Below are 54,811 nucleotides of genomic sequence, written 5' to 3'. Positions count from 1 at the left end.
AAGTCCGAGGCGTCGGTCAGGAACTCCGCGAAGTTGATGCCCTTCTGCTCCTCGTACCGCTTCTTGATGTCGGTGTTGTAGTCGAGGGGGCGCGTGCGGCCGCGGCAGTCGTCCGGGATCTTGCCGAGCAGCGGGCCGAAGTCCTGGAACACCTTCAGCGCGGCTTCACCGTGCTTGAGCAGCTCGTCCGAGGTCTTGGTACCGCCACCACCGGTGGTCGGCGGGCGGGACCCGTCGAGCCCGGTCCGGCCGGCGTCGACGCTCTTCTGGTGCTCGCGCTCGTTGTAGGTGTTCTCCGAGCCTTCCTTCTTGGCGTCGTCGTACAGCTCGTCGGTGCGCTTTTCGCTGCCGTAGAGACCGGGCTGGCCGTAACCGGGGTTCGCGTACGGGTAGGCGTTGTACGCCTCCTGGTACTTCTTGATCTCGTCGCGCTTGGCGTCGTCGTCCGGCCACGCCTCTTCGCTGCTGTTGGTCCAGGACTGGAGCAGCGCCTGCTTCTTCTCCGGGGAGACCGCCGGGTCGTCGAGGACGGCCTTGACTTCGTTCCACGTCTTGGCCATCAGTTGCTCCCGGCCTTGTTCATCGCGCCCGACTGGGACTGGTCGTTGGCGGTGTAGGCCTGGCCACCGGCGGCGACGTTCGCGGCGAACCCGGTCAGCGCCGTGGTGTACCCCTTCACCGCGGCCGACAACGTGGCGATGGAGGTGGTGTAGGTCTCCGCGTGGCTGGCGTGCGCCTCGCCGAACTGCTTCGCGGTGATCTTGGACTTCTCCAGTTCCTTGGTGCCGTCGGTCACGTCTTCCGCGAACTCGGTCATCTTCTTCGAGGCGGACGCCATCGCGTCGGCATCGACCTTGTGCCCACCCACCGGTCAGCTCCCCCTTGTTGAGGTCTCCTGTCAGGAACTGTGACGCACCCGAACGGCGAACGGTGCCGTCGCAGATGCACACAGAATGTACTCATGCGCCCGAGTGGACGCACAGAGTTCGCCTGTTTGCATACCCGAACGCGTCACTGGCCGGAACCAGTGGTGCCAGCCTTGGCACGGAGCGCGTCCGAAAGCACTTCGGCCGCGCCGGCGACGTCGGTCAGGCGCTCGCGTTCGTCGAGGTCGATGGTCACCTCGAAGAAGACCTCGAGGGTGGCGAGCAGCTGGACCCGCTGCTTCGAATCGAGGCCGAGTTCGTCGAACGGCGTGGTCACGTCGAGCGCGTCCGGGGACAGGTGGAACGAGTCGCAGACCAGCTGCTTGACCTGCGCGTGGTACTGGCTGGCGTCTTCGGTGGTCACCAGTTCATCGTGCCTCATACCGCGCTTTCGCAGCCGAACGCGCCACCTTCCCGCTCGAGGTCCGCGGCACCCCGCCGTCTTCTGCGGGCAAAAGCAGGAAGTCGCGGAGGGCGATCTCGTGCTGGGCGGTCACGGCGGCGCGCACGGCCTTGCTCACCTCGGCGAAGTCCACCGGCTGGTCGCGCACCGGCTCGGCCAGCACGACCACGCCCTCGCCCCGCTCATCGGCGCTGCCGAACGCGGCGACGCGGTCGCGGCGGATGGCGGGGTGCGCGTCGGCGACGGTCTCCTCGATGTCCTGCGGGTAGAGGTTGCGGCCGTCGACGATGATCAGGTCCTTGATCCGGCCGGTGATGTAGAGCTGCCCGTCGTGGATCACACCGAGGTCGCCGGTGCGCAGCCAGCCGCCGGCGAAGGTCTCGGCGGTGCGCTCCGGCTGCCGCCAGTAACCCTGCGCGAGGTGCGGGCCGCGCACCTGGATCTCGCCCATGTGACCGTCGGGACAGGCGTCGCCGGATCCGGTGTCGACGATCCTGATCTCCTGGCCGAAGGGGCGGCCGACGGACACCAGCTCGGTGCCGGTCTCGGCGGGCACGGCGATGCCGGTGGCCAGGGCCTCCCGGTCGAAGGTGGTGATGGTGGGACCTTCGTCACCCGCGCTGGAGACGTAGACCGTCGCCTCGGCGAGCCCGTACGACGGCCGGTGCGCCTCGGGCCGGAAGCCGTGGGGCGCGAACGCCTCGGCGAACGCGCGGACGGTGGCCGGCCGGACCGGCTCGCTCCCGTTGAGCGCCACCCGCACTTCCCGCAGGTCGAAGCTTTTGCGGGCAAAAGCAGGTACGGCGTCGAGCACGTGGTCGAAGGCGAAGTTCGGGGCCGCGGTGAAGACCGCCGGGTAGTCGGACAGCTGGCGCAGCCAGCGGACCGGGCGGCGGATGAACTCCAGCGGCTGCAGGAACACCGACCGGGCGCCGGTGAACACCGGCACGCACAGCAGCTGGATGAGGCCCATGTCGTGGAAGAACGGGATCCAGCCGGCGCAGGTGGTGCGGTGGTCGACCCGGTAGGCGCCGGCCACCTGCCAGGCGCTCGCGGTCAGCGCCCGGTGCGTGATCACCGCTCCGGCGGGCTCCCGCGTCGACCCGGACGTGTACTGCAGGTACGCCACCCGCTCCCCGGCTTCTGCGGGCAAAAGCAGGTCGCCGGCTTCTGCGGGCAAAAGCAGGTCGTCGACGCAGAGGAGGTGGGTGGGTGGGGTGACGGGGGTGTCGGTGGTGAAGTCGGTGACCTTGTCCAGTGCGGCGCGCGAGGTCAGCCAGACCCGGGCCTGGCAGTCGTCGAGGGCCCCGATCAGCCGTCGCCGGTGCGACCGGATTTCGGGGGCGAAAAGCGGTACGGCGACCACACCGGCGTACAGGGCGGCCAGGAAGCCGACCACGTAGTTCAAGTCCTGCGGGGTGACCAGCGCCACCCGATCACCGGGCGCGGCGACCCGCCGCAGCCGCGACGCGACCGCCCGCACCCGCCGCACCAGTTCGGCCCAGGTCAGGTCCCGCGGCTCCGCGTCACGCCCACCCGTGCAGTCGAGGTAGGTGAACGCGACCTCCGTCGACTCGCTCCGGTCCAGCAGGTACTCGATCAGCGGCCGCTCCGGCACACCGCTCAACCCGCCCACCACTTGTGCTCGGCGAAGTCCTCGTCCTCCTCCGCGGCCGCCGCCCGCCGCCGGGGCGCGGCAGCGGGCGGAGGCGGCGGCGGGGGTGGTGGTGCCGCGGGCGGCGGCGTCCAGGTCTGCGCGGGCGCCTTCGGCTCGTCGAACTGCAGGAACTCGTAGTTCTCGTCCTTCTCACTGCCGCCGGCGAGCGTCGACGACGTCGCCCAGCCGCCCGCCTTGTCCTCCCGGCGCTTGAGTTCGACCTGCTCGCGCACGCTTTCGTTGAGCTCGCTCATCCGCGAACCCAGTGCCGCCGCGGCCTTCGCCTGCGCGGTCACCAGCCGCTGCTCACGCAGCGCCCGCTGTTCCTCCCGCTCCCGCGACAAGGCCGCCAGTGCCGCCCGGCCGGCGCGGAGCCGGTCTTCGACGCTCATCGGGTCCTCCCGCTCAACGCCCGAATCCGAGCAGGCCGTCTTCGCCGTCGTCCAGCGAACCGCTGATGCGGTTCGCCGGAGCCGGTGTGTCGAAGAGGTTGCCGGACTGGCGGTACTGGTTCGGCGGGCGTTCGGTGTCGCCGGAGTTCCCGCCACCGGCACCACCGCCCATACCACCCATGCCGCCCATCATGCCCATGCCGGCGGCGGCCGCCGGGTCCGCCGACGGCTGGCTGGGCTGGGGCGCGGCCCCTCCCGGCGCCGAGCCGAGGCCGATGCCGGCGGGCGCGGCCCCCGGCACGGAGGTGGTGTCGCCGAGCCCGTCGTCCGGCACCGGCTGGCCGAGGCCGACCGCGGCGGCACCGCTGGACAGGAAGTCGCCCCCGCCCGCCGACTGCGGTGCGGTCGACTGACCGGTGTCCGCTTCGGGCTCGGTCCACTGCGAGGTCGCCTGCTGCGCACCGAGCACGTACTTGGTCGGCTCGCCGGAACCGTCGTCGACCTCGACCAGCGTCGGACCGCCGGGGCCGTCCGGCCGCTCGGCGGTGATCTTCAGCGGGCCGTCCTCGATCAGGATCCTGCCGTCCTCGTCCGGCCGCAGGATCTGCTCCTCGATTTCGTCACCGTCGAAAGCGAGCTGGAAGTCCTTCGGTTCACCCGACGGTCCCTCAACCGTGATCGTCATCTTCCCGTCGGCGTCCGGCTCGGAGAACGAAAGCTTGTTGTCGCCGTTCTCCACGGTCAGCGCGGGAGCAGCCGGTTCCTTCACCGCCTCGCCGGTGAGCGGGTCGATCGGGTACGCCTCGCCGGTCTCCGGGTCCAGTTCGAGTTCGCCCCCGGTGACCGGGTTCTTCTCCAGCGCCTCCGAGGTTTCCGGTGTGGCTGCCGTTTCCGGGGCGGTGGGCATCGACGGGACAGCAGGCATCGGCGGGGCGGCGGGTGGTGGCGATGCGGGCATCGGCGGCGCGCCACCCGTGCCGCCCGCGGGCATCGACGGTGCGCCGCCCATCCCACCGGCGGGCATGGCCGGCGGCCCGCCACCGGTCATCGCCGGTCCGGCGCCGCCCGGGAGCGGGGCGCTCTGCTGCGGCGCGGTCTGCTGGGCGGGCGGAGCGGCGGCGTCGGTGAACTCGTTGGTGTAGTCGCTCATGAATTCCACGAGCGCGTACCACTGGCCGTCCACCGTTTTGTTCGTCTGGTCGCAAAGATCGTTGAACGCCTGGAGCAGCGCGCCGAATTCTTCTTTGAACGCGGTCAGCCAGACTTCACAGTATTTGAGCAGCGCCTCGAGGAGCATCGCATTGGTGACGCTCAGGACGTTCATGCCGGATTCGAATTCGCTGCCCCACTGCCGGTCGAAGAACCGGGCGGCCGCCATCATGTCGTCTTCGTTGCTGTCCGACCCGCCCGGCGCCACCCTGGCGATTCTGACGGCGGTCTCGAAATCCGCTCCGGCGATGGCCGGTTTGTTCAGCAACAGCACCTCGTCGACCTGCTGCTTCAGCGTTTCGTAGATCGCGGTGACGGTCTCGCCGGTCAGCCGTGCCGCACCTTCGAGTTGATCGAGCAGTTTCTGCGAATCGGGGACGATGCCCTGTTCGTACTTGGTCCGCGCGGCCGCCGCACCGGCGCCTTCCCAGTCGCCGAACAGCGTGTTCAGCTCGGCTTTGGCGCCTTCCATGGTCTGCTCGACCACTTCTCGCGCTTTGGTGAACTCCTCCGCCTCGTCGGTGAACCGGCGGAAGTCGATGCCGCGGTTGGCGTGGAACCGGTCCCAGACGTCGCGCGTGTACTCCAGCCTGCTGGCCCCGGGCACGTTGTTCCACACCTGGTCGATCCAGCTGGAGAAGAAGTCGAGCGCGGGCTTGGCCAGGTCCAGCACCTCATCGGACTTCGCCACCCCGGAACCATTGGCGCCGGGGGGTTGCTGCGCGGACAGTTCACCGTGGTGCTTGGCCGTCGTTTCCTCGGTCTTCAACCCGTTGTTCATTTCGCTCAACGCCCGGTTGCGCACGGTTTCGTAGTCGTCCCCGCCGACCACCCCGTTCAGCGGATTGGTCGCGGCCTGCACCAATTGCTGCTTGGTGGCCTCGGAAACGTACGGGCTGGCCAGCAGCTGACCGTCTTCCCCGGCCATCAGTACGCGGCCTGCTGGTCGACCTGCGTGGCATTCGCCTGGTCCGCGGTGGCGTAACTCTGCCCGGCCGCACCGATCCCCCCGGCGAGTGCGGTCAATTCACCCGACAGCCCTTTCAACGCGGCCTGCAGTTGCGTCAATCCCGCGTTGTAGGCCTCGAGGTGGTGCCCGTGGACGACGCCGAACTGCTCCGGTTTGAGCTTCGGCGCGATCCGCTCGGCCTGCGCGGCCGGTTTGCCGACCTGCTCCGTCAACCGCGCCCGCGCGACCGCCATCGCGTCCGGATCAGCCCGGTAACCACCCTCTGGCACAGCTCCCCCTCATTCGTCCGAGCACCGCGTACCCGCACACGGAATGTACCGGGCCGGTGACCGTGGTGCAGCAAGTTGACGCTTTTGCGGGGAGAAGCATCAGGAGGCGGTGGAGACGACCCCGGCGAGGCGGTCGGCGGCGGCCTGGGCGGTTTCCTGGGCGGCGGCCTCGACCATCACGCGCACCAGCTGCTCGGTGCCCGACGGGCGCAGCAGAACGCGACCTTCGTCACCCAGCTCGGCTTCGACGGCGGCGACGGCCTTGCGCACCGCGTCGGATTCGGCGACGGCGGTCTTGTCCGCCACCCGCACGTTGATCAGCACCTGCGGCAGCCGCCGCATCACGCCGGCGAGATCGGCCAGCGACTTGCCGGTGGCCGCCATCCGGCTCATCAGCCGCAGCGCGGTCAGCAGGCCGTCACCGGTGGTGGCGTGCGCGGGCAGCACGACGTGCCCGGACTGCTCGCCGCCGAGCGCGAACCCGCCGGCACGCAGCTCCTCGAGCACGTACCGGTCGCCGACGCCGGTGGTGCGCAGGGTCACGCCGTGCTCGCGCATGGCCAGGTGCAGGCCGAGGTTGCTCATCACGGTGGCGACCAGGGTCCGGTCGGTCAGCTCCCCGGACTCGGCCATGGCCAGCGCGAGCACCGCCATGATCTGGTCGCCGTCGACCAGCTCGCCGGTGGCGTCCACGGCGAGGCAGCGGTCGGCGTCCCCGTCGTGGGCGATGCCGAGGTCGGCGCCGTGCTCGCGCACCGCGGCGCTGACCCGGTCCATGTGGGTGGAGCCGCAGCCGTCGTTGATGTTGACGCCGTCCGGCTCGGCGTGCAGCGCGATGACCTCGGCGCCCGCCTTGCGGTAGACCTCGGGAGCGGCGGCCGAGGCGGCACCGTTGGCGCAGTCGACGACCACGCGGACACCCGCGAGCGAGTGCGGCGTCGAGGTCAGGAGGTGCTGGACGTAGCGGTTGAGCGCGTCGTCGACGTCGGTGACCCGGCCGACCTGGGCGCCGGTGGGACGCGCGGCCTTGGCGTCGAGGCCGGCCTCGATCTCGTCCTCGATGCCGTCGGGGAGCTTGTGGCCGCCCGCGGCGAAGAGCTTGATGCCGTTGTCCGGCATGGGGTTGTGCGAGGCGGAGATCATCACGCCGAGGTCCGCGCCCAGCGCGCCGACCAGGTAGGCGACCGCGGGCGTGGGCAGCACCCCGACGCGGCGCACGTCGGCGCCGGCGGAGGCGAGGCCGGCCACGACGGCGGCCTCCAGCATCTCGCCGCTGGCGCGGGGGTCACGGCCGACCACGGCGACCGGGCGGTGCGAGTGATCGTGCGCGGCGAGCACCCGGGCGGCGCTGGCCGCGATCGACATCGCGAGTTCGGGAGTGAGCTCGGCGTTGGCGAGACCACGAACCCCGTCGGTGCCGAAAAGGCGAGCCATCGATCCTCCTTGAACGAACAACCCCGACACCGTACTGGAGCTGGGGATTCACCCCCCGCGCGGCCCGCGACCTGCTTTTGCCCGCAAAAGCCGCGACCTGCTTCTGCCCGCAGAAGACGGCGGGCGGGGGCGGGCAAGACGAAAGCGCCCACCCGGATGAGACGGATGAGCGCTTCCGTGGGTTGCCTGCTGCCCGAGGGGCAGATCAGCGCTTGCTGTACTGCGGCGCCTTGCGGGCCTTCTTCAGGCCGTACTTCTTCCGCTCCGTGGCGCGCGCGTCACGGGTCAGGAAGCCGGCCTTCTTCAGCGCGGGACGGTCGTCCGCGTCGACCTCGACCAGGGCACGGGCGATCGCCAGGCGCAGCGCGCCCGCCTGACCGGAGATGCCACCACCGTGCAGGTTGCCGAAGATGTCGAACGAGTCCGGCTTCTCGACGGTCACCAGCGGCTCGCGGATGAGCTGCTGGTGCACCTTGTTCGGGAAGTACTCCTCGAGGGTGCGGCCGTTCAGCTTGAACTCACCGGTGCCGGGCACCAGGCGGACGCGGACGACGGCCTCCTTGCGGCGGCCGACGGTCTGCGCGTTGCCGCCGGCGGCACGCGAGGGCTTCGGGGCGGCCGGGGTCTCGCTGGTCGCGAAGGCCTCGGTGGTCGCCTCGTCGGCGACGACGTCGGTCTCGGGGCTGGTCACAGACTGTTCCTCACTCACTTGGCGACCTGCGCGATCTTGGTGATCTCGCGCGTCTGGGGCTGCTGCGCCGAGTGCGGGTGCTCCGGGCCTGCGTAGACCTTGAGCTTCTTCGCCTGGGCGCGGCCGAGCTTGTTCTTCGGCAGCATGCCCTTGACGACCTTCTCGAGCAGGCGCTCCGGCCTGGTGTCGAGCAGCTCGCCGAAGGACCGCTTCCGCAGGCCACCGGGGTAGCCACTGTGGCGGTACGCGAACTTCTGCTCGCGCTTGTTACCGGTGAGCGCGACCTTCTCGGCGTTGACGATGATGACGAAGTCACCGGTGTCCACGTGCGGGGCGTAGGTCGGCTTGTGCTTGCCGCGCAGCAGCGTGGCGACCTCGGTCGCGAGCCGGCCGAGCACGACATCCTCGGCGTCGATCACGTGCCAGGCACGAGTGACGTCGCCGGGCTTGGGGCTGTACGTGGGCAAGGGTCTACCTCGTCGTCAACATTGCGTGTGGGTTCTGTGCGGGCCTAGCGCTTACGCGCCGCAGCGCACAACGACATATGAAGATACCCGCCGCCTTCGGAGAGGGTCAAAGCGGGGGTGTCCGGCCGTGCTCGATACTAGGGTCTCGACGAGCAGTCCGCACCGATACCCGGGGGTGAGCGAGGTGAGCGGCTCGATCAGGGGCACCCGCCCGCACCGCCTGGCCGCCCTGCTGACCGCCTGCGCGCTGGCGCTCACCGCGTGCGGTCAGGGCAAGGCGGGCACCGCGATCGCCGACGGCGACGACGCCGCCACCTACGTCAGCGAGAAGTTCGCCGAGCAGCTCGGCAAGCTCGGCGACCAGTTCACCGGCGACCTCCCCCGCAAGAGCACCCTCGACCGGTACGCCAGGGTCGACGACAAGGACTCCGAGTCGACCATCACCGGCGTCCAGCTCGGCAAGCCACCCGCCCGGCTGTCCACGAACCGGTCGAAGGAGGACCCGGACGAGTACCTGGACTCCTTCCACCCGGCCGGCAGCACCGTCGAGTACCTGCGGCTCGGCCCGGTCTACGCCAGCCTGGCGCCGACGCCGTGGGTGTCCATGCCCTACAACGGCGACCAGTACGACGAGTGCTTCTGGGGCGGCCAGCAGGACGTCTGCAAGATGGTCAGCGCGGTGACCGAGGCCACCCAGAGCCCGAAGGCCAGGGCCGCGAAGAGCGCCAAGCGCCTCGACGACGGCACCGTGGAGCTCAACGCCGACATCACCCTGCGCCTGTTCCTCAAGCACCGCGTCATCGTTTTCCCGCAGAACCTGATCGACCTGATGAGCGAGTCGATGCAGGACGAACCCATCCCGACCAAGATCACCATCGACGCGCAGGGCACGATCAAGGCGATCGAGATGAACGCCAAGATCAACAAGGACGGCCACGAGGTCGAGATCCGCATGCACTACCAGCACCTCGGCGAGCCGAGCGAGCGCGACCTGCCCGACGTGCCCGCCGAGGGGGAGATCACCGCGCTCAAGACGGACGCCGAGGTCGACGACTTCTACGACCGGATGGGCGAGATCCAGGGCAACTGAGAGAGGACATCGATGCAGGGAACGGCGCGGAGGGCCACGGCACTGGCCGCGAGCCTGCTGCTGCTCGCCGGCTGCGCGCAGGGGCGCGCGGGCACGGCCATTCCCGACGGGGACGAGGCGGCGGGCTACGTCAGCGCGAAGTTCGCCGAGACCCTGGACAAGCTGCACGAGGACTTCCAGGCGTTGAAGCCGCGCAAGGCCACCCTGGACAAGCGCTTCCACGTCAACGGCGAGGGCATCGACGTGCAGATCAGCACGGTCCAGGTGGGCAAGCCGCCCGCCGAGCTCGTGCGCAACCACTCGACGGTGGACCTCAACGACTACACCGACGCCCTCTACCCGGCGAACGGTACGACGAACTACACGCTGCTCGGGCCGATGTACGCCGGGCTCGCGCCGACGCCGTGGGTCTCGATGCCGCGCAACTTCGCCGTCGGCGAGATCGGCGCGTGCGCGACCGGCATGTACCTCACGCCGTGCAAGATGGTCAACGCGATGGTCAAGTCGACCAAGGAGAACAAGGCGGCGAAATCGGCGAAACGACTGCCGGACGGCAGCGTCGAACTCGCCGTGGACATCACCCTGCGCACCTTCGTCGAATTCAAGATCGAGCTCTTCCCGGACGATCTGATCGCGAAGTTCACCGACGAGATGATGAACACGATCATCGCCACCAAGATCACCCTGACCCCGCAGAACACCGCCTCGAAGATCGAGATGAACGGCAGTTTCTCGGGCAAGTCGAAAAGCGGCAACGACGCGAAGATCGACATCGGCTACCTCTTCCAGATCACCGAGGGCGCGACGGAGCGGGACATCCCGGCGGTCCCCGACCCTTCGCAGGTGACCGTGCTGCCGGACCAGAACGCGGTCGACGACTTCAACCGCAGGCGCGCGGAACTCCAGGGCCGATGAAGCCGAGAGCCCTGGCGACGCTCGCCGCCACCGCGCTGCTGCTCGCGGGCTGCGCGCAGGGCCGCGCAGGCACCGCCATCCCCGACGGCGACGACGCCGCGGCCTACGTGAGCACCAAGTTCGCCGACACCCTGGACAAACTCCACGAAGACTTCCAGGCCATGAAACCGCGCAAGTCGACTTTGGACGAGGTGTTCCTGGTCAACGGCGAGGGCATCAACTCGACGATCAGCACGGTGCAGGCGGGCAAGCCGATCGGCGAACTCGTGCGCAACCACTCGAACACCGACCTGAACGACTTCATCGACAACCTCTACCCCGCCGGCACCACGACCAAGTACTCCCTGCTCGGGCCGACCTACGCCAGCCTGGCGCCCACCCCGTGGGTCGGCCTTCCGTCGAGCGCGGCCACCGGGGAATTCGGGGCGTGCTCGACCGGCACCTACATCGTCGCCTGCAAGATGCTCAACGCGGTGGTCAAGGCCACCAAGGACGACCGCGCCGCGCGCTCGGCCAAGCGCACCGAAGACGGCAGCGTGATCATCGAGGTCGACCTGACGCTGCGCAGGTTCACCGAATTCAAGGTCGAGGACTTCTCGGCTCAGATCATCGAAGGATTCACCGAAGAAATGATGAACACGCCCATTTCCACCCGGGTGGAAGTGAGCCCGCAGCAGACCATGCGCCGGATCGACATGACGGGCGCGTTCGCCGGGAAATCGCGGAGCGGCAGCGACATCAAGATCGATATCCGGTACAACTACCAGATCACCGAAGGCGCGACGGAAAAGGACCTGCCGCCGATCCCCGAAGCGAGCCAGGTGACCATGCTCCCGGACGAAGCCGCGGTCGCGGACTTCAATCGCCGCAAAGACGAGATCCAGGGCCGATGACCAGCAACAGGACGACCACCGCGCGAGGTGACCGCTCATGACCCAGCCGCCGAACCAGCCGGGACAGTGGTGGCAGCCCGGTGCGCCGCAACAGCAGCCGGACCCGGCAGGCACCCAGCAGTGGGGGCCGCCGCAGCCGGACCCCCAGCAACAGCAGTGGGCGCAGCAGGGGCAGTGGCCCCAGCAGCAGTACGGCGGCGGCTACCAGCAGCAGCCGTATCCGCAGATCGGGCCGCAACCGGCTCAGCCGCAGTGGCAGCAGCCGTACCCGCAGCAACAGCAGCCCGCGCCGGAACAGCAGCCCCAGTACGGCGGCGGTTTCCAGCCCTCGTCCAGCCAGTACGGCGGCCTGGGCGCCTTCGGTGACGACGCCGCGAAGCCGAAGAAGTCGAAGAAGAAGCCGCTGATCATCGGTGGCGTGGCGGTGCTGGTGCTGGCCGCGGGTGGCGCGGCGGCCTGGTTCGCCGGCGTGTTCAGCGGTGACGTGCTCGACCCGACCTCGGTCCAGAGCGGCATCACCACCGTGCTGAAGGACAGCTACGGCGAGCAGGACGTGCAGAACGCGCAGTGCCCGGACGGGCAGGAGATCAAGACGGGGCACACCTTCGACTGCGACGTGAGCGTGGCGGGGCAGCCGAAGAAGGTGACCATCCGGGTCCTCAACGACAAGCCCGAATTCGAGGTCGGCGCCCCCAAGTAGGGCTCTGGCAACGGCAAAGGGCCCCGACCGGAGTCGGGGCCCTTTGCCACGGGAGCATGCTCAGGCGAACATGTTCCCGACACCCTTGTCGGTCGCCTGGTAGCCGTCGGCGATCTGCGGCAGCGCGGTGGCGATGCGGGCCAGCAGGGCCTTCATCTCCTCGAGGGACTTGTTCCACTCGTCCTGACGCTGGTTCCACGCCTCCATGGCGTCACCGGTCCAGCTGTCGACCAGCGGAGCCAGCTGCGACTTGAGCTCCTCGAAGCGCGCCTCGAGCTCGCCACCGGTCTTGTTGCAGTCCTCGGCCGCCTTGTGGATCGTCTCGTAATTAACGACAATCGACATTTCTTACCCTCCGTTTGAAAGTCTGTGGATTTCCGGGAACGAGATCAGCCGTTGAGGATGGCGCCGAGCGCGGAGACCTGCTCCTTGACCTCGGTGTCCTGGGTGTCGTACTTGACACCGGACTGCTGCAGCATGTCGGCGATGTTCTGCAGCGCCTCGTTGATCTTGCGGGACTTCTCGTCGAAGGCTTCCATGACCTGGTTGAAGACCGTGGCGGCCTCGCCCTGCCAGCCCGCGCGGGTCTCCTCGATGTTCGCCTTCAGCGTGGCGAGGTTGGAGTCCATGTCGGCCTTGGTCTGCGAGACGTTCTTGTGCGCCTCAGCGAACAGAGCCGGATCTCCCGTGTAACCGCTGCCAGCCATGCTAGTGGCCCCCTTCGTTAGTGGATGTCCGTGCCAAGCTTGTTTGTTTGTACGGACCTACGACGCAGACCTTGCCATGGTTGGTTCCCCCTTGTCGCCACCTGTTCCCAAGTAGTTGCTTGCGTTAACGCGAGACCGGGGAACCGGGTGGAACCAGCCGATTCCACTGCCCGGCACAGCCGGGTGGAACCGTTGTGACACAAGGGTTTTAGCTCACTTGCGGGGGTCTCCGGGACGGGTTCCGTCCACCCTTCGCATGATTCGCTCTTGCGAAAAGTCCTCGTCTTCATCCCTCACCCGAGGGGACTTCGGCCGTTCCCTCTTGCGAATTGGAACCAATTCCGCGGGCGAAGGCAGATTCTCCACCGGAAGACCGTTGCGAACGCGAAAGCCGTTGGCCGCGGCGCGCAGGGCCGGACTGGTCGGCGTGGGGTCGGACCCGGCCATCCGGCGGGCCCGGAACTGCTGGGCGAGGGCCGCGTTCTCGGCCCGCTGCCGGTCGCTGCGGGCCTTCGCCTCCCCGGCGACCCGCTCCGAATGGGTGACGGCGTGCTGCACGGTGGCCCGGAACCGCGCCGCGGCGTTGTCCTCCACGGTTCAGCGCCCCGGGAGCGGGTTGGTCAGCACCAGGGTGCGCACGATCTGCTCACAAGCCGGCCCGACGCGGTCCTGGAAGCCACCGGCGTACTGGCAGCCGACGTGGATGCGAACGTCCCCCTTCGCCTCCACGTACCAGTCGACGTACCAGGTACTCACCCCGTCCGTCTTCAGCTGGCGGTAGTGGATGAGGCTTTTGCCCGCAAAAGCATGTCGGGGGTCGAAGGTGGGGTATTCCGCGGAGCGGGCGCGCACGGCGGACTCGATGTCCCGGATCAGCCGGTTGGGGTCGGCCGAGGCGTCGTAGTTGTTCGAGTACTCCTGGACGACGACGAGGTCCAGGCCGGACAGCGCCTCGGCGGGGTGCAGCTCGACCTTGCGCTCCTCCACCACCCCACCGGTCTGCGTCCAGTCCGACGGCGCCACGAACCGGTAGTTGTACTGCGCAATCGTCCGGCCGTCCTCACCTTGGTCGACCAGCAGGAGCGTGGTCACCAGCGCCGCGACGAGCAGCACGACCCCGCCGATCAGCCACGGCAGCCGACGCTTCCACCCGCCACCCTTCGACGGCTCGCTCGGCGGCACCACCGGCTGCCCGTACGGCGGCGACGGCGGCGGCTGGTGCACCGGCTGCAGCACCCGCACCGGCGGTGGATGCCCAGGTCCAGGGCCAGGCAACCTGCTTTTGCCCGCAGAAGCATGCGGGCGGGTGGGGTCGGGGGGGCGGACTATTTCGGTGCGTTGTTCGCCGAGGGGGCGCAGCGCGGGGGCGCGCATCGGGGTGGCGCCCGGCAGGGCACCGGTGCGGTCCGGGTCGATCAGCACCGCCCGCAGCGCCCCCCGCGCGACCACGGTCTCCGGCTGGTCCAGCGTGGTCGGCACCACCCCGGTCCGCTCGTGCACCAGCCGCGAGACCATCGGGATCCGACTCGACCCGCCCACCAGGAAGATCGCGGTCAGCTGCTTCGGCCGCAGGCCCGCCTCGTCGATCGCCGCCGCGGTGAGTTCGACCGCCCGCCCCAGCGGCGCGGCGATCAGCTTCTCCAGGTCCTCGCGCGTGACGTGCGCATCGGCGAAGGGCGGCGGCATCGGCACGTCGGTGTACGTGTGCCGCGAGAGCGTCTCCTTCGCGCCACGCACATCTTGCCGCAGAACCCGCCGCCGACGCCGGTCCGCCAGCTCTCGGCCTTCCACCAGCTGCCGCCACGCAGCCGGGTCCGAGCTGGACACCAGCCCGCCGACGTGCTCCAGCAGCGCCTGGTCGACGTCGGCACCACCGAAGCTCGGGTCGCCGCGCGTCGCCAGCACCTGGAACCCACCGCGCCGATCGGCGGGTCCCCGCGGCATCCGCCGCACCACGCTGACGTCGACGGTGCCGCCACCGAGGTCGAGCACGGCGATCGTCTCGCCGGGCTTCCCGCTGAACTCGACCGTCCGCTCCTGGTTGACCTCCGTCGCGGCGAAGGTCGCGGCGTGGAAGACCGCGGCCGCCACCGGCTCCGGCACCAGCGCCACCTCGTGCGCCAGCCGGCCTGCTGCTTGCCGCAGAAGCCGCGTGCGGATCGCGCCCCAGTCCGCGGGGTGCGTCAGCACCAGCAGGCCGACCTCGGCGCCACCCGCCACCCGCCGGGCCTCGTCGACCGCCCGGCGGAGCACCGCGTTGACCGCGTCCAGCACGCGCAGCACGGTGTCGCCGAGCAGCAGCTCACCCTCGTCGACGCGCCGCTTCGGGTTGGGCTCGAACCGGGACGGGTCGACGGCCGCCTGCCGCTCGGCCTCCTGGCCGACGAACAGCGTGCCGTCCGGCGCCGCGTAGACCGCCGAGGACATCAACGGCTGCCCGTCGACCACCACGACCTGCGGTTCGCGGCCGTTGATCGACGCCACGACACAGGTGCTCGATGTCCCGAAGTCCACCGCGACCCGCAAGGTCACAAACCGCTCCCGTGTTCATTCCGCCCAGCCGCACTCACTCGCCCGGCAGGAAGGCGACGTGCATCAGTTGCTTGCCGACCTTACGGCTGACCAGCGTGCCCCGGCCCGGCGGCATCTGCGACGGCTTGACGTTGCCGAGCAGCTGCCCCTCGTCCTTGGAGCCGTTCATGATGATGCCCGGCATCGCGATTTCCTTGAGCTTCCCGATCACCGGGTCGTAGGTCGACTTCGCGGCACCACCGCTGCGGCGCGCCACGACCAGGTGCAGGCCGACGTCCTTCGCCTGGGCCAGGAACTCCGACAGCGGCTTGAGCGGGTTGTTCGTCTGCGTCACCACCAGGTCGTAGTCGTCGACCAGGACGAACAGCTCCGGCCCGCTCCACCACGACCGGTTGCGCAGCTGGTCCGGTGTGACGTCCGGACCGGGCAGCCGCTTCTTCATCGACCCCGCGACGTCCTTCATCATGCCGTCCAGCTGGTTCGACGAGACCGCGTAACCGGCCAGCTGGCTGCCCTCGATGAAGCCGAGCATGGTGCGCCGGTAGTCGACCAGGATGACCACGGCCTCCTTGGCCGTGTACCGGTCGGTGATGCCCCTGGCGATGGTGCGCAGCAGGTTCGTCTTGCCCGACTCGCCGTCGGCGAACGCCATGAAGTGCGGGTCGGCGTCGAAGTCGAGGTAGACCGGCGAGAGGTCCTCCTCGTTGAGGCCGATCGGCACCAGCTTGGTGTTCCGCTTCGAGTCCTGGGCCAGCAGCTGGTCGTACGGGAACATCTCCGGCAGCAGCCGCACCTGCGGGGCCGGGCGCCCCTTCCACGCGGCCTTGATCTTCGCCACCGCGTCGGCCACCCCGGCACCGACGTTCTCCGGGTCGCTCGACCCGTCGACGCGCGGCAGGCCGGTGAGCATGTGCAGCTTCTCGCGGGTGAGCCCGCGGCCGGGGCGGCCGGCGGGCACGTTCACCGCGACGCGGCGGTCGATGTCGGACTCGCTCGGGTCACCGAGGCGGAGTTCGAACCGAGTGCCGAGCATGTCCTTGATCGCCGGGCGGATGTCCGCCCAGCGGTTCGAGGCGATGATCACGTGCACGCCGTAGGACAGGCCCTGGGTGGCGAGCTTGGTGATCTGCGGTTCCAGCTCGTCGAAGTCGTCGCGCAGGGCCTTCCAGCCGTCGACGATCAGGAAGGCGTCGCCGAACGGGTCCTGCTCCGGCTTGATCTCGCCGCGGCGCTGCCGGTTGCGGAACTCGTTCATCGAGTCGATGCCCATCGCGCCGAACCGGCCTTCGCGCTCGCTGACCAGCGTGGTCAGCTCGGCGACGATGCGGCGGGCCTTGTCCGGCTCGCGCCGGGCCACCGCGACCCCGCCGACGTGCGGCAGGTCGGCGAGCCCGGCGAGCGTGCCACCACCGAGGTCGACGCAGTAGAACTGCACTTCCTCGGGGGTGTGGGTGAGCGCCATGGACATGATCAGCGTGCGGAGCATGGTCGACTTGCCCGACTGCGGACCGCCGACCAGCACGCCGTGCCCGGCGGCGCCGGAGAAGTCGGCCCAGAGCGGGTCGCGGCGCTGCTCGTACGGGCGGTCGACGATGCCGAGCGGCACCTGAAGGCGGCCGTTGCCGAAGAAGCCGACCGGCGAGAGGCCGCGGTCCTCGGTCGGGTTGAGGTTCGGCAGCAGCGTGTCGAGGGAGCTGGGCTCCTTCAGCGGGGGGAGCCACACCTCGTGGGCGGGCGGGCCCTGCCCGATCAACCGGTTGACGATGACGTCGAGCTCACTCGGCTCGACCGCTTCGTCCGGTTCTGCTTTTGCCTGCTGAAGCACCGGCTCCGGTTCGGGCTCGGGTTCCTTCGGCAGTTCCACGAAGTCGGGCACGAAGAGCTGGGGTCGCTTGTCCGCCCGGACCACGGTCGCGCCGGGGGCGGCCATCTTGATGCCTGCCGGGCGGTAGGGCCCGGAGACGTAGGACGCCTTGAACCGGACCATCGTCGAGGTGTCGTACTTGAGGTACCCGCCACCGGGCACCGACGGCAGCTCGAACGCGTCCGGCACCCCGATCGCCGCACGCGATTCCGCGGCCGAAAACGTCTTCAGGCCGATCCGGTAGGACAGGTGCGAGTCGAGGCCGCGCAGCTTGCCCTCTTCGAGGCGCTGCGAGGCGAGCAGCATGTGCATCTGGAGCGAACGGCCCAGCCGGCCGATCGCCACGAACAGATCGATGAAGTCGGGTTTTGCGGACAAAAGCTCGGAGAACTCGTCGACCACGATGAACAGGGCGGGGAGCGGGTCGAGGTCGGCACCGTTCTCCCGGGCCTTCTCGTACTCCCAGACGTTCTTGAAGTTGCCGCCGTTCTTCAGCGCCTCCTGCCGCCGGTTCATCTCCCCGGCCAGCGCGTCCTTCATGCGGTCGACCAGCGTGACCTCGTCCGCGAGGTTGGTGATGACCGCGGAAACGTGCGGCGCGCCGTCGAGCCCGAGGAAGGTCGCACCACCCTTGAAGTCGACCAGCACGAAGTTCAGCGTGGTGGACGAGTGCGTGGCCAGCATGCCGAGCACCAGCGTGCGCAGGAACTCGGACTTACCGGAACCGGTCGCCCCGATGCACAGGCCGTGCGGGCCCATGCCCTCCATCGCGGCTTCCTTGATGTCCAGCTCGACCGGCTGGCCGTACTCACCGACGCCGAACGGCACGCGGTAGCGGTCGCGGATCGGCCGCGGGCGCCACGCCTGCTGCACGTCGAAGGTCATCGGGTCGCCGGGGATGCCGAGCAGTTCGAGCAGCGACGGGTTGGACAGCAGCGGCTCGTCCTCGTCGGCCTCCTGAGCCGCGGTCCCGATCCGGTACGGCGAGAGTTTGCGGGCTAAAGCTTCCGCCTCCACCAGGCTGAGGGTGTCGGGGCGGCCGAACCACTCGACGCCGCCGGCGCTGCGCGCCCCCAGCCGCTCCTCCTCGACGACCAGCCGGAGCCCGCGCCGGGCGGCCAGGTTGCCGATGGAGTCGCTCAGGTCGATCAGCGTCACGCCGACCAGACCCTCTTCCAGGATGATCTGCTCTTCCCTGGTCACGTCGGCGTCGTCGATGACGATCACCACGTGCGGCTGGTCCGGCGGCGGCGTCGCGTTCCGCGAGAACCGCTGCCGGTCCCGCAGCTCCTCGTCGAGCCAGGCTTCGATCTGGGCCAGCGAACCGGCCATCATGCGCAGCTGGCCGATGCCGTCGGACAGCGCCGGGTGCTGGACGTGGGGCAGCCACTTGGCCCACTCCCACTCCTCCTTCGCCCGCCCGGCGGTGGCGATCGCGATCAGCACGTCGTCCGGGCTGTGGAAGGTGACCATCTGCGCCAGCGCCGCCCGGGTCAGGCCACGGGTCAGCTCCTTGTCCCCCTGCATGCTTACGGCCGCGAAACCTCGCAGGGTGATCTGCGTGGGCAGGTCGGGGACGATCGAGTGCGCGCGCACGAACCGGCGCAGCGCGAGGGTGGCGATCGGCTCCAGTTCGTCGACCGGGCCGGTCTGCGGCGGCACCAGTCGCGTGGCGAGCCGGTGCGAGCTGCGGCCGACGCGCAGGTGCAGGAAGTCCTGGTCGTTCTGCCGCCGCTCCCACATCCGGCGGCTGGTGGCCAGCGACCACAGCGCCTGCGGGTCCGGGTGCACCCACTCCAGCGCGGCCCGCTGGTCGACCATCGCCTCGCGGGCCCGCTCCCGCATCTGCCCGAGGTACCGCAGGTAGTCCTTGCGGTCCTCGTTCATCTCGGCCTTCTTCTGACCGCCCCCGCGACCGCCACCGCCCGCCATCATGCCGACGGTGCCCATCACCATCATGGCGCCCATCATCAGCATCATCGGGTTGCGTCCACCGAGGGTGAACATGAAGATCATCATGCCGATGGAGGCCACGATCATGACCACCGGCAGCAGCTTCATCACGATGTTGCCGGGGATCGTCCGAGGCACCTCGGGCGGCGGCTCCAGGTGAACCTCGCCACCGGGTGGGCGCGGCGCGGCCAGCCGCGGCGACCGTTTGAACTGCAGCGTGCTCACCGAAGGACCCCTCTTCAACTCGGCGATTCCGGCCGCGAGGCAGACACGACCGGTCCACACGGTAGCGAACCGGACGGCCCCGGGGGTGCAGACCGCCCAACCTCGTCGCGGTTCGCGCGAACTACCCCCACGGGCACCGGAAGTGCGTTAATACTAGAGCCGCTCGCCGGCCGGGCCGGTCGTTCGGCCACGGGCGGGCGACGACGTGACGCGGGCGTTGGGTATAAGTAGCCCGCAGCATTCTCTTCCAGGCAGGGGGCACCAGTGGCGACGGGCACGACGGTTTTCAGCAGGGTGACGGTGGTCGCGCCGCGCACCCGCATCGACGTGGCACTGCCTGCCGACGTGGCGGTGGCCGACCTGCTGCCGATGCTGCTCGACATGGCCAAGGAGACCACCCCGGACGGCGGCGCCCGTCACGGCGGCTGGGCGCTGGCCAAGCTGGGTGACGCCCCGCTGGACCCCAGCCGCACGCTGGCGTCACTCGGCGTGATCGACGGTGAGCTGCTGCAGCTGCGCAAGCGCAACGAGAACCCGCCGCCGCCGCTGTACGACGACGTGGTCGACGCGATCGCCGAGTCGGACCCGGACAGCTTCCGGCCGTGGACCAAGGAGACCGCCCAGCGCATCGGCCACATCGCCGGCGGCCTGGCCCTGTTCTTCGCGGCGGTCGCGCTTTTTGCGGGCGGAAGCCTGTTCGGCGGCAGCGCGCTGGCGGCCGCGATCGCCGGTGGGGTCGGCTCGATCGCGTGCATCGCGCTCGGCGCCACCCTGGTCAAGGCGTACCAGGCGGAGTCGACCGGCGTGCTGATCGCCGCGGCGGGCGGGCTCCCGCTCGCCTTCGTCAGCGGGTTCTACATCGTGCCCGGTCTCGGGATCCGGGCGAACCTGCTGCTCGCCTCGGCGCTGGTGCTGATCGTCGCGTCGGTGGCGATCATGGTGATCGGCGCGGGCATCACCACCTTCATCGCCGCGGCCACCGCCGCCGCGCTGTGGTCGGTCGCCTTCCTGGTGGCGACCTTCGTCGCGCACCCGATGCCCGGCATCGCCGCCGGCACCGCGGCGGTCTCGCTGGCCTTCATCTCGATGCTGCCGAGGATCACCCTCCAACTGGCGAAACTGCCGCTGCCGCACGTCCCGGGCAGCGCGGAGGAGCTGAAGGAGGACTCGGGCTTCCCCGACTACACCGCCATCGAGCGGCGCACCGCGGTCGCGCACAACTACATGACCGGCCTGCTGATCGGCTGCGGTGCCACCGCCGCGCTGGCGTCGATCATCACCGCCACCGCGCCGAGCATCTTCGGCGTGATCATGGCCGTGGTCGCCACCCTGGTGCTGCTTCTGCGGGGAAGGGCATACGCCAACGGCAGCCAGGCCGTCGCCCTGCTGGCCACCGGCATAGTTTCCGCGGGCGGAATCCTGCTCGGCTGGCTCTGGACCGAGGACGGCATGGGCAGGCTGATCTTCGTGGCGGGCACCCTGGTGCTGGTCGCGGCGGGCGCCCTGGTGGTCGGCGTGATCTTCCCCGGCCAGCGCTTCTCACCGCCGCTTCGCCGCACGGTCGAGATCATCGAGGCGATCTGCATCGCCACCGTGCTGCCGCTCGCGCTGGCGGTGATGGACCTGTACTCGACGCTGCGCCACATCGACTTCCCGCGCTGAGCGGGAACCTTTAGGGGGAAGAAGTGCGTTCGTTCGGAACACCGGCGCGGGTGGCGACGGTGCTGCTCACCGCGACGATCGGAGTGCTGGCGCCCGGCCTGAGCCCGCTGACCGCGAGGGCGCAGCAGGGTTCCCCGCCCCCCGGCACCACTCCGGGAACCGCGCCGCTGACCCCGCCGCCGGTGGACGAATCCAAGGTCCCGGCCGCGACGAACCGGCCCGACAAGGCGTACGTGAAGAAGATCGAGTGCGTCTCGCGCGACCTCAACAACGACATCCCGCTGCCCGACATCCCCTGGGCGCAGAAGTACCTGCAGCTGGACAAGGTCCACGACCACATGCGGGCGGCGACCAACGGCCACGTCGGCATGACCCCCACCGGGGAGACCATCCGGGTCGCGGTGATCGACACCGGCGTGACGCCGCACCCCGCGTTCGGCAGGCCGGTGCAGGGCGGCGGCGACTACGTCAGCGACAAGAAGGGCCTCGAGGACTGCGACGGCCACGGCACCGAGGTCGCGGGCATCATCGGCGCCCGCAAGCAGGACGACATCGGGTTCATGGGCGTGGCCCCGGACGCGGAGATCGTGTCCATCCGGCAGTCCAGCCAGAACTACCAGGTCGACGACAAGACCACACCCCCGGCGGCACCGCCGCCCAGCGGGTCGCCGCCGCCGTCCGGGTCGCAGCCGCCGCCCTCGTCGGAAGAAGGCTCCGAGGAGCCCGGCACCGAGGAACCCGCCGAGTCGAGTGGCACCGCGGGCGCGTCGGCCTCGGACACCGTGCCGGGCCAGGGCAACCAGGGCCGGTCGCAGGGGCAGGGCGCGGGCAACCTGAGCACGCTGGCGCAGGCGGTCCGGACCGCCGCCGACACCTCCGGCGTCCGGGTCATCAACATGTCCGTGGACAACTGCCGACCTGCTTCTGGCGGCGGAATCACGCCGGACGAGCAGACCCTGCAGGCGGCGATCCGGTACGCGGTGAAGAAGGACATCGTCGTGGTCGCGGCGGCCGGCAACACCTCCGAGGCGTGCAAGCAGAACAACCAGCCGGACCCGAGCAAGCCGATCAACATCGTCAGCCCGCCGTGGTTCACCGAGGACGTCATCTCGGTGGCGGCGATCGACGAGACCGGCGGGGTGGCGGAGTTCAGCGTGAACGGGCCGTGGGTGACCGTGGCCGCGCCGGGTACGAAGATCATCTCGCTGGACCCGTCGGCGGGCGCGCAGATGGACGACTTCGCGAACCAGACGATGGAAGGCGACCAGGTCCAGGCGATCCAGGGGACGAGCTTCGCGTCGCCGTACGTGGCCGGGCTGGCGACGCTGATCAGGGCGAAGTTCCCGAACCTGAACGCGCGGCAGGTGATGAACCGGATCACCAGCACGGCGCAGCACCCGGGTTCACGCACCGGCCGGGACCAGTTCGTCGGCTACGGCGTCATCAACCCGATGGCGGCGCTGACCGCGGTCATCCCGGGCGAGGACAGGATCGCCCTGTCGACCCCGCACGTACAGCAGGTCCCGGCCCCGGTCGCCCTCCCGTCGGATCTTCCGCCCGCAAATGACGGAAACCGGACCCCGATGATCGTCGCCCTCTCAGGCGCCGCCGGCGGCGTGGTCGCCCTGCTGATCACCCTGTTCGTGGTGCACACCGTGCGCCGCAACCGCCCCACCCCCCAAAAACCCGCCTGACCCCACTCACAGGCTTCTGCGGGCAAAAGCAGGTCTCTAGGGGTCTCCTGGGAACCTGCTTTTGCCCGCAGAAGTCGTCAGGCGCCCTTCTCGGGCGGCTTCTTGCCCGGGTCCTCGCCGAGCACCGGGGGCGCGACCTGCTCCGGCTTGCCGAACAACTCGGCCGGGTCGGTGTTCACCCGGGTCTTCACCCGGTGCTCCTGGTTCCCGCCCTGACCGCCGGCCATGCCGCCCATCCCCATCGGCATCATGCCCCCCATCATCGGAGACCCGGTCGTCGCCGCGGCTCCCCTCGATGCGGCAGCGACACCCGGATTCGCGGCTACCGGCTCGGCCGGCGGCGCCCCCGCGGCCGTCTGGTTCCCACCAGACGGCGGTAGCGGCGGCACCGCCGTATCCGTTCCCACCGATCCCGCCCCAGCTCCACCACTCGCCGCCTGCTCCTGGCTCCCGCCCCCCGCCTTCTCGGCTGGCGGAGCCTCTGCCGCCTCACCGACCGGGGCCGCTGTCACAGCTGCTTCGGGCGGGTCTTGCAGCGCGAACTTCTCGCCAGGGAACTGGCTCTCCATCGCCACGCTGCGCTCGTCGGCGTCCTGACCCTGGACTCCGTCGCACAATCGGGCGAATTCCGCGAGCACCTCCCGCACCGAGTCGTGGAGGGCTTGCGTGGACTGCTGCACGTCGAGCAGGTGAGTCCTCGCCCGCTCCGTTCCCCCAACCGGCAGCATCGCGGCCTCGGACGCGACTTCTGCGGCATCAAGCACGACGTCGATCATCGTGCCGGTGATGCGCTCGATGGCGTCGGCTGTGTCGTCGAGCGCGTCGGCCATGGTGTTCATGGCTTCCTGCGCGGCTTCCCCCGCTGAGTTGATCTTGCCCATGTAGGCGACGAAGGCGTCGGCGTTCTCGCCCTCCCACCCCGCGTCCACCTTGCCGAGCGGCTCCGCCAACTCGTCCGTGATTCTGCCCGCAGAAGCCGCAGCCGCACGCCAACTCTCGGCTTCTGCCCGCATTTCCGTCCACTGACCGACGACGGGCACCAGATGCGCCTCGACGACGTCGGTAACGCCCAACTGCCTCGCCAGCTCGGACAGGAACTCGAGGTGCCCGCCCGGCCCCTCGCTCGCTGTCGGCGCCACCGCAGAAGCCTGCTCAACCCGCTGCGACACGCCCTCCACCTGCACCGACTCCACGGCGACCTGCTTTTGCCCGCTAAAGCCTGCGGCTGCGGCAGGTGGGGTGGCGGTGGCTCGTAGGCCCTGGAAGACGTCGGGTTCGGGGTCCGGGATGCCCATCAGGACTCCACCGCCTTCTTCAGCATCGACGCCGCGTCTTCCTCGCCGCCACCGTGCTGCCCGGCGACCTCCCGCAACGCTTCTGCGGCCGAAAGCAGGGCGTCTCGGCCGGTGGTGAGTTGGGTGTGCAGGGTGGCGGCGGCTCGTGCGTAGGCATCGGCCGCACCCACTTCCCGGCCCAGGACGCCGAAGTCCTCACCGGTCAGCGAATGCTCGGTCAGCGCCCCGTGCGCGGTGTCCAGGCCCGCCGCGGCATCTTCCACCGATCTCGCGTAATCGGCGACCACCTCGGCATCGACCCTGAACCCCGACACGACCACACCTCCGGACTCGACTGCCCAAAATTACTGCGGTGTGACGACGAGCCCCCACCTACGGTTCCGTCAGCCCCCCGCGCCACCGGCCTGCGGCGTCCCGCTCGGGAACGACCCCGCGGCCGGGTCCACCGGCACCGAGTCGTACGTCCGCTTCGCGTCGTTCACGTTCAACGTGGTCGCCGCCGCCGGCAGCAGCTTGAGGATGTTCTCCGGCGCCGGAGCCTGCGGATCCGTCCCGAACAACGCCTGCGCCGTCGCCAGGTCCGGCACGCCGTACCGCAGCCCGAGGTCCGAGACCAGCGAGATCGGCCCCGACGTGAACGAGTCCTTCGACTGCGCCGCCCGCACCACCGCGGCCCGCCCCGGCTGCATGTAGAAGCTGTCGATCTTCGTACCGTCCGGCGTCGCCTGGCCGACGGCGACCGGGGTCTGCCGCGCACCGTTGGCGTCCTTGGGGAACGGCACCTCGTTGCTCACGTACACCGCGGTGCGCTCGTCCTTGGCCGCGCCGTCACCCTCGGTCCGCCAGCCGAGGCACGTCGCCGGCGTGCCGCTCTTGATCGGGTCCAGGATCTGCGGCTTGAGCTTCGGGTAGGTGTCCACCTTCAGCGCTTCCGGCATGGACGGGGTGATCTGCTTGACGTTGGCGATCCGGTCCATGTTGACCGTGCGGACCTCTTTGTTCTGCTGGACCGAGGCGTTCGTGGTCCGGATGATGTCGCCGGCGACCTCGGAGATCTCCTGGATGCCGGTCGACTGGATCACCCAGAACTGGGTGTCGCCGCCAGAGGGCTGCGTCTTGAACACCGCGCCGACGGGCAGGCCGTCGATGTTGAACCCGGTGGTCGGCGTGCCCGCTCCCTGGATCCGCTGCTCGTTCAGCTGGTCGACCTCGGGAATGGCGTTGAGCAGACCGGTCGAGATCTTGCGGCCGTTGACCGTCACGCCCAGCGCCGCCTTGACCACGTTGCCCGGCGCGATCCGTGCCTTCACCACGCTGGCGTTGGGCTGGTTCGCGTGGTTGGCGAGCCGGTAGACGAGGTAGGTGGCCGCGTTGTCCCCGGTGACGAGCAGCGCCTCGCGGTCACCGAGTTCGCGGCCCATGCCGTCGGTCCCGAGGTTCGAAACACCGGCGAGCACGCTGGTTTCGCGGGTCGCCTGCTGCAGGCCGACGCTCTCCGGCTGGTTCGGGTCGATCCGCAGGAAGTCGCAGACCGCCCAGTGGTCGGAGATGCGCTGGTTCTTGTTCGGGAGGAGCTGGGGTGCGTTGACGATCCCCTGTTGCCGTCCGCGGGGGATGTCCTTCAGCTGTTCGTCGGGCACGACGGCGGCTTCGTAGAGCTTGGGGGCCGACGCCGCCTGCTGCTGGCCGGCCTGCTGACCGTCCTGGGGTGCCTGCTGCTGTTGACCGAGCAGCATCAGGCGGGCGGAGGTGAGGTTGAAGGTCGGGATGAGGCGGGTCGGGTTCTCCGTCTTCACGTAGATCTGCCCGGACTGCTCGCCGATGACTATGCCCGCAGAAGGTGGTTTCGGGGCCGGCTTGATGAAGCCGAAGATGATGAACCCGAGCATGCCGATGACGGCCAGCACCACCCCCACGATGGTGGCGCGCGAGTGCGTCCGCATGGGGTCGTGCAGCATCACGGCGTCCTTGCGGACCAACGCGGACTGCATCCTGCGCAGCACGAACTGATATGCCTGGACCTGAGACTTTGTTGTCGGTGTTGACGGCATTCTCGACCTACAGCTCTCCCACTCGCGGTACGGTTCCGCAGGATAGCCGCACGGGGACGGCTGGTGGTTGGTTTCTACCAACTCCAGCTAGTGTTCGACACTCCGGACTGGCTTTCCGGCGCAGTTGCAAGCACGAGGGGAAGAGAACGAGCGGATGTCGGTCACCACTCCTCCACGTCCACCTGGACCTCCGGGGCCGCCTCCGGGTTCGCCACCACCCCCGCCCGGCGGCCGTCCGCCCGGCCCGCCGCCGAGGCGTCCGGGAGGCCCAGCCGGTGGTCCTGGTGGTCCTGGTGGCCCCGCCGGGCCGCGGGGTCCGGGCGGACCCGGTGGCCCTGGTGGTCCGGGTGGTCCGGGTGGTCCCGGCGGACCTGGTGGCCCGCGGGGTCCGGGTGGTCCTGGCGGACCCGGTGGCCCCGGCGGTCCTGGTGGCGGTCCCCCGCCCGGCCCTCCGCCGCGTCCGCCCGCCGGTGGTCCCCCGCCGGCCGCGCCGGTTCGGATCGGTGCGGCACGCCGCCGCGCCATGGGCATCAACCTCGGTCCGTTGCCGGTGATGAACCTGGTCGTGGTCGAAGTCGGCCTCGCGATCGGGCTGGTGTTGCTGGCGATCAACGAAAGGCTGCTGTACGTCGCAATTGGTGTGACGGCCGTCGCTCTGGTGATCGCTTTCCTGCGCTGGGGCGGGCAGTGGTTCACCCAATGGGTGGGCCTGAGCCTGCGGTATTCGATGCGGTCGCACAGCCGTGTGGCGAACCCGACACCGCCGAGCAGCATCGAATCGATCGCGGCCGCCGAGGACGCGGTGACCGGTCCGGACGACCCGCGGGTGAACCTGCTGCGGTTGGTCGTGCCGGACCTCGTGGTGGCGCACGGGATGGACCACGAACGGCAGCAGGTCGGGCTGGCCTGGAACGACGGGACGTGGACCGCGGTGCTGCTGGTCGAGCCGGCGCCCGCGTTGATCAGCCAGGCCGGCGGGGCGCCGAGCCTGCCGCTGTCGGCGCTCGCGCCGTGCCTGGAGGACCGCGGTGTGGTGCTCGACTCGATCCAGGTGATCTGGCACTGCTACCCGGGGAGCGCGGCCCTGCCGTCGGACTCGCCCGCGTTGAGCTCGTACATGGAGGTCCTGGGTCCGCTGCAGGCGGCCGCACGGCGGACCACCTGGGTGGCGATCCGGCTGGACCCGCGGCGCTGCCCCACCGCGGTGCGCGAACGGGGTGGCGGCGTCGTCGGCGCCCACCGCGCCCTGATCGGTGCGCTTTCGCGGGTAAAAAACGCTCTCGAGTCCCAAGGCGTCCCCACCCGCCCCCTGGACCCCGACGAACTGCTCCGCGCCGGGCTTTCGGCCGCAGAATTGACCGCCGTCGCCGGCTCGGGCACCCGCGTCGCCCTGCAGGAGCGCAAGGACAGCGTGACTTCTGCGGGCATAGGCCACGCGAGCTACGCGATCAGCGGCTGGCCGAAGGGCAAGATCACCGGTACGCTCAACGCCCTGAGCAGCGTGCGCGCCCTCTCCTCCACCATCGCCATGTCGATCTCGCCTTCTGCGGACGAAGGCAGGATCGGCCTCCGCGGCGTGGTGCGCTTGAGCGCGCGGAATCCGCGCGAACTCGACGTCGCGTCCGACCGGATGAAGGCCATCTCGGATCGGCTCAACATCGACCTGACACTGCTGCGCGGTCGCCAGGTGGCCGGCCTGGCCGCCACGATGCCGATGGGAGGCACGGCATGAGCACGCGGATGCGCGACGCCGGCCAGAACATCGGCGTGGCCCCCGAGTTCTCCGTGGACCCGGCGATGCTCGACGCGGTCAGCCCGTCCGGTGATCGCGGCGGCATCGTGCTGGGCTCCGGCCTCAAGGACGAACCGCTGACCATCTCGGCGCTCCGCTCCACCCCGACCAGGATCGTGCTGGTGGGCGGGCTCTACCTGGCCCGGCAGGTCGCCCTGCGGGCGATGGCCGTCGGCGCCTGGGTCGTGGTCGCCACCGGACGCCCCACGGCCTGGCAATTGCTGGCAAAAGCAGCCGGCAACCAGCCCAACGGACGCCCGTCCCCGCTGGTGCAGATTCGCCGGCTCTCGCCGGTCGAGCTGCCCCGTCCCTCGGAAGACGCCCCGCTGCTGGTGATCACGGACGGCGGCCCGACGCCGCAGGACCTCTTTCCGCCGCGTTCGCCGTGGCAGACGACGGTCTACGTGCTGCCTTACCTGCACCCGCAGGCCGGGGCCACAGCCAACGCCGCCGATCTGGTCCTCATGCAGCGACTCCCGATCGGCCAGGCCGAACTCGCCGCGCGGATCTGGAACCTGCCGCCGCAGATGATGCGGCAGCTGACCACGCTGAAGGACGACCAGGTGGTGGCCCTGGGCCGCAACCTGTGGCGCCCCCTACGCCTGGTCACCACTCCAAAGGAACAACAACTCCTCGGCCCAGTCCGCCGAGGCGACTAACCCCACCCCGGGCGGGCATGCTTCTGCGGGCAGAAGCATGCCCGCCCGGCTTTTGCCCGCAGAAGACGTCCGGGGTGTGGCATAGCAAAGGGAGCGCTGGGGTGTGGATGCGCCGGGACGTTGTGGATAACTCGCGTGCGTTTGCCGCCACCGAGGTGGCTGTGTCGGTGTCGCTTTCCAGGATGCGGGCATGGTTACCAACACCGTCGCGCTCGATCGCGACCTGAAGGATGTCTTCCGCGGCTCGGTCGCGATCGCAGCCGGCCTCCTCACAAAGGCGCAGCTGCAAGGTCCCCAGTTCAGGCGGTTGTTCCAGGACGTCTACGTGCGCGCAGACGTCGAGGTCACACACGCCCTGAGATGCCGCGGCGCGACCTTGCGAGTACCTCCTGAGGCCGTACTCACCGGCCGCTCCGCAGCGACCGTCAAAGGTGTCAACCTCGCCAATCCCTACGATCCCGTCGAGTTCGTCGTTCCCGAGGCTGCTCGATTCGGGCCAGTGGCAGGAATGCGCATCCGACGGACGAACATCAAGCGAGCCGAGTCAGTGCCATGGGCAAACGCCCGAATCGCCCACCCGCTCCGTATTGCCCTTGACCTGGTCTTCCGCCATGCGCCCCGCGTTCGTGGCACCGTGCGCCGTCTGCGCACAGCCGTTCCTGACCTGGACATGTTCCTCCGGGAGTTCGAGGTTCGAGTCGAGAAACTCAAGGACGAGTGCCGGCGCCGACGAAACTGGGGTGTTCGCCTTGGCCGTCTGGCCCTGGAGCTCGTCGACAAGAAGGCGGAGTCACATCCGGAGTCCGAGCTGCGGGTTGTCTTACGAGCCGGCGGCTTCCGCCCCACGGTCCAATTGAACGTGCACGACGATGGAGAATTCCTCGCCCGCCTGGACCTCGCTATCGAGGAAGAGAAGATAGCCGTCGAATACGACGGCAAATACCATAACAGTCCGTTGCAACAACGACATGACGAGAAGCGGCGGCGGAAGTTACTGAAAGCTGGTTGGCGATTCGTCATCGTGAGAGCAGAGGATCTCGCCGGCAACCACCAAGCCATTCTGGAGCGCATTCAACTCGCACGGCGCGGCGTGGCCTGAGCTATGAGATAGAGTCCTTTGTTCGAACGTTGCGGGTCTGTTCAGCACGCGTGGCAAGTTCGTCGTCCGGCGGATAATCGACCCCGACGAGGGTCAGTCCGTGTGCAGGCGCGACGGCACTGTCTCGCACACCCAAGCCCAGTTGCTGACGAGGCCAGTCAGGGTTCTTGCGTCCGTCACCTACCAGCAGGAGGGCGCCGACGAGGCTGCGGACCATCGAATGGCAGAACGCGTCCGCCGAAACCTCAACCTCAACTGAATACTCCGCCACACGGCGCCAGACCAGCCGCTGCAACTCGCGGATGGTGGTGCCGCCCTCGCGCTGTTTGCAGAAAGCAGCGAAGTCGTGGAGACCGAGCAGTTCGGCAGACGCCTCGTTGAGCCGATCCACATCCAGTGGGCGGCCCCAGGCGAGCGTGTCGTACCGCCGCAAGGGATCGACACCCCAAGGGGCGTCTGAGACCCGGTAGAGGTAGTGCCTGCGAACCGCGGAGAAGCGGGCGTCGAAGCCGGTCGGGGCGACCGTCGCGGCGAGCACACGCACGTCCGGCGGCAGGTGCCTGTTCCAGCGATGGCGCATCCGCTCAAGATCAGGCACACCACGCTCATCCACCGGAATCCGAGTCGGCATGCTTTTGCCCGCAAAAGGCTGGGCGTCGAGGTGGAGGACTTGGGCGGCGGCGTGGACGCCGGCGTCGGTGCGGCCGGCGACGACTACGGAACGTGGGACGGCTACACCTGGGGGTTGCTTGGCGAGGGTGTCTTCGAGCACGCCCTGAACTGTGCGCCGACCTGGTTGTTTGGCCCAGCCGGAGAAGTTTGTGCCGTCATAAGACACTTCCAGGCGCAGACGGACGAGCCCGCCCTCCCCGGGGGGAGTGGCGGGCTCGTCCGGGACGTCTGCAGCCGTCAGGACTGGTCCTTCTTCTCTGCGCTTTCGCCCGCAGAAGCCGCGGTGTCGTCGGCGCCTTCGGCGGGGGCGGGGGTGGCGTCCTTGGTGGCCGACTCGGGCGCTTCGGCGTCCTGGTCGGTCTCCGCGGCCTCGGCGTCGGCCTTGGTCTCCTCGGCCGGGGCCTCCGCGGTCTTCGGGGCCTCGTCCTTGGCGAACTTGGTCTTGCGCGCGGCCTGGGCCTCCGCGGTCACGGTCTTCTCCGCCACCAGCTCGATGACCGCCATCGGGGCGTTGTCGCCCTTGCGCGGCATCGTCTTGGTGATGCGGGTGTAACCACCGGCGCGGTCCTCGAACCCGGGGCCGATCTCGGCGATCAGCTTGTGCACGACCGACTTGTCGCGGATGATCTTCTGGATCTGCCGCCGGTTGTGCAGGTCACCGACCTTGGCCTTGGTGATCAGCCGCTCGGCCAGCGGGCGCACCCGGCGCGCCTTGGCCTCGGTCGTGGTGATCCGGCCGTGCTCGAACAGCGAGGTGGCCAGGTTGGCCAGCAGGTGCCGCTGGTGCGCGGCCGACCCGCCGAGACGGGCTCCCTTGGTGGGGGTGGGCATCGGTTCTCCTAGTTCAGCTTCTCAGCCACGGAACCAGGTCGCTCCGATGCGTCACCACATCGGAGCGACCACCGGTCCTACAGCTGCTCCGTCTCTGCGTAGTCCTGGCCATCGTCGTGGCCGTTGTCCGAAATACCGTCGGTGATCCCGCCAACGCCCTCGGACCAGCCCTCGCCGTCGTAGCTGGTCGCGGCCGCGGTCGGGTCGAACCCGGGCGGGCTGTCCTTGAGCGCGAGGCCCAGGCCGACGAGCTTCAGCTTGACCTCGTCGATGGACTTCGCACCGAAGTTGCGGATGTCGAGCAGGTCTGCTTCTGACCGCGAAACCAGCTCGCCGACCGTGTGGATCCCCTCGCGCTTGAGGCAGTTGTAGGACCGCACGGTCAGGTCGAGGTCCTCGATCGGCATCGCGTAGGCGGCGATGGTGTCCGCTTCCTGCGGCGACGGGCCGATCTCGATGCCCTCGGCGTCGACGTTGAGCTCGCGGGCCAGGCCGAACAGCTCGACCAGTGTTTTGCCCGCAGAAGCCACGGCGTCGCGGGGGGTGATGGACGGCTTGGTTTCGACGTCCAGGATGAGCTTGTCGAAGTCGGTGCGCTGCTCGACACGGGTGGCCTCGACCTTGTAGGTCACCTTGAGCACCGGCGAGTAGATCGAGTCGACCGGAATCCGGCCGATCTCGGCGCCGGCCTGCTTGTTCTGCAGGGCGGGCACGTAACCCCGGCCGCGCTCGACGACCAGTTCGATCTCCAGCTTGCCCTTGCCGTTCAGCGAGGCGATGTGCAGATCCGGGTTGTGCACGGTGACCCCGGCCGGCGGCACGATGTCCGCGGCGGTGACCTCACCAGGGCCCTGCTTGCGCAGGTACATGGTGACCGGCTCGTCCTCCTCGGAGCTGACGACCAGCTCCTTCAGGTTCAGGATGATGTCGGTGACATCCTCCTTCACCCCGGGAACGGTGGTGAACTCGTGCAGCACCCCGTCGATGCGGATGCTGGTGACCGCCGCGCCCGGGATGGACGACAGCAGCGTGCGCCGCAGCGAGTTGCCGAGCGTGTAGCCGAAACCGGGCTCGAGCGGCTCGATGGTGAACCGGGACCTGGTTTCGTTGACCGTCTCTTCGCCGAGAGCCGGCCGCTGGGAAATCAGCACTTTCCTTCTCCTTGTCCTGCCGGCGCCCGCCATATGACGCCGAAAGGGGTGGCGTGGCGGCGGCGCACTCCGGGCGCCGCCGCCCGATCACCGCCGGGCTCCAGCCCGGCCGGGATCACTTCGAGTAGAGCTCGACGATCAGCTGTTCCTGAACCGGAACGTCGATCTGGGCGCGCTCGGGCAGCTGGTGCACCAGCACCCGCAGGTTCGACTGGACGACCTGCAGCCACGCCGGGACGGGGCGCTCGCCGAAGGACTCCTTCGCCGCCACGAACGGCAAGGTGCCCATCGACTTCGGCTTGACGTCGATGATGTCGAACTTCGAGACCTGGAAGCTCGGCACGTTGACCTTCTTGCCGTTGACCAGGAAGTGGCCGTGGCTCACCAGCTGGCGGGCCTGACGGCGCGTCCGGGCGATGCCGGCGCGGTAGATCACGTTGTCGAGCCGGGACTCCAGGATCTGGAGCAGGTTCTCACCGGTCTTGCCGGTGCGGCGCACGGCGTCCTTGTAGTAGCGGACGAACTGGCGCTCGAGCACGCCGTAGGTGTAGCGAGCCTTCTGCTTCTCCTGCAGCTGGAGCAGGTACTCGCTCTCCTTGATGCGCCCGCGGCCGTGCTGGCCGGGCGGGTACGGGCGACGCTCGAAAGCCTGGTCGCCGCCGATGAGGTCAACCTTGAGGCGACGGGAAATACGCGTCGCCGGGCCGGTGTAACGAGCCATTTCTGCTTACTCCTCCCCGTTCCTCAGACCCGGCGCCGCTTGGGCGGGCGGCAGCCGTTGTGGGGCTGCGGGGTCACGTCCTGGATGGTGCCGACCTCGAGACCCGCGGCCTGCAGCGAGCGGATCGCGGTCTCGCGGCCCGAACCCGGGCCCTTCACGAACACGTCGACCTTCTTCATGCCGTGCTCGGCGGCCTTGCGGGCCGCGTTCTCGGCGGCCATCTGCGCGGCGAACGGGGTCGACTTGCGGGAACCCTTGAAACCGACGTGGCCGGAGGAGGCCCAGGAGATCACCGCGCCGGTCGGGTCGGTGATCGAGACGATGGTGTTGTTGAAGGTGCTCTTGATGTGCGCGTGGCCGTGGGCCACGTTCTTCTTTTCCTTGCGCCGGACCTTCTTGGCCCCGGCGGTACGAGACTTCGGTGGCATGTCTGGGTGATTCTCCTCGGTTAGCGCGAGTTCTCTTGGTGAGCGGCGGCCGCTTCACGCTGCCCGCGCCGGATCACGGAACCGGCGTCGGTGTACAGCTGGCGGAGCGCCATCGGGCGGGCGTAGAGAGCAGACGGTGAAACGCACGAAACCGTGCCGCGGCGCCGGGCGCCGCCGATGTGCACGACCTTCTTGCCCCGAATGCTCACTTCTTGCCAGCCTTCTTCTTGCCGGCGACCGTCTTCTTCGGACCCTTGCGGGTGCGGGCGTTGGTCTTGGTCCGCTGCCCACGGACGGGAAGCCCGCGGCGCCACCGCAGACCCTCGTAGCACCCGATCTCGATCTTCCGACGGATGTCGGCGTTCACCTCGCGGCGAAGGTCACCCTCGACCTTGAAGTTCTCGTCCAGGTAGTCCCGCAGCTTGAGCAGGTCGTCGTCGCTGAGGTCCTTCACGCGGGTGTCCGCGTTCAGCTCGGCGGCGGCGATCATCTGCTTGGAGCGGGTACGGCCGATGCCGTAGATGTAGGTCAGCGCGATCTCCAGCCGCTTTTCGCGGGGGAGGTCTACGCCAGCGAGTCGTGCCATTGGCGCTGGTGCTCCTTGTCTGGTTTCGTCTCTTCAGGTCTGCTCCCCGCCCGGTCCCGGGACCGACTCGCTGTCGATCCGGCGGCTTGCGCCTCCGGTGTCCCGGCCCCGGCCTGAAGTCCGGGGGTGAACCGGGCCGCTGGGCGGCCCGGCAGGTGCGGGGAGAGTTGGTTTGCCGTCAATCCACTCTTCGACGAGCGGGTGATCAGCCCTGCCGCTGCTTGTGCCGCAGGTTCTCGCAGATCACCATGATCCGGCCGTGGCGGCGGATCACCTTGCACTTGTCGCAGATCTTCTTGACGCTCGGCTGGACCTTCACGTCTCCTGCTTTCCTGCTTGTACTCGTTGCGCCGTGATCACTTGTAGCGGTAGACGATGCGACCACGGGACAAGTCGTAGGGCGAGAGCTCCACGACAACCCTGTCCTCGGGCAGGATGCGGATGTAGTGCTGCCGCATCTTGCCGCTGATGTGTGCAAGGACCTTGTGGCCGTTCTCCAACTCGACGCGGAACATCGCGTTGGGAAGCGGCTCGATTACGCGGCCTTCGACCTCGATGGCCCCGTCCTTCTTGCCCATGTCCTCCGCGTTTCGTGATTGGTTGAGCGGTGAGTGCTTGCGTTGGTGCCCGGCGCACGCGCCGCCCCGACTCCGATGCCGCAAGAATTCACGCGCGCTGGAACCGGCGAGATGAGTACGCCGACTTGACAGTGTACGCAAGCCGTGTCGCGACACCCAACCGGGGGTTGACCGTGTTAGGTCACATCGCGGCCGGGCGCTTCCGGCTGGCCGAGGCCGCCGGGCTCCTTCCAGGGTAGACGGCTGGGCCGGACCGCGCCAGCGGCGGAAAACACCAGGTCAGGTGACCAGGGACAACCCGATCGAGGCACCGGCCGGGGTCGATGAGCTTCTGCGGGGAAAAGCAGGGGCGGGCATGCTTCTGCCCGCAGAAGTCGGTGGCGGGGGGGGTCAGGCGGGGGCGGTGAGGACCCAGGGGCCGTCGTCGGTGATGGCGACGGTGTGCTCCCAGTGGGCGGCTCGCGACCCGTCAGCGGTGACCACGGTCCAGCCGTCGTCCAGTTCGAGGGTCTCCCCGCCGCCACCGGTCAGCATCGGCTCGACCGCCAGCGCCATGCCCGGCTTCAGCCGCGGGCCCTTCCCCGGCTTCCCGACGTTCGGCAGGAACGGCTCCATGTGCATCTCCGTGCCGATGCCGTGGCCCCCGTACTCCAGGATCATCCCGTACTCGACGCCGTCGGCCTCGCCGGCGCGTTCCGCGGCGGACTGCACGGCGTACGAGATGTCGGTCAGCCGGGCCCCCGGCTGCACGGCCTTGACGCCCGCCCACATCGCCACCCGCGTGGCGTCCGAGAGCGCGAGGTCCTTCGCCGAGACGGACGGGCCGACGGCGATGGTCACCGCGGAGTCGCCGTGCCAGCCGTCGAGGATCGCACCGCAGTCGACGGAGATCAGGTCCCCGTCGGCCAGCACCTGCGAAACCGCCGGGATGCCGTGCACGATCTGCTCGTTCACCGACGCGCAGATCGACGCCGGGAACCCGTGGTAGCCCTTGAACGAGGGCACCGCGCCGGCGTCCCGGATGGTTTGCTCGGCGAGTTCGTCGAGTTCCTTCGTCGAGACACCCGGCTTCGCGGCCTCGGTGACCAGCTCGAGCGTGCGCGCCACGACCAGCCCGGCGGCTCGCATCGCTTCCAGCTCGCCCCGGGACTTCAACTCGATCATGCGACCTCGGCGCAGGAACTTCGGTACACGCAGTCCGCCCACAGTCATTCGCGGTCGGGCAGCGCGGCCAGCACCCTGGCCGAGACCTCGTCGACCTCGCCGACGCCGTCCACGGTCACCAGGATGTTGCCGTAGTACTCCAGCAGCGGCGCGGTCTCCGACCGGTACACCTGCTGGCGGCGCCGGACGACCTCCTCGGTGTCGTCGGAACGACCCCGCGAAAGCAGCCGGGCGACCACGACGTCCTCGGGCACCTCGAGCTGGATGACCGCGTCCAGGGTGGTGTCGGTGTCGGCCAGCATCTGGCCGAGCACGTCCGCCTGCTTGGTGGTGCGCGGGAACCCGTCGAGCAGGAAGCCCGCCTTGGCGTCCGGCTCGGCCAGCCGCTCGCGGACCATCTCGTTGGTGACGGTGTCGGGCACCAGTTCACCCGAGTCCATGTAGCGCTGCGCCTCACGGCCCAGCGGGGTCTGCTCACCCACGTGCGCGCGGAACAGGTCGCCGGTGGAGATGTGCGGGACCCTGAGCTTCTCGGACAACGCGATCGCTTGCGTCCCCTTACCCGCTCCGGGAGGCCCGACCAGAACCAGCCTCGTCATCGGAGGAACCCTTCGTAGTTGCGCTGCATGAGCTGGCTTTCGATCTGCTTCACGGTGTCGAGGCCGACACCGACCATGATCAGCACGGCGGTACCACCGAACGGGAAGTTCTGGTTGTTGCCGTCACCGGTGATGGACAGGAAGAAGTTCGGCAGGATCGCCACCAGGCCCAGGTAGATCGACCCCGGCAGGGTGATCCGGCCGAGCACGAAGCTCAGGTATTCGGCGGTCGGCCGCCCCGGGCGGATGCCCGGGATGAACCCGCCGAACTTCTTCATCTCCTCCGCACGCTCGTCCACGTTGAACGTGATCGTGATGTAGAAGTAGGTGAAGAAGATGATCAGCGCGAAGTACAGCAGGATGTGCACCCAGCTGGACTGGTTCACCACGTAGTTCTGCAGGAAGACCTGCCAGCCCGAGCTGCTGTTCGGGTCGCCGATCAGGCGGCTGATCAGGTCCGGCAGGTACAGCAGCGAGGAACCGAAGATGACCGGGATGACACCGGCCTGGTTCACCTTGATCGGCAGGTAGGTCGAGGTGCCGCCGTACATCCGGCGGCCGACCATGCGCTTGGCGTACTGCACCGGGATCCGGCGCTGACCCTGCTCGACGAAGATGACCGAGGCGATGATCGCCAGGCCGAGCACGCAGACGAAGGTGAACACCACGGCGTTGTTGCGCTCGAGGATGTTGGCGCCCTCGGTCGGCAGCTGGGCGGCGATGTTCAGGAAGATCAGCACCGACATGCCGTTGCCGACGCCGCGCTCGGTGATCAGCTCGCCCAGCCACATCATCACCGCGGTGCCCGCGGTCATGGTGATCACGATCAGGGCGAGCGAGTAGACGCTGTTGTCCGGGATGACCGGCTGGTCGCAGTCCTGGAACAGCTGACCGCGGTCGGCCAGCGCGATCACGCCGGTCGCCTGCAGGATCGCCAGCGCGATCGTCAGGTAGCGGGTGTACTGGGTCAGCTTGCCCTGGCCGGACTGGCCTTCCTTCTTCAGCTCCTCGAACCGCGGGATGACCACGGTGAGCAGCTGGACGATGATGCTCGCCGTGATGTAGGGCATGATGCCCGTCGAGAAGATCGACAACTGCAGGAGAGCCCCACCGCTGAAGAGGTTCAGCAGCGAGTAAATGCCCTCTTGATCGGTCTGCGCCTGACATGCCTGGACGTTGGGGTAGGAAACCCCAGGAGCTGGGGTGATCGCGCCGAGCCGGTACACGGCCACGATCATCAGCGTGAACAGGATCTTCTTGCGCAGGTCCGGCGTCGCGAGAGCCGAGCGGAAGGCGCTGAGCACGCGGGGGACCTCCTCGACGTCATCGGCCATCGAACCGATGAACGGCTTGGCCGGCACGGTGACCGGCGGGAACACTACTCACTGGCAGGCAAGCCAGGAACGCATCAGGGCACACTTGCCCCAAAGCGTGTCGCCGACTCTAACAGCACCCTGATCGCGAGCGGCAGCGTGTACGGCCTATTCGTCCGTGGGTGAACCCGGCGGCGGCTCGGCGGAGGTGCTGGTCACCCGTTCGTGGAGGGTGATCTTCACCGGTGAGGGCGGTCACAACGGGCGGGAGGCGGTGGGGTGAGGGAGATTCTGTCCGCTGTGAGCGGACAGCCGAGATTGGCGGAACCACCCGGGTGGCCTAGTACTCAGGTCCTGGAGCCCGCCAGCAGCCCCGCCATGCCGAGCAGCACGACGCCGGTGCCGCGGTCGAGGTTGCGGCGGGCGCGCAGGCTCATGCGGGCGGCGCTCACCAGCGTGCCCGCGACGATGTAGACGGTGCCGGCGAGGAACTCGGCGAGCAGGTAGACCGCGCCGAGCAGGGCGACCTGCGCGGGCACGGGCCCGTGGGCCGCGTCGATGAACTGGGGCACGAAGGCGGTGAAGATCAGCACCGCCTTCGGGTTGGTGATGGCGACCAGGAACTCCTTGCGCGCGATCGCCGCGGCACCGCGCCCGCCGGCCGGTGCGGCTTCTGCGGGCAAAAGACGGCGGGTCTCGATGAGGATGCGTGCACCGAGGTAGACGAGGTAGGCGACGCCGACCCACTTGACGATGGTGAGCGCGGGTTCCCAGGCGGCGAGCAGCTGGCCAAGCCCGGCGGCGACGGCCGCGATGAGCAGGACGAATGCCGCGAGCCTGCCGAGGAGGCCGATGAGCGCGCGGCCGAGTCCGTGGCCCATGCCGTGGTGCAGGCCGAGCAGGTTGTTGGCGCCCGGGGTCAGCGCGATGAGGGTCGAAGCCCCGAAGAAGACGACCAGCCAGCCCATTCCACCCACCTCCCGATCACGGCGACCCTACCGGCGCTCCCCCTCCCCGCGCGCGCCAATTCCGGCGCCAAGCTTCTGCGGGCAAAAGCCGGTTCGGGTTACGTTTGTGCTGGTGGGGTGGGGTCTTCGGGAACGGGGAAGCCGTAGCGCGGGGTCGAGACATCGGGGGTGGCGCGGGGCCGCCGCCGCGGGTCCAGGTTGAGCAGGACGGCGGCGACGATGGCGAAAACGGCGCCCGCGGCGACCAGCCAGTAACCGAAGCCGGGGCCGGCTGGGGCGCCGGTCGCGGAGAACAGGTCGGTCCAGCCGACGGCCTGCATGCCGATCGAGCCCGCGATCGCGAGCGCGAAGGCGGCGGCCGCGGCGGAGACGGACCGGGCAGGCGAGGCCGTCCTGTGGGACCGGGCGGTGAGCACGGCTGCGACGCCGAGGGCCAGGGCGGCCGCGATCAGCATGGCGCCATTGCGGGCGAACGGAGCGAGAACGTTGCCGTCCTCCAGGCCCGGCAGCCGGCGGAGTCGGACTCGGCCGACCAGCCGGTCACCTTGATGCCGACGCCCTCGGCCCCATCGAGGCCGGGGACGACGCTGACGAACAGCGGGAGGAACGAACCGGTGGCGGTGAGCAGGAGCGCGACCAGGGTGAGGAGGACGCTCAGGCCGCGACGCTGGTCCAGGACAGTGGCCGGTTCAGGTGGCGGCGGCTGATCCGTCATGGCGCGATCCTGGCACCGACCAGCTTCTGCGGGCAAAAGCAGGCCGGGACGCTTCTGCGGGGTAAAGCAGGTTCGCTCGGCTGCGGCGTGCATCGGACTGGGACGGTGCGGCTTCTGCGGGCAGAAGCAGGGTCGTCGGCTTCTGCGGGCTGAAGCAGCTTCGATCCGGCCGTGGAGGGGCGGGTGCAGCTGCGGAGAGAGCTGAGCGGGCTGCGGCTTCTGCGGGCAGTAGCAGGGGGCGACCGATTCTGCGGGCTGAAGCAGGATGCCGGGTGGGGCGGCAGCGGCGCTGTGCGGCTTCTGCGGGCAAAAGCATGCACGTCGGCTTTGCCGGGCTGAAGCGGGAGTGGCTGCGGGTGGAGGCAGGCGCCGGGGTGGGTGGGAGCGGCGCGTGCGGCTTCTGCGGGCTAAAGCAGGCGCGTCGGCTTTTGCGGGCAAAAGCAGGAGGGTGTGAAAAGGCCCGCCGGGTCTTGGGGGACCTGGCGGGCCTTTTGCGGGGAAAAGCCGGTTCAGTTGGTGGTGGCGGAGCCACCGGCGGCTTCGAGCTTTTCCTTGGCGGAGCCGGAGAAGGCGTCGGCGGTGACGTCGAGCTTGACGCCGTTGACGTCGCCGTTGCCGAGGACCTTGACCAGCTTGCCCTTGCGGACCAGGCCGCGGGCCGCCAGCTCCTCCGGGCCGACCTTGCCACCGTCGGCGAAGACGCGGGCGATGTCGCCCACGTTCACCGGCTGGTACTCGGTGCGGAACCGGTTCTTGAAGCCGCGCAGCTTCGGCAGGCGCATGTGGATGGGCATCTGCCCACCCTCGAAGCGCACGGGCACGTTCTTCCGCGCCTTCGTACCCTTCGTACCGCGACCGGCCGTCTTGCCCTTCGAACCCTCACCGCGGCCGACCCGGATCTTGTCCGTCTTGGCGCCGGGCGCGGGCCGCAGGTGGTGGATCTTGATGGCCGTCATGACTTGACCTCCTCGACCTCCACCAGGTGGCGGACCGTGTGGATCAGGCCACGCACCTGGGGGGTGTCCTCACGCACCACCGACTGCCGGATCTTGCGCAGCCCGAGGGTGCGCAGCGATTCGCGGTGGTTGTGCTTCGTGCCGATCTTGCTCTTGACCTGGGTCACCTTGAGCTGAGCCACGTCAGACCCCCTGACCGGCGCGCTGGCGCAGCATCCGGGCCGGGGCGACGTCCTCGAGCGGCAGGCCGCGGCGGGCCGCCACCTCCTCCGGACGCTGCAGGCCCTTCAGAGCCGCGACGGTGGCGTGCACGATGTTGATCGCGTTGTCGCTGCCGAGCGACTTGGAGAGCACGTCGTGCACCCCGGCGCACTCCAGCACCGCACGCACCGAGCCACCGGCGATGACACCGGTACCGGCGCTCGCCGGGCGCAGCAGCACCACACCGGCGGCGTCCTCACCCTGGATCGGGTGGGGGATGGTGCCGGCGATCCGAGGCACGCGGAAGAAGTTCTTCTTCGCCTCCTCGACGCCCTTGGCGATGGCCGCGGGAACTTCCTTGGCCTTGCCGTAGCCGACGCCGACCTGACCGTCACCGTCACCGACCACGACGAGGGCGGTGAAGCTGAAGCGACGACCACCCTTCACGACCTTGGCGACGCGGTTGATGGCCACCACGCGCTCGAGGTGCGGGGTCTTCTCCTGGGCCGCCCCGCCACGGCCGCCGTCGCGGCGATCCCGGCGCTCGCGGCGGTCATTGCGGTCGTTGCCGCCCTGCCCGCCGGGACCGCCCTGGCCGCCGCCGAATTGCCGTGTACGTCCCGGCATCAGGCTTTCCTTCCATTCACAGCCATGTACTGCATCGTCATCAGAACTCCAGGCCCGCTTCGCGGGCGGCGTCCGCGAGCGCGGCGATGCGGCCGTGGTAGGCGTTGCCACCCCGGTCGAACACCACGCTGGTCACCCCGGCGTTCTTGGCGCGGGCCGCCAGCAGCTCGCCGACCTTGGCGGCCTTGGCCTTCTTGTCGCCGTCGGCCGCGCGCACGTCCGCCTCCATGGTCGACGCCGCGGCCAGGGTGTGCCCGGCCAGGTCGTCGATCAGCTGGACGGACAGGTGCCGCGAGGACTTCTTCACGGCCAGCCGCGGCCGCTGCGGAGTCCCGTTGATCTTCTTGCGGAGCCGGAAGTGGCGACGGGTCTTCGCCACGCGACGGCGGGTCGAGACGTCCTTGCCGACCGGCTTGCGCTTCGTCGTAGTCGTGTCGCTCATGATCACTTACCCGTCTTCCCGACCTTGCGGCGGATTCGCTCACCCTCGTACCGCAGGCCCTTGCCCTTGTACGGGTCCGGGCGGCGCAGCTTGCGGATGACCGCGGCCGTCTGGCCGACCTTCTGCTTGTCGATGCCGGACACCGAGAACCGGGTGGGGGTCTCCACCTTGAAGGTGATGCCCTCCGGAGCCGGGATGTGCACCGGGTGGGAGTAGCCGAGGGCGAACTCGAGGTCCGAGCCCTTGGCCTGCACGCGGTAACCGACGCCGTGGATTTCGAGCTTCTTCTCGTAGCCCTCGGTGACGCCGACCACCAGGTTGTTCACCAGGGTGCGGCTCAGGCCGTGCAGGGCGCGGCTGGAGCGCTCGTCATCCGGGCGCTTGACCTCGATGACCCCGTCGTTGAACTCGGCGGTGATGGGCTCGGCGAGCGTGTGCTCGAGCGTGCCCTTCGGGCCCTTGACCGAGATTTGCTGCCCGTCGATCTTGACCTCGACCCCGGCGGGGACGGTGATCGGCAGCTTTCCGATACGTGACATTGCTGATCCCCTCCCTTACCAGACGTAGGCGAGGACTTCGCCGCCCACGCCGTTGCGCTTGGCCTGCCGGTCGGTCTGGAGACCGGAGGACGTCGAGATGATGGCGACCCCGAGGCCACCCAGCACGCTGGGCAGTTCGGTGGACTTGGCGTACACGCGCAGACCGGGCTTCGACACGCGCCGGAGGCCGGCGATGCTGCGCTCACGGTTCGGGCCGTACTTGAGCTGCACCACGAGGTTCTTGTGCTTCTCGCCCGGCTCGTCGCGGAAGGCCGCGATGTAACCCTCGCGCTTGAGGATCTCGGCGATGTTCGCCTTCAGCTTCGAGTGGGGCAGCACGACCTCGTCGTGGTACGCGGAGTTCGCGTTGCGCAGACGGGTCAAGAAGTCTGCGATCGGGTCGGTCATCGTCATGGTGACCTGTCAACCTTTCTCGCCCTGGTTCCCCGCCGGTTTCGCGGCGGGGCCTGTGGCGAACTTGGGAGTGGAGAAGGAAGCCTTACCAGCTGGACTTGCTCACGCCGGGCAGCTCGCCGGCGTGCGCCATCTCGCGAAGGCAGATACGGCACAACCCGAACTTGCGGAAGACCGAGTGCGGGCGACCGCACCGCTGGCAACGGGTGTAGCCGCGCACCTTGAACTTCGGCTTCTTCGCGGCCTTGTGGACCAGTGCTTTCTTGGCCATCGGCTCAGTTCTCCTTGAACGGGAAGCCGAGCTTGCGAAGCAGCGCGCGGCCCTCGTCGTCGGTGGTGGCGGTGGTGACAACGGTGACGTCCATGCCGCGCGGGCGGTCGATGGAGTCGGGGTCGATCTCGTGGAACATCGACTGCTCGTTGAGACCGAAGGTGTAGTTGCCGTTGCCGTCGAACTGCTTCGGCGACAGCCCGCGGAAGTCGCGGATACGCGGCAGCGCGATGTTCAGCAGCCGGTCCAGGAACTCCCACATGCGGTCGTTGCGCAGGGTGACCCGCGCGCCGATCGGCTGGCCCTCGCGCAGCTTGAACTGCGCGATCGACTTCCGGGCCTTGCGCACCTCGGGCTTCTGCCCGGTGATGGTGGCCAGGTCGCGGATGGCGCCTTCGATCAGCTTGCTGTCACGGGCGGCGTCGCCGACGCCCATGTTCACCACGACCTTGACCACACCGGGGATCTGGTGCACGTTCGCGTACTCGAACTCCTTCTGGAGCTCGCCCGCGATGTTCTCGCGGTAGCGCGTCTTCAGACGCGGCACGATCTTCTCAGCGGTGGTCATCAGATGTCCTTGCCGTTCCTGCGCGAGATCCGGACCTTCTTGCCGTCCTCGCCGATGCGGTAGCCCACCCGGGTCGGCTTGCCGTCGGAATCGACGACCATCACGTTCGACACGTGGATGGGGGCTTCCTGGGTCACGATGCCGCCGGACTGGGCACCGCGCTGGGTCTGGCTGATCCGCGTGTGCTTCTTGATCCGGTTGACACCCTCGACCAGCACCCGCGACCGCTCCGGGTAAGCCTGGATGACCTTGCCCTTCGCGCCCTTGTCCTTGCCGGCGATGACGACGACCGTGTCGCCCTTCTTCACCTTCATCACAACACCTCCGGCGCGAGCGAGATGATCTTCATGAACTTCCGATCGCGCAGCTCACGGCCGACCGGGCCGAAGATGCGGGTGCCACGCGGCTCGTTGTCGTTCTTGATGAGCACCGCGGCGTTCTCGTCGAACCGGATGTAGGAGCCGTCCGGACGACGCCGCTCCTTCACCGTGCGGACGATGACGGCCTTGACCACGTCGCCCTTCTTCACCCCGGCAGCCGGGATGGCGTCCTTAACGGTGGCGACGATGATGTCGCCGATACCCGCGTAGCGCCGCCCCGATCCGCCGAGCACGCGGATGCAGAGGATCTCCTTGGCACCCGTGTTGTCGGCGACTCGCAGTCGCGACTCCTGCTGGATCACGTCAACTCCTGTATGTCTCGCCGGTTCTCACCCCGCGGACCGGGGTGAGCCTGGCGGAACGGATAGGGAACTTCCGGAAAAGTCCCCCGGCTTACTTGGCCTTCTCGCGGATCTCGACGAGCCGCCAGCGCTTGGTGGCCGACAGCGGTCGGGTCTCCATGAGCAGAACGCGGTCGCCGATGCCGGCGGTGTTCTCCTCGTCGTGCGCCTTCACCTTGGTGGTGGACCGCATGACCTTGCCGTAGAGGGCGTGCTTCTTGCGGTCCTCCAGCTCGACGACGATGGTCTTGTCCATCTTGTCGGAGACGACCAGGCCCTCACGGACCTTGCGGTAGTTGCGGCCGGACGCCTTGTCCTGCGCCGCGATCGGCTCGCTCATGCGGCACCTTCTTCGTTCTCGGCGTCATCTGGGGAGACGGACAGCCCGAGCTCGCGCTCGCGCATCACCGTGTAGATGCGGGCGATGTCCGAGCGGACGGCCCGCAGCCTGCGGTTGTTGTCCAGCTGCCCGGTGGCCATCTGGAAGCGGAGGTTGAACAGCTCCTCCTTGGCCTCCTTGAGGCGCAGCACGAGCTCCTCCGCAGTGAGTTCACGCAGCTCCGATGCCGCGGCGGTTCCTGCCTTCGCCATCAGAACTCACCACCTTCACGGGTCACGATTCGGCACTTCATGGGCAGCTTGTGGATCGCGCGGCGGAGCGCCTCGCGGGCCGTGGCCTCGTTGGGGAAGCTCAGTTCGAACATCACCCGGCCCGGCTTGACGTTGGCGATCCACCACTCCGGGGACCCCTTACCGGAACCCATGCGGGTTTCGGCGGGCTTCTTGGTCAGCGGGCGGTCCGGGTAGATGGTGGTCCACACCTTGCCGCCACGCTTGATGTGGCGGGTCATGGCGATACGGGCCGCCTCGATCTGCCGGTTCGTCACGTAGCTGTGCTCGAGTGCCTGGATCCCCAGGTCACCGAAGCTGACCTTGGTACCGCCCTTGGCGGCACCGGCGCGCTTCGGCGAGTGCTGCTTCCGGTGCTTGACCTTGCGCGGGATGAGCACGTCAGCCCTCCGTCTTCTCTGCGGCGGCCGGGGTGGTGCCCTCGGCGGCCGGGGTCGCCGACTCGGCGGCGGTGTCGTTCTTGGTCGCCGCGGCGGCCCGGCCCGCTTCCGTGGAGGTGGCCGTGGTGCCCGACGCGCCGGAGCGGCGCGGGCGGGACGGACGGTCGCCACGGTCGCGGCGGGGGGCGCGCTCGGCGGCCGCGGCGGCGTCACGCGCCTCCTTGGCCTTGAGCCCACCGACCACGTCACCCTTGTAGATCCACACCTTCACGCCGATGCGGCCGAAGGTGGTGCGGGCCTCGAAGAAGCCGTAGTCGATGTCGGCGCGCAGCGTGTGCAGCGGCACGCGGCCGTCGCGGTAGTGCTCCGAGCGGGACATCTCGGCACCGCCGAGGCGGCCACCGCACTGCACGCGGATGCCCTTGACCTGCGGCGAGCGCATGGAGCTCTGGATCGCCTTCCGCATCGCGCGGCGGAACGCCACGCGGTTGGACAGCTGCTCCGCCACACCCTGCGCGACCAGCTGGGCGTCGGCCTCGGGGTTCTTCACCTCGAGGATGTTCAGCTGGACCTGCTTCTTGGTCAGCTTCTCCAGCGCACCGCGGATCCGGTCGGCCTCGGCGCCGCGGCGGCCGATGACGATGCCGGGGCGGGCGGTGTGGATGTCCACGCGGACCCGGTCACGGGTGCGCTCGATCTCCACCTTCGAGATGCCGGCCCGCTCCATGCCCGTGGACAGGAGCTTGCGGATCTTGACGTCTTCCGCGACGTACTCGGCGTACTGCTTGTCGGCGTACCAGCGGGACTTCCAGTCCGTGGTGATGCCCAGCCGGAAGCCGTGCGGGTTGATCTTCTGGCCCACTACCGGCCACCTGCCTTCTTGCTGCTCTTCGCCTTCTTGTCGGCCTTGGGCCGCGACTCCACCTCGACGGTGATGTGGCTCGTGCGCTTGCGGATCCGGTACGCGCGGCCCTGGGCCCGCGGGCGGATGCGCTTGAGGGTCGGGCCCTCGTCGGCGTACGCGTTCTTGACCCAGAGGGTGTCGGGGTCGAGGTCGAGGTTGTTCTCGGCGTTGGCCATGGCGCTGGCGAGCACCTTCGCCACCGGCTCACTGGCCGCCTGCGGCGCGAACCGCAGCACGGCGAGGGCGTCGGCGGCGCTGCGGCCCTTGATGAGCTCGATCACCCGGCGCACCTTGGTCGGCGAGTCCCGGACGAAGCGAGCCCGCGCGAAGGCCGTCGGCAGAGCCTCGACCGTCGCATCCTTGGCGTTCATCGCTTGCTACCTCTTTGCTGTCTGTCGCACCGCTCAGCGGCGGCGGGACTTGCGGTCGTCCTTGATGTGACCCTTGAAGGTCCGCGTCGGGGCGAACTCGCCCAGCTTGTGACCCACCATCGCCTCGGTGACGAACACCGGGACGTGCTTGCGGCCGTCGTGCACCGCGATCGTGTGCCCCAGGAAGTCGGGGATGATCGTGGAGCGGCGGGACCAGGTCTTGATCACCGTCTTCTTGCCGGACTCGTTCAGCGCGTCCACCTTCTTGAGCAGGTGGTCATCCACGAACGGGCCCTTCTTCAGGCTGCGCGGCATAGTCTTCTACCTCCCTGCTCAGCGCTTCTTGCCGGTACGCCGGCGGCGGACGATCAGCTTGTCACTCGGCTTGTTGCTGCGGCGGGTGCGACCCTCCGGCTTGCCGTTCGGGTTGACCGGGTGGCGACCACCGGAGGTCTTGCCCTCACCACCACCGTGCGGGTGGTCGACCGGGTTCATCACCACACCGCGGACGGTGGGGCGCTTGCCCCGCCAGCGGTTGCGGCCCGCCTTGCCCCAGTTGATGTTGGCGTGCTCGGAGTTGCCGACCTCGCCGACCGTGGCGCGGTTGCGCACGTCCACGTTGCGGATTTCGCCCGAGGGCATCCGCAGCTGGGCGTACGGCCCGTCCTTGGCCACCAGCTGGACCTTGGCACCGGCGGACCGGGCGATCTTGGCGCCGCCACCGGGGCGCAGCTCGATCGCGTGGATCACCGTGCCGACCGGGATGTTGCGCAGCGGCAGGTTGTTGCCGGGCTTGATGTCGGCGCGGGGGCCGTTCTCCACGGTGTCGCCCTGCTTGAGCTTCTCCGGCGCGATGATGTAGCGCTTCTCGCCGTCGGCGTAGTGCAGCAGCGCGATCCGGGCGGACCGGTTGGGGTCGTACTCGATGTGCGCGACCTTGGCCGGGATGCCGTCCTTGTCGTGCCGGCGGAAGTCGATCAGCCGGTACGCCCGCTTGTGCCCGCCACCCTTGTGCCGGGTGGTGATCTTGCCGGAGGAGTTGCGGCCACCGCGGCCGTGCAGCGGACGCAGCAGCGACTTCTCCGGGGTGGACCGCGTGATCTCCGAGAAGTCGGAGACGCTGGAGCCACGGCGACCGGGGGTGGTCGGCTTGTACTTGCGAATACCCATGTCTGCTCAGTCCCTTACGCGGCGGGTCCGCCGAAGATCTCGATCGGCTTGCTCTCAGCGGACAGGGTCACGACGGCGCGCTTGACGTCCTTGCGCTTGCCGAAGCCGTACCGGGTGCGCTTGCGCTTGCCCTGGCGGTTCAGCGTGTTCACGCTGACGACCTTGACCCCGAAGATCTGCTCGATGGCGATCTTGATCTGGGTCTTGTTGGCGTCCGGGCGAACCACGAACGTGTACTTGTGGTCCTCGAGCAGCCCGTAGGACTTCTCGGAGATCACCGGCGCGAGCACGATGTCGCGGGGGTCAGGAATGGCGACCGAACTCACTGCTCGTCACTCCCTTCGGCAACTTCGCTCGACCGCGCGGTGGCCTTGGCGCCCTTGCCCCTGGCGGGGCCGGCGACGAAGGCGTCGTACGCGGACTTGGTGAACACCACGTCGTCGTTGACCAGCACGTCGTAGGTGTTGAGCTGGTCCGGCGTGATCAGGTGCACGTCGCTGAGGTTGCGCACGGAGCGCCAGGTCAGCTCGTCGTCGCGGTGCAGCACCACGAGCACCCGCTTGGCTTCGGTCAGCGCGCGCAGCGCGGTCTTGGCGGCCTTGGTCGACGGCTTCTCGCCGGAGACCAGCTCGGTGACCACGTGCAGCTGGCCGGCGCGGGCCCGGTCGGAGAGGGCGCCACGCAGGGCGGCTGCCTTCATCTTCTTCGGGGTGCGCTGGGTGTAGTCGCGCGGCGTGGGGCCGTGGACGACGCCACCACCGGTGAACTGCGGGGCGCGGATCGAGCCCTGGCGGGCGCGACCGGTGCCCTTCTGGCGGTACGGCTTCTTGCCACCGCCCGCGACCTCGCCGCGGGTCTTGGTGTCGTGCGTGCCCTGCCGCGCGGCGGCCAGCTGGGCCGTCACGACCTGGTGCATCAGCGGCACGTTGGCCTGCACGTCGAAGATCTCCGCGGGGAGCTCGATCGTGCCGTCGGCTTTACCGGCCGGGGTCTTCAGCTCGACGCTGGTCATTCGGTGTTACCACCCTTCGCGGCGGTCCTGACGAACACCAGACCGCCCTTGTTCCCGGGGACCGCGCCCTTGATCAGCAGCAGGCCCTCGTCGGCGCGCACGTCGTGCACGGTCAGGCCCTGCGTGGTGACCCGCGCGGAACCCATCCGGCCCGCCATGCGGAGCCCCTTGAAAACACGGCCGGGGGTGGCGCAGCCACCGATCGAACCCGGCTTGCGGTGCACGGCCTGCGCACCGTGGCTGGCGCCCTGGCCCTTGAAGCCGTGGCGCTTCATCACCCCGGCGTAGCCCTTGCCCTTGGTGGTGCCGGTCACGTCGACCACGGAGCCGGCGCCGAACACCTCGGCGGTGATCTCCTGGCCGACCTCGTAACCGTCGGCGTCGGTGGTGCGCAGCTCGGCGAGGTGCCGGCGCGGGGTCACCCCGGCCTTGTCGAAGTGGCCGGTCTTCGGCTTGTTGACCCGGCGCGGGTCCACGGCACCGAAGGCCAGCTGCACGGCGCTGTAGCCGTCCTTGTCCTGGGTACGGATCTGGGTCACCACGTTCGGCCCGGCCTGCACGACGGTCACCGGAACCATCCGGTTGTTCTCGTCGAAGACCTGGGTCATGCCGAGCTTGGTGCCCAGGATGCCCTTCACTTGCCTGTCAGACATGAGTCTCTTATCTCCGCCGCTCGCCAAACGCTCTTACTGGATGTTGACGTCGACGCTGGCCGGCAGGTCGATGCGCATGAGCGCGTCCACCGTCTTCGGCGTCGGGTCGAGGATGTCGATCAGCCGCTTGTGCGTGCGCATCTCGAAGTGCTCGCGCGAGTCCTTGTACTTGTGCGGCGAGCGGATGACGCAATAAACGTTCTTCTCGGTGGGCAGCGGCACCGGGCCCACGACTGAGGCACCGGTGCGCGTGACCGTCTCGACGATCTTGCGCGCGCTGGCGTCGATCGCCTCGTGGTCGTAGGCCTTGAGCCGAATGCGGATCTTCTGTCCCGCCATGGTGGCTGCGTTCCTTGTCGTCTCGTGCCGCTATCTGTTCAACCCGGGCCGTGGCCGGGGTTTCCGCAGTTCAACGGCCCTGTCTCCGGTCCACGCGGTCGGGCGTGTCGCGCCCGGTGCGCAGACGGATCCCCGGGGATCGTCGTCCTGCCTGGTCTTCCTCAACGTGAGGGGGCCGCCGCATCGGCGTCCCTTGCCCGCAACCCTCACCCGAAGGAAGAGCTCGGCGGACCTCGGCTCTCGCGACAGGGCGGCCGCAACCCGGACTCGGGTTCGGCCGCCCCATCACGAAGCAACCTGAATAGTGTCGCACAGGTGATTCCACGACCTGAACCCGGGGTCAACCGCCCCCCGGGTTCAGGTGGAAATCACTTGACGATCTTGGTGACCTGACCGGCGCCGACGGTGCGGCCACCCTCGCGGATGGCGAACCGCAGACCCTCGTCCATCGCGATCGGCTGGATGAGCTGAACGCTGATGTTGGTGTTGTCGCCCGGCATCACCATCTCGGTGCCCTCGGCGAGGGTGACCACGCCGGTGACGTCGGTGGTGCGGAAGTAGAACTGCGGGCGGTAGTTGTTGAAGAACGGGGTGTGACGGCCACCCTCGTCCTTCGACAGGATGTAGACCGAGCCCTCGAACTCCGTGTGCGGGGTGGTGGTGCCCGGCTTCACGATGACCTGGCCGCGCTCGACGTCCTCGCGCTTGATGCCGCGGAGCAGGAGGCCGACGTTGTCGCCCGCCTGGCCCGAGTCGAGCAGCTTGCGGAACATCTCGACACCGGTGACGGTGGTCTTGGTCGACTTCTCGCGGATGCCGACGATCTCGACCTCTTCGTTCACGTTGACCTGGCCGCGCTCCACGCGACCGGTCACCACGGTGCCACGACCGGTGATGGTGAACACGTCCTCGATCGGCATCAGGAACGGCTTGTCGAGGTCGCGCACCGGGTCCGGCACGTTGTCGTCGACGGCGCTCATCAGCTCGAGGACCGACTCGGCCCACTTGGCGTCGCCCTCGAGGGCCTTCAGGCCGGAAACGCGCACCACGGGGGCGTCGTCGCCGGGGAACTCCTGGGAGGACAGCAGCTCGCGGACCTCCAGCTCGACCAGCTCGAGGATCTCCTCGTCGTCCACCATGTCGGCCTTGTTCAGGGCCACCACGATGTAGGGCACGCCGACCTGGCGGGCGAGCAGCACGTGCTCACGGGTCTGCGGCATCGGGCCGTCGGTCGCGGCGACCACCAGGATCGCGCCGTCCATCTGGGCGGCACCGGTGATCATGTTCTTGATGTAGTCCGCGTGACCGGGGGCGTCCACGTGGGCGTAGTGGCGCTTCTCGGTCTGGTACTCGACGTGCGAGATGTTGATCGTGATACCGCGCTGCTTCTCTTCCGGCGCGTTGTCGATCTGGTCGAACGCCCGCGACTCGTTGAGCTCCGGGTACTTGTCGTGCAGAACCTTGGTGATCGCCGCGGTCAGAGTGGTCTTCCCGTGGTCGACGTGACCGATGGTTCCGATGTTGACGTGCGGCTTGCTCCGCTCGAACTTCGCCTTCGCCACTGGAATGTCCTCCTGGACTTTTTGAGCTTGCTCACCGAACGACGTGGCTGTCGACGGCGAATCATCTGGTCGGCCGGGCGGGCCCCGGTTCGGGACCCGCACGGCCGCGGGCTTGGGGTGTTACTCCCCCGTCGCCTTGGCGACGATCTCCTTCGCGACGTTCGCGGGAACCTCGGCGTAGGAGTCGAACTGCATGGAGTAGTTCGCCCGGCCCTGGGTACGCGACCGCAGGTCACCGACGTAGCCGAACATCTCCGACAGCGGAACCAGTGCCTTCACGACACGGGTGCCTGCGCGCTCCTCCATGGCCTGGATCTGGCCACGGCGGGAGTTCAGGTCGCCGATCACGTCACCCATGTAGTCCTCGGGCGTGGTGACCTCGACGGCCATCATCGGCTCGAGGATGACCGGGTTCGCCTTCTTCGCGGCTTCCTTCATCGCCATCGAACCGGCGATCTTGAACGCCATCTCGGAAGAGTCGACCTCGTGGTACGCGCCGTCCAGCAAGGTGAACTTCAACCCGACGAGCGGGTAGCCGGCCAGCACGCCGTACTGCATGGCGTCCTGCGCGCCCGCGTCCACCGAGGGGATGTACTCCCGCGGGACGCGGCCACCGGTGACCTTGTTGTCGAACTCGTAGAGTGCGCCGTCGGTGGTCGCCAGCGGCTCCAGCTTGACGATCACCTTGGCGAACTGACCGGAACCACCGGTCTGCTTCTTGTGCACGTAGTCGAGCTTCTCGACCGTCTTGCGGATCGTCTCGCGGTAGGCGACCTGCGGCTTGCCGATGTTCGCCTCGACCTTGTAGTCGGACTTCATCCGGTTCACCAGCACCTCGAGGTGCAGCTCACCCATGCCGGCGATGATCGTCTGGCCGGTCTCCTCGTCGAGGTTGACCTGGAAGGTCGGGTCCTCTTCGGCGAGCCGCTGGATGGCCAGCGAGAGCTTCTCCTGGTCGGCCTTGGTCTTCGGCTCGATGGCCACCCGGATGACCGGCTCCGGGAAGGTCATCGACTCCAGCACGACCGGGTTCTGCGGGTCGGCCAGGGTGTCCCCGGTGGTGGTGTCCTTGAGGCCCTGGACCGCGTAGATGTGGCCGGCCTGGCCCTCTTCGACCGGGTTCTCCTTGTTGGAGTGCATCTGGAACAGACCGCCGATGCGCTCCTTGCGCTCCTTGGTCGCGTTGATGACCTGCGCGCCCTTGGCGACCTTGCCCGAGTAGACCCGGATGTAGGTCAGCTTGCCGAAGAACGGGTGCGCGGCGATCTTGAACGCGAGCGCGGAGAACGGCTCGGAGACCGACGCCTCACGGGTGGCCTTGGTCTCACCGTCGGTGAGGGTGCCCTCGACGGCCGGGACGTCCAGCGGCGACGGCAGGTAGTCGATCACCGCGTCGAGCATGGGCTGCACGCCCTTGTTCTTGAAGGCGGAACCGGTGAGCACCGGGTACGCCTCGCGCGCGATCGTCAGCTTGCGGATGCCGGCCTTGATCTCGGCCTCGGTCAGCTCCTCGCCGCCGAAGAACTTCTCCATCAGCGCGTCGTCGGTCTCGGCGATCGCCTCGACCAGCTTCTCGCGGTACTCGGCGGCCTTGTCGGCGAGCGCGGCGGGGATGTCCTCGACCGCGTAGTCCTCACCCTTCTGGACCTCGCCGCGCCAGGTCAGCGCCTTCATGCGGACCAGGTCGACGACGCCCTCGAAGTCGCTCTCGGCACCGATCGGCAGCTGGATGACCAGCGGCCGGGCCCCGAGGCGGTCCTCGATGGTCTTCACGGTGAAGTAGAAGTCCGCCCCGAGCTTGTCCATCTTGTTGACGAAGCAGATGCGCGGGACCTCGTACTTGTCGGCCTGCCGCCAGACCTGCTCGGACTGCGGCTCGACGCCCTCCTTGCCGTCGAAGACGGCGACCGCACCGTCGAGCACCCGCAGCGAACGCTCCACCTCGACGGTGAAGTCGACGTGGCCGGGGGTGTCGATGATGTTGATCTGGTGGTCGGCCCAGAAGGTGGTGGTGGCAGCCGAGGTGATGGTGATCCCCCGCTTCTGCTCCTCCTCCATCCAGTCCATGGTGGCGGCGCCGTCGTGGACCTCGCCGATCTTGTAGTTGATCCCGGTGTAGAACAGGATCCGCTCGGTCGTGGTGGTCTTACCGGCGTCGATGTGGGCCATGATGCCGATGTTGCGGACCTTGTTCAGGTCGGTCAGCACGTCACGTGCCACTGCAGTGTTCCCCTGTCTCAAACTTGGGGCCCGGGCTGGCTTGGATCGACAGCCGGGCGGACGTCACCAGCGGTAGTGGGCGAACGCCTTGTTGGACTCGGCCATCTTGTGCGTGTCCTCGCGGCGCTTCACGCTCGCCCCGAGGCCGTTGCTCGCGTCGAGGAGCTCGTTCTGCAGGCGCTCGATCATGGTCTTCTCGCGGCGCTGCTGCGAGAAGGAGACCAGCCAGCGCAGCGCAAGGGTGGTCGAGCGGCCGGGCTTGACCTCGATCGGCACCTGGTAGGTGGCGCCACCGACCCGGCGGCTCTTCACCTCGATGGTGGGCTTCACGTTGTCGAGCGCGCGCTTCAGCGTGACGACCGGGTCGGTGCCGGTCTTCTCGCGAGCGCCTTCGAGCGCGCCGTAGACGATGCGCTCGGCCAGGGACCGCTTCCCGTCCTTGAGCACCTTGTTCACCAGCTGGGTGACCAGCGGCGAGGCGTAGACGGGGTCGGAGATCAATGGCCGCTTCGGGGCCGGACCCTTGCGGGGCATATCAGCTCTTCTCCTTCTTCGCGCCGTACCGGCTGCGCGCCTGCTTGCGGTTCTTCACACCCTGCGTGTCGAGCGAACCGCGGATGATCTTGTAGCGGACCCCCGGCAGGTCCTTCACGCGGCCGCCGCGCACGAGCACCATCGAGTGCTCCTGCAGGTTGTGGCCTTCACCGGGGATGTAGGCGGTGACCTCGATGCCGCTGGTCAGCTTCACACGAGCGACCTTGCGCAGCGCCGAGTTCGGCTTCTTGGGGGTCGTGGTGTACACGCGGGTGCACACGCCACGCCGCTGCGGGCTCCCCTTGAGGGCCGCGGTCTTCTGCTTGGCAGCCTTGTCCTGGCGGCCCTTGCGGACCAGCTGCTGGATCGTGGGCAATGGACCAGCTTTCTGTCGCGATCTTGCTTGTTTCTCCCCGGCCCCCGCGGTCGGGCGTGTCGGCCCGCGTCAGGGTCGGCTGGACCCTTTCCCACTGGGGTTTCCGTGGAACTGCTTGTGCTCGAGCCCGCCCGGACGGCCCCGGCGAGCGCTGCACGCGTCCCGCCCGGCGCCTGACGGCACACGGAGCGGCCCGACATGTGCCGGGCACGGTCATCAAAGATACCCGCCCGGGCGAGCAGCCCGCGATCGGGGGGTCGGAACCGGGGACGGACCACCCAGTCTAGCGCTTCGGAGCCGGGGCGTGACGGATTCCCACCGGCCGCGTTTCGAGCCGGATCACCGGACGCGGGGGTGCGGCTTCTGCGGGGAAAAGCCGGACGGGGTGGGGTTCACGCTGGTCAGCCGGACGCGACCGGCTTTTGCCCGCAGAAGCACGCGGGGGTGAGCGGGGTGGGTTTCGGGGGTTTCGGGTGGTTCGGAGCCGGTGACCCGAGTGGGACGCGACCGCTCGGACGTGCGGTTCATCCGGGTGAAAGCGGAGTGGGGGGGGGGGGGGGGGGGGGGGGGGGGGGAGAAGAGAGAGGGGGGGGGGGGGGGGTCCTTTTTGGGGGTGGGGGGGGACTGTGGACGGGGGGATGGGCGT

At 68.8% G+C, this 54,811-nt stretch carries 68 protein-coding genes (1 of these 68 cut by a window edge); 9 read left to right on the top strand and 59 right to left on the bottom strand.

Going from position 1 to position 54,811, the window contains the following annotated elements; all coding sequences use genetic code 11:
* The 10 genes from AC07EG_RS00340 to rplM form a co-directional block, all read right to left on the bottom strand.
* Positions 1-560, bottom strand: the 5' end (the start) of a protein-coding gene (locus AC07EG_RS00340) for a WXG100 family type VII secretion target (protein WP_478250759.1). Its footprint begins 1,897 nt before the window's first position; only the first 560 of its 2,457 coding nucleotides appear in the window; it begins with the start codon at positions 558-560; its stop codon lies beyond the left edge, outside the window.
* Positions 560-868, bottom strand: coding sequence for a hypothetical protein (locus AC07EG_RS00335; protein WP_478250758.1), 309 nt, complete (start codon positions 866-868; stop codon positions 560-562). The genes AC07EG_RS00340 and AC07EG_RS00335 overlap by 1 nt, the downstream gene beginning before the upstream one ends.
* Positions 869-1,011: 143 nt before the next feature.
* On the bottom strand, positions 1,012-1,290 hold the full coding sequence (locus AC07EG_RS00330) for an acyl carrier protein (protein WP_478250757.1): 279 nt from the start codon (positions 1,288-1,290) through the stop codon (positions 1,012-1,014).
* A 4-nt stretch (positions 1,291-1,294) separates the two neighbouring features.
* Entirely contained in the window at positions 1,295-2,968 is a 1,674-nt protein-coding gene (locus AC07EG_RS00325; protein ID WP_478250756.1) for a fatty acyl-AMP ligase, read from the bottom strand.
* A complete protein-coding gene (locus tag AC07EG_RS00320; RefSeq protein WP_478250755.1) occupies positions 2,953-3,378 on the bottom strand; it encodes a hypothetical protein in 426 nt (141 codons plus the stop codon). The genes AC07EG_RS00325 and AC07EG_RS00320 overlap by 16 nt, the downstream gene beginning before the upstream one ends.
* A 13-nt stretch (positions 3,379-3,391) precedes the next feature.
* The gene (locus AC07EG_RS00315; protein ID WP_478250754.1) at positions 3,392-5,515 is read right to left on the bottom strand and encodes a WXG100 family type VII secretion target; all 2,124 of its coding nucleotides are present in this window, start codon (positions 5,513-5,515) and stop codon (positions 3,392-3,394) included.
* Entirely contained in the window at positions 5,515-5,826 is a 312-nt protein-coding gene (locus AC07EG_RS00310; RefSeq protein ID WP_478250753.1) for a hypothetical protein, read from the bottom strand. The genes AC07EG_RS00315 and AC07EG_RS00310 overlap by 1 nt, the downstream gene beginning before the upstream one ends.
* A gap of 99 nt (positions 5,827-5,925) precedes the next feature.
* Positions 5,926-7,260: a phosphoglucosamine mutase gene (gene glmM / locus AC07EG_RS00305; RefSeq protein ID WP_478250752.1), complete on the bottom strand. Its 1,335-nt coding sequence runs from the start codon at positions 7,258-7,260 to the stop codon at positions 5,926-5,928.
* 205 nt (positions 7,261-7,465) lie between these two features.
* Positions 7,466-7,951, bottom strand: a complete 486-nt coding sequence (gene rpsI, locus AC07EG_RS00300; protein WP_478250751.1) for a 30S ribosomal protein S9 — start codon at positions 7,949-7,951, stop codon at positions 7,466-7,468.
* Between the two features lie 14 nt (positions 7,952-7,965).
* On the bottom strand, positions 7,966-8,418 hold the full coding sequence (gene rplM, locus AC07EG_RS00295) for a 50S ribosomal protein L13 (protein ID WP_478250750.1): 453 nt from the start codon (positions 8,416-8,418) through the stop codon (positions 7,966-7,968).
* 184 nt (positions 8,419-8,602) lie between these two features.
* Here rplM and AC07EG_RS00290 point away from each other — a divergent pair, with 184 nt between their 5' ends.
* From AC07EG_RS00290 to AC07EG_RS00275, 4 genes are read left to right on the top strand one after another with little or no spacing between them, the layout of a single operon-like run.
* A complete protein-coding gene (locus AC07EG_RS00290) occupies positions 8,603-9,508 on the top strand; it encodes a hypothetical protein (RefSeq protein WP_478250749.1) in 906 nt (301 codons plus the stop codon).
* 12 nt (positions 9,509-9,520) lie between these two features.
* Entirely contained in the window at positions 9,521-10,423 is a 903-nt protein-coding gene (locus AC07EG_RS00285; RefSeq protein WP_478250748.1) for a hypothetical protein, read from the top strand.
* Positions 10,420-11,316, top strand: coding sequence for a hypothetical protein (locus AC07EG_RS00280; RefSeq protein ID WP_478250747.1), 897 nt, complete (start codon positions 10,420-10,422; stop codon positions 11,314-11,316). Before AC07EG_RS00285 ends, AC07EG_RS00280 begins: the two co-directional genes overlap by 4 nt.
* 37 nt (positions 11,317-11,353) lie before the next feature.
* Positions 11,354-12,016, top strand: a complete 663-nt coding sequence (locus tag AC07EG_RS00275; RefSeq protein WP_478250746.1) for a DUF4333 domain-containing protein — start codon at positions 11,354-11,356, stop codon at positions 12,014-12,016.
* 60 nt (positions 12,017-12,076) lie between these two features.
* Here the strand turns inward: AC07EG_RS00275 and AC07EG_RS00270 are convergent, their stop codons facing one another.
* The 5 genes from AC07EG_RS00270 to eccCa form a co-directional block, all read right to left on the bottom strand.
* Positions 12,077-12,361, bottom strand: a complete 285-nt coding sequence (locus AC07EG_RS00270) for a WXG100 family type VII secretion target (protein WP_478250745.1) — start codon at positions 12,359-12,361, stop codon at positions 12,077-12,079.
* Positions 12,362-12,405: 44 nt separating this feature from the next.
* Entirely contained in the window at positions 12,406-12,723 is a 318-nt protein-coding gene (locus tag AC07EG_RS00265; RefSeq protein ID WP_478250744.1) for a WXG100 family type VII secretion target, read from the bottom strand.
* Between the two features lie 213 nt (positions 12,724-12,936).
* Positions 12,937-13,317, bottom strand: a complete 381-nt coding sequence (locus AC07EG_RS00260; RefSeq protein ID WP_478250743.1) for a hypothetical protein — start codon at positions 13,315-13,317, stop codon at positions 12,937-12,939.
* Positions 13,318-13,320: 3 nt separating this feature from the next.
* Positions 13,321-15,255, bottom strand: a complete 1,935-nt coding sequence (locus AC07EG_RS00255) for a type VII secretion-associated protein (RefSeq protein ID WP_478250742.1) — start codon at positions 15,253-15,255, stop codon at positions 13,321-13,323.
* Positions 15,256-15,289: 34 nt separating this feature from the next.
* Complete coding sequence (gene eccCa, locus AC07EG_RS00250; RefSeq protein ID WP_478250741.1) at positions 15,290-19,297, bottom strand: type VII secretion protein EccCa; 4,008 nt, start codon at positions 19,295-19,297, stop codon at positions 15,290-15,292.
* A 294-nt stretch (positions 19,298-19,591) separates the two neighbouring features.
* Here eccCa and eccD point away from each other — a divergent pair, with 294 nt between their 5' ends.
* Entirely contained in the window at positions 19,592-20,959 is a 1,368-nt protein-coding gene (gene eccD, locus AC07EG_RS00245; RefSeq protein ID WP_478250740.1) for a type VII secretion integral membrane protein EccD, read from the top strand.
* Between the two features lie 23 nt (positions 20,960-20,982).
* Entirely contained in the window at positions 20,983-22,653 is a 1,671-nt protein-coding gene (locus AC07EG_RS00240) for a type VII secretion-associated serine protease mycosin (protein WP_478250739.1), read from the top strand.
* A gap of 77 nt (positions 22,654-22,730) precedes the next feature.
* Here the strand turns inward: AC07EG_RS00240 and AC07EG_RS00235 are convergent, their stop codons facing one another.
* From AC07EG_RS00235 to AC07EG_RS00220, 4 genes are all read right to left on the bottom strand, one after another.
* Positions 22,731-23,948: a WXG100 family type VII secretion target gene (locus tag AC07EG_RS00235; protein ID WP_478250738.1), complete on the bottom strand. Its 1,218-nt coding sequence runs from the start codon at positions 23,946-23,948 to the stop codon at positions 22,731-22,733.
* On the bottom strand, positions 23,948-24,262 hold the full coding sequence (locus AC07EG_RS00230) for a hypothetical protein (RefSeq protein WP_478250737.1): 315 nt from the start codon (positions 24,260-24,262) through the stop codon (positions 23,948-23,950). Before AC07EG_RS00230 ends, AC07EG_RS00235 begins: the two co-directional genes overlap by 1 nt.
* A 69-nt stretch (positions 24,263-24,331) precedes the next feature.
* A complete protein-coding gene (gene eccB / locus AC07EG_RS00225) occupies positions 24,332-25,999 on the bottom strand; it encodes a type VII secretion protein EccB (RefSeq protein WP_478250736.1) in 1,668 nt (555 codons plus the stop codon).
* A 161-nt stretch (positions 26,000-26,160) separates the two neighbouring features.
* Positions 26,161-26,511, bottom strand: coding sequence for a hypothetical protein (locus AC07EG_RS00220; protein ID WP_478250735.1), 351 nt, complete (start codon positions 26,509-26,511; stop codon positions 26,161-26,163).
* 38 nt (positions 26,512-26,549) lie between these two features.
* On the opposite strand from AC07EG_RS00220, the gene eccE reads away from it, so the two are divergent.
* The 3 genes from eccE (at position 26,550) to AC07EG_RS00205 (ending at position 29,549) form a co-directional block, all read left to right on the top strand.
* Entirely contained in the window at positions 26,550-27,731 is a 1,182-nt protein-coding gene (gene eccE, locus AC07EG_RS00215; RefSeq protein ID WP_478251206.1) for a type VII secretion protein EccE, read from the top strand.
* On the top strand, positions 27,728-28,450 hold the full coding sequence (locus AC07EG_RS00210) for a hypothetical protein (protein ID WP_113695910.1): 723 nt from the start codon (positions 27,728-27,730) through the stop codon (positions 28,448-28,450). The genes eccE and AC07EG_RS00210 overlap by 4 nt, the downstream gene beginning before the upstream one ends.
* Positions 28,451-28,640: 190 nt before the next feature.
* Positions 28,641-29,549 (top strand): endonuclease domain-containing protein, encoded by a 909-nt coding sequence (locus AC07EG_RS00205; RefSeq protein WP_478250734.1) that lies wholly within the window; start codon positions 28,641-28,643, stop codon positions 29,547-29,549.
* A gap of 1 nt (position 29,550) precedes the next feature.
* Here the strand turns inward: AC07EG_RS00205 and truA are convergent, their stop codons facing one another.
* From truA to rpsL, 40 genes are all read right to left on the bottom strand, one after another.
* Positions 29,551-30,393, bottom strand: a complete 843-nt coding sequence (truA, locus tag AC07EG_RS00200) for a tRNA pseudouridine(38-40) synthase TruA (protein ID WP_478251205.1) — start codon at positions 30,391-30,393, stop codon at positions 29,551-29,553.
* Between the two features lie 65 nt (positions 30,394-30,458).
* On the bottom strand, positions 30,459-31,052 hold the full coding sequence (rplQ, locus tag AC07EG_RS00195) for a 50S ribosomal protein L17 (protein ID WP_478250733.1): 594 nt from the start codon (positions 31,050-31,052) through the stop codon (positions 30,459-30,461).
* 77 nt (positions 31,053-31,129) lie between these two features.
* Positions 31,130-32,203 carry a DNA-directed RNA polymerase subunit alpha gene (locus AC07EG_RS00190; protein WP_153035983.1) on the bottom strand — a complete coding sequence of 358 codons (1,074 nt, stop codon included), beginning with the start codon at positions 32,201-32,203 and terminating at the stop codon, positions 31,130-31,132.
* A 115-nt stretch (positions 32,204-32,318) separates the two neighbouring features.
* Positions 32,319-32,924: a 30S ribosomal protein S4 gene (gene rpsD / locus AC07EG_RS00185; protein ID WP_478250732.1), complete on the bottom strand. Its 606-nt coding sequence runs from the start codon at positions 32,922-32,924 to the stop codon at positions 32,319-32,321.
* Between the two features lie 23 nt (positions 32,925-32,947).
* Positions 32,948-33,352: a 30S ribosomal protein S11 gene (gene rpsK, locus AC07EG_RS00180; protein ID WP_091505007.1), complete on the bottom strand. Its 405-nt coding sequence runs from the start codon at positions 33,350-33,352 to the stop codon at positions 32,948-32,950.
* Between the two features lie 20 nt (positions 33,353-33,372).
* On the bottom strand, positions 33,373-33,561 hold the full coding sequence (locus tag AC07EG_RS00175; RefSeq protein ID WP_478250731.1) for a hypothetical protein: 189 nt from the start codon (positions 33,559-33,561) through the stop codon (positions 33,373-33,375).
* Positions 33,558-33,938, bottom strand: a complete 381-nt coding sequence (gene rpsM, locus AC07EG_RS00170) for a 30S ribosomal protein S13 (protein ID WP_478250730.1) — start codon at positions 33,936-33,938, stop codon at positions 33,558-33,560. Before rpsM ends, AC07EG_RS00175 begins: the two co-directional genes overlap by 4 nt.
* A 205-nt stretch (positions 33,939-34,143) precedes the next feature.
* A complete protein-coding gene (rpmJ, locus tag AC07EG_RS00165) occupies positions 34,144-34,257 on the bottom strand; it encodes a 50S ribosomal protein L36 (RefSeq protein ID WP_004558882.1) in 114 nt (37 codons plus the stop codon).
* 37 nt (positions 34,258-34,294) lie between these two features.
* On the bottom strand, positions 34,295-34,516 hold the full coding sequence (gene infA / locus AC07EG_RS00160; protein WP_009948665.1) for a translation initiation factor IF-1: 222 nt from the start codon (positions 34,514-34,516) through the stop codon (positions 34,295-34,297).
* 390 nt (positions 34,517-34,906) lie between these two features.
* Positions 34,907-35,680, bottom strand: a complete 774-nt coding sequence (gene map, locus AC07EG_RS00155; RefSeq protein WP_478250729.1) for a type I methionyl aminopeptidase — start codon at positions 35,678-35,680, stop codon at positions 34,907-34,909.
* A gap of 44 nt (positions 35,681-35,724) precedes the next feature.
* Entirely contained in the window at positions 35,725-36,279 is a 555-nt protein-coding gene (locus AC07EG_RS00150) for an adenylate kinase (RefSeq protein ID WP_478250728.1), read from the bottom strand.
* Positions 36,276-37,583, bottom strand: coding sequence for a preprotein translocase subunit SecY (gene secY / locus AC07EG_RS00145; RefSeq protein WP_478251204.1), 1,308 nt, complete (start codon positions 37,581-37,583; stop codon positions 36,276-36,278). Before secY ends, AC07EG_RS00150 begins: the two co-directional genes overlap by 4 nt.
* 356 nt (positions 37,584-37,939) lie before the next feature.
* A complete protein-coding gene (locus tag AC07EG_RS00140) occupies positions 37,940-38,560 on the bottom strand; it encodes a LysE family translocator (protein ID WP_478250727.1) in 621 nt (206 codons plus the stop codon).
* A 98-nt stretch (positions 38,561-38,658) separates the two neighbouring features.
* The gene (locus AC07EG_RS00135) at positions 38,659-39,015 is read right to left on the bottom strand and encodes a hypothetical protein (protein ID WP_478250726.1); all 357 of its coding nucleotides are present in this window, start codon (positions 39,013-39,015) and stop codon (positions 38,659-38,661) included.
* Positions 39,009-39,275, bottom strand: a complete 267-nt coding sequence (locus tag AC07EG_RS00130) for a hypothetical protein (RefSeq protein ID WP_478250725.1) — start codon at positions 39,273-39,275, stop codon at positions 39,009-39,011. The genes AC07EG_RS00135 and AC07EG_RS00130 overlap by 7 nt, the downstream gene beginning before the upstream one ends.
* Before the next feature lie 509 nt (positions 39,276-39,784).
* Positions 39,785-40,231 (bottom strand): 50S ribosomal protein L15, encoded by a 447-nt coding sequence (gene rplO, locus AC07EG_RS00125; protein WP_478250724.1) that lies wholly within the window; start codon positions 40,229-40,231, stop codon positions 39,785-39,787.
* The gene (gene rpmD, locus AC07EG_RS00120; protein ID WP_206802767.1) at positions 40,228-40,413 is read right to left on the bottom strand and encodes a 50S ribosomal protein L30; all 186 of its coding nucleotides are present in this window, start codon (positions 40,411-40,413) and stop codon (positions 40,228-40,230) included. Before rpmD ends, rplO begins: the two co-directional genes overlap by 4 nt.
* Before the next feature lies 1 nt (position 40,414).
* A complete protein-coding gene (gene rpsE, locus AC07EG_RS00115; RefSeq protein ID WP_153035992.1) occupies positions 40,415-41,059 on the bottom strand; it encodes a 30S ribosomal protein S5 in 645 nt (214 codons plus the stop codon).
* A gap of 40 nt (positions 41,060-41,099) precedes the next feature.
* A complete protein-coding gene (gene rplR / locus AC07EG_RS00110) occupies positions 41,100-41,507 on the bottom strand; it encodes a 50S ribosomal protein L18 (protein WP_418190762.1) in 408 nt (135 codons plus the stop codon).
* A complete protein-coding gene (rplF, locus tag AC07EG_RS00105) occupies positions 41,504-42,040 on the bottom strand; it encodes a 50S ribosomal protein L6 (protein WP_478250723.1) in 537 nt (178 codons plus the stop codon). The genes rplR and rplF overlap by 4 nt, the downstream gene beginning before the upstream one ends.
* A 15-nt stretch (positions 42,041-42,055) precedes the next feature.
* Positions 42,056-42,454 carry a 30S ribosomal protein S8 gene (gene rpsH, locus AC07EG_RS00100; protein ID WP_113695894.1) on the bottom strand — a complete coding sequence of 133 codons (399 nt, stop codon included), beginning with the start codon at positions 42,452-42,454 and terminating at the stop codon, positions 42,056-42,058.
* A gap of 85 nt (positions 42,455-42,539) precedes the next feature.
* A complete protein-coding gene (locus AC07EG_RS00095; RefSeq protein ID WP_113695893.1) occupies positions 42,540-42,725 on the bottom strand; it encodes a type Z 30S ribosomal protein S14 in 186 nt (61 codons plus the stop codon).
* A 4-nt stretch (positions 42,726-42,729) separates the two neighbouring features.
* Positions 42,730-43,293, bottom strand: coding sequence for a 50S ribosomal protein L5 (rplE, locus tag AC07EG_RS00090; protein WP_113695892.1), 564 nt, complete (start codon positions 43,291-43,293; stop codon positions 42,730-42,732).
* Positions 43,293-43,607, bottom strand: coding sequence for a 50S ribosomal protein L24 (rplX, locus tag AC07EG_RS00085; protein WP_113695891.1), 315 nt, complete (start codon positions 43,605-43,607; stop codon positions 43,293-43,295). Before rplX ends, rplE begins: the two co-directional genes overlap by 1 nt.
* Positions 43,607-43,975 carry a 50S ribosomal protein L14 gene (gene rplN / locus AC07EG_RS00080; protein ID WP_004558867.1) on the bottom strand — a complete coding sequence of 123 codons (369 nt, stop codon included), beginning with the start codon at positions 43,973-43,975 and terminating at the stop codon, positions 43,607-43,609. Before rplN ends, rplX begins: the two co-directional genes overlap by 1 nt.
* A gap of 91 nt (positions 43,976-44,066) precedes the next feature.
* Positions 44,067-44,354, bottom strand: coding sequence for a 30S ribosomal protein S17 (rpsQ, locus tag AC07EG_RS00075; protein ID WP_113695890.1), 288 nt, complete (start codon positions 44,352-44,354; stop codon positions 44,067-44,069).
* On the bottom strand, positions 44,351-44,605 hold the full coding sequence (rpmC, locus tag AC07EG_RS00070) for a 50S ribosomal protein L29 (protein ID WP_478250722.1): 255 nt from the start codon (positions 44,603-44,605) through the stop codon (positions 44,351-44,353). Before rpmC ends, rpsQ begins: the two co-directional genes overlap by 4 nt.
* Complete coding sequence (rplP, locus tag AC07EG_RS00065) at positions 44,605-45,024, bottom strand: 50S ribosomal protein L16 (RefSeq protein ID WP_113695888.1); 420 nt, start codon at positions 45,022-45,024, stop codon at positions 44,605-44,607. Before rplP ends, rpmC begins: the two co-directional genes overlap by 1 nt.
* A 1-nt stretch (position 45,025) precedes the next feature.
* Complete coding sequence (gene rpsC / locus AC07EG_RS00060; protein WP_113695887.1) at positions 45,026-45,886, bottom strand: 30S ribosomal protein S3; 861 nt, start codon at positions 45,884-45,886, stop codon at positions 45,026-45,028.
* Positions 45,886-46,299, bottom strand: a complete 414-nt coding sequence (rplV, locus tag AC07EG_RS00055) for a 50S ribosomal protein L22 (RefSeq protein ID WP_478250721.1) — start codon at positions 46,297-46,299, stop codon at positions 45,886-45,888. Before rplV ends, rpsC begins: the two co-directional genes overlap by 1 nt.
* A 33-nt stretch (positions 46,300-46,332) precedes the next feature.
* On the bottom strand, positions 46,333-46,614 hold the full coding sequence (gene rpsS / locus AC07EG_RS00050) for a 30S ribosomal protein S19 (protein ID WP_003102083.1): 282 nt from the start codon (positions 46,612-46,614) through the stop codon (positions 46,333-46,335).
* A gap of 18 nt (positions 46,615-46,632) precedes the next feature.
* Positions 46,633-47,469: a 50S ribosomal protein L2 gene (gene rplB / locus AC07EG_RS00045; RefSeq protein ID WP_478250720.1), complete on the bottom strand. Its 837-nt coding sequence runs from the start codon at positions 47,467-47,469 to the stop codon at positions 46,633-46,635.
* Positions 47,470-47,483: 14 nt separating this feature from the next.
* Positions 47,484-47,795 carry a 50S ribosomal protein L23 gene (gene rplW, locus AC07EG_RS00040; RefSeq protein WP_478250719.1) on the bottom strand — a complete coding sequence of 104 codons (312 nt, stop codon included), beginning with the start codon at positions 47,793-47,795 and terminating at the stop codon, positions 47,484-47,486.
* Positions 47,792-48,481: a 50S ribosomal protein L4 gene (gene rplD, locus AC07EG_RS00035; RefSeq protein ID WP_478250718.1), complete on the bottom strand. Its 690-nt coding sequence runs from the start codon at positions 48,479-48,481 to the stop codon at positions 47,792-47,794. Before rplD ends, rplW begins: the two co-directional genes overlap by 4 nt.
* The gene (gene rplC, locus AC07EG_RS00030; protein ID WP_478250717.1) at positions 48,478-49,134 is read right to left on the bottom strand and encodes a 50S ribosomal protein L3; all 657 of its coding nucleotides are present in this window, start codon (positions 49,132-49,134) and stop codon (positions 48,478-48,480) included. The genes rplD and rplC overlap by 4 nt, the downstream gene beginning before the upstream one ends.
* Before the next feature lie 33 nt (positions 49,135-49,167).
* Positions 49,168-49,473, bottom strand: a complete 306-nt coding sequence (gene rpsJ / locus AC07EG_RS00025) for a 30S ribosomal protein S10 (protein ID WP_003883485.1) — start codon at positions 49,471-49,473, stop codon at positions 49,168-49,170.
* Between the two features lie 368 nt (positions 49,474-49,841).
* A complete protein-coding gene (tuf, locus tag AC07EG_RS00020) occupies positions 49,842-51,035 on the bottom strand; it encodes an elongation factor Tu (RefSeq protein ID WP_478250716.1) in 1,194 nt (397 codons plus the stop codon).
* Between the two features lie 120 nt (positions 51,036-51,155).
* Positions 51,156-53,255: an elongation factor G gene (gene fusA, locus AC07EG_RS00015; RefSeq protein ID WP_478250715.1), complete on the bottom strand. Its 2,100-nt coding sequence runs from the start codon at positions 53,253-53,255 to the stop codon at positions 51,156-51,158.
* A gap of 63 nt (positions 53,256-53,318) precedes the next feature.
* Complete coding sequence (rpsG, locus tag AC07EG_RS00010) at positions 53,319-53,789, bottom strand: 30S ribosomal protein S7 (protein ID WP_009072291.1); 471 nt, start codon at positions 53,787-53,789, stop codon at positions 53,319-53,321.
* 1 nt (position 53,790) lies between these two features.
* Positions 53,791-54,165, bottom strand: coding sequence for a 30S ribosomal protein S12 (gene rpsL / locus AC07EG_RS00005; protein ID WP_003102113.1), 375 nt, complete (start codon positions 54,163-54,165; stop codon positions 53,791-53,793).
* Positions 54,166-54,811: the final 646 nt, after the last annotated feature.

Source organism: Amycolatopsis sp. NPDC045836 (genome assembly GCF_056431745.1).
The sequence above is the reverse complement of the archived record's forward strand: the minus strand, read 5'-3'. Positions and strand labels throughout refer to the sequence as shown.

Coding starts and splice junctions, on each gene's coding strand:
- AC07EG_RS00320 (WP_478250755.1), bottom strand. CDS start 3,378: ATGAGCGTCGAAGACCGGCTCCGCGCCGGCCGGGCGGCACTGGCGGCC.
- AC07EG_RS00315 (WP_478250754.1), bottom strand. CDS start 5,515: ATGGCCGGGGAAGACGGTCAGCTGCTGGCCAGCCCGTACGTTTCCGAG.
- glmM (WP_478250752.1), bottom strand. CDS start 7,260: ATGGCTCGCCTTTTCGGCACCGACGGGGTTCGTGGTCTCGCCAACGCC.
- AC07EG_RS00285 (WP_478250748.1), top strand. CDS start 9,521: ATGCAGGGAACGGCGCGGAGGGCCACGGCACTGGCCGCGAGCCTGCTG.
- AC07EG_RS00280 (WP_478250747.1), top strand. CDS start 10,420: ATGAAGCCGAGAGCCCTGGCGACGCTCGCCGCCACCGCGCTGCTGCTC.
- AC07EG_RS00275 (WP_478250746.1), top strand. CDS start 11,354: ATGACCCAGCCGCCGAACCAGCCGGGACAGTGGTGGCAGCCCGGTGCG.
- AC07EG_RS00270 (WP_478250745.1), bottom strand. CDS start 12,361: ATGTCGATTGTCGTTAATTACGAGACGATCCACAAGGCGGCCGAGGAC.
- AC07EG_RS00265 (WP_478250744.1), bottom strand. CDS start 12,723: ATGGCTGGCAGCGGTTACACGGGAGATCCGGCTCTGTTCGCTGAGGCG.
- AC07EG_RS00235 (WP_478250738.1), bottom strand. CDS start 23,948: ATGGGCATCCCGGACCCCGAACCCGACGTCTTCCAGGGCCTACGAGCC.
- eccB (WP_478250736.1), bottom strand. CDS start 25,999: ATGCCGTCAACACCGACAACAAAGTCTCAGGTCCAGGCATATCAGTTC.
- AC07EG_RS00210 (WP_113695910.1), top strand. CDS start 27,728: ATGAGCACGCGGATGCGCGACGCCGGCCAGAACATCGGCGTGGCCCCC.
- AC07EG_RS00205 (WP_478250734.1), top strand. CDS start 28,641: ATGGTTACCAACACCGTCGCGCTCGATCGCGACCTGAAGGATGTCTTC.
- rplQ (WP_478250733.1), bottom strand. CDS start 31,052: ATGCCCACCCCCACCAAGGGAGCCCGTCTCGGCGGGTCGGCCGCGCAC.
- rpsD (WP_478250732.1), bottom strand. CDS start 32,924: ATGGCTCGTTACACCGGCCCGGCGACGCGTATTTCCCGTCGCCTCAAG.
- rpsK (WP_091505007.1), bottom strand. CDS start 33,352: ATGCCACCGAAGTCTCGTACCGCCGGGGCCAAGAAGGTCCGGCGCAAG.
- rpsM (WP_478250730.1), bottom strand. CDS start 33,938: ATGGCACGACTCGCTGGCGTAGACCTCCCCCGCGAAAAGCGGCTGGAG.
- infA (WP_009948665.1), bottom strand. CDS start 34,516: ATGGGCAAGAAGGACGGGGCCATCGAGGTCGAAGGCCGCGTAATCGAG.
- map (WP_478250729.1), bottom strand. CDS start 35,680: ATGATCGAGTTGAAGTCCCGGGGCGAGCTGGAAGCGATGCGAGCCGCC.
- AC07EG_RS00150 (WP_478250728.1), bottom strand. CDS start 36,279: ATGACGAGGCTGGTTCTGGTCGGGCCTCCCGGAGCGGGTAAGGGGACG.
- AC07EG_RS00140 (WP_478250727.1), bottom strand. CDS start 38,560: ATGGGCTGGCTGGTCGTCTTCTTCGGGGCTTCGACCCTCATCGCGCTG.
- AC07EG_RS00135 (WP_478250726.1), bottom strand. CDS start 39,015: ATGCTGATCGCGGCCGCCCTGGCCCTCGGCGTCGCAGCCGTGCTCACC.
- AC07EG_RS00130 (WP_478250725.1), bottom strand. CDS start 39,275: ATGACGGATCAGCCGCCGCCACCTGAACCGGCCACTGTCCTGGACCAG.
- rplO (WP_478250724.1), bottom strand. CDS start 40,231: ATGACGGCCATCAAGATCCACCACCTGCGGCCCGCGCCCGGCGCCAAG.
- rpsE (WP_153035992.1), bottom strand. CDS start 41,059: ATGCCGGGACGTACACGGCAATTCGGCGGCGGCCAGGGCGGTCCCGGC.
- rplF (WP_478250723.1), bottom strand. CDS start 42,040: ATGTCACGTATCGGAAAGCTGCCGATCACCGTCCCCGCCGGGGTCGAG.
- rpsH (WP_113695894.1), bottom strand. CDS start 42,454: ATGACGATGACCGACCCGATCGCAGACTTCTTGACCCGTCTGCGCAAC.
- AC07EG_RS00095 (WP_113695893.1), bottom strand. CDS start 42,725: ATGGCCAAGAAAGCACTGGTCCACAAGGCCGCGAAGAAGCCGAAGTTC.
- rplE (WP_113695892.1), bottom strand. CDS start 43,293: ATGACCACCGCTGAGAAGATCGTGCCGCGTCTGAAGACGCGCTACCGC.
- rplX (WP_113695891.1), bottom strand. CDS start 43,607: ATGAAGGTGAAGAAGGGCGACACGGTCGTCGTCATCGCCGGCAAGGAC.
- rpsQ (WP_113695890.1), bottom strand. CDS start 44,354: ATGAGCGAGCCGATCGCGGCGCAGGACAAGGCGTCCGGCCGCAACTAC.
- rpmC (WP_478250722.1), bottom strand. CDS start 44,605: ATGGCGAAGGCAGGAACCGCCGCGGCATCGGAGCTGCGTGAACTCACT.
- rplV (WP_478250721.1), bottom strand. CDS start 46,299: ATGAACGCCAAGGATGCGACGGTCGAGGCTCTGCCGACGGCCTTCGCG.
- rpsS (WP_003102083.1), bottom strand. CDS start 46,614: ATGCCGCGCAGCCTGAAGAAGGGCCCGTTCGTGGATGACCACCTGCTC.
- rplB (WP_478250720.1), bottom strand. CDS start 47,469: ATGGGTATTCGCAAGTACAAGCCGACCACCCCCGGTCGCCGTGGCTCC.
- rplD (WP_478250718.1), bottom strand. CDS start 48,481: ATGACCAGCGTCGAGCTGAAGACCCCGGCCGGTAAAGCCGACGGCACG.
- rplC (WP_478250717.1), bottom strand. CDS start 49,134: ATGTCTGACAGGCAAGTGAAGGGCATCCTGGGCACCAAGCTCGGCATG.
- rpsJ (WP_003883485.1), bottom strand. CDS start 49,473: ATGGCGGGACAGAAGATCCGCATTCGGCTCAAGGCCTACGACCACGAG.
- rpsG (WP_009072291.1), bottom strand. CDS start 53,789: ATGCCCCGCAAGGGTCCGGCCCCGAAGCGGCCATTGATCTCCGACCCC.